Origin of the sequence: Blautia sp. MSK17_66 (assembly GCF_020538025.1) — a bacterium.
Taxonomy (GTDB): Bacteria; Bacillota; Clostridia; order Lachnospirales; family Lachnospiraceae; genus Blautia_A.
On the sequence record NZ_JAJBNQ010000009.1, the window covers coordinates 1 to 57,671 of the forward strand.

The following is a 57,671-nucleotide window of genomic DNA, read 5'->3' on the forward strand; positions in this document are numbered from 1 at the left end:
TTCTATAGGTATAGAATTTACTCTTGCAAGGTAGAATTTAAAAATTCATTTAACTGTGGTGAAAATAGTTCTTGAAAAATAAAAACATATGTTCTATAATTGCGAGGTGTGTATGAAAAAAATAAAACATTTAATGAATATTGAGTATTGTTTAGAAAAACAAAAATGTAGAACTATAAAAACGATTATGATTGATAAGAAGGGAAAACTATTAATAAAGAACTTATATATTGATGATATCTGTGATAATATAGAAAAGATAAGAAAACATAAATTAGTAGTTTTCAATGTAGAGGAAAATCAGAAAGAAGAAATATTAAATTTCTTTTGTGCTCAAAATAAAAAGGGATTACTAGCAGAAGTTGATGAAAAAGAGATATATTATTTTCCAGATTTAAATTATCAGGATGCATATTTGATAAAATATTTATTGGAAAATAAGTGCAGTATAAATAGTAGTCTTAAAATTATTTCGGGAAATAATGTTGTATAATATAAGTGGTTAAGGCGAATGATTCAAAGGAATCAAAGGACGATGGAGGTTATTGGAATGAGTTTTAAAGTTGTTTCTATGTTTTCTGGAGCTGGCGGTTTAGATATGGGATTTCATAATAAAGGATTTAAAATATTATGGGCCAATGATTCGGCAAAAGATGCATGTGACACGTATGATAAATGGGCTAATTATAATAAGGATGGAAGTAGAAAACCGGAAAAAGAGTGTACAATAATTAAATGTGGAGATATTTCAAAATTGGATTTAAAAACTGTATTACCAGATACAGAGGTAGATGTTGTATTAGGTGGATTTCCATGTCAGGGATTTTCTTTAGCGGGACCAAGACAAGTTGATGATTCTAGAAATGTTTTATATAGACACTTTGTAGAAATGGTTAGAATAAAAAAACCAAAGGTTATTGTGGCTGAAAATGTTATAGGAATAAAAACATTAGGTGGTGGAGCTGTTTTTGATAAAATTATTGAAGATTTTTCTGAGTTAGGATACACAATGTCGGCACCAACAGTTAATGCAAAAAACTATGGAGTTCCACAGGATAGAATGCGAGTTATATTTATAGGAATAAAAAATGAAATATGCAAAGGTGGGGCATATATTTTCCCTTCTGGAGATCCCAAAATTGTAACGCTAAAAGAAGCATTAAAAGATCTAAATGAAGTGGATTTAAATGAAGTATGTCAGGCACCATTTTCATCTAGATATATGTCGAGAAATAGACAAAGAGATTATGAAGATGTTTCATTTACGATACCTGCTATGGCAAAACAGGTTCCATTAAGTCCTGACTCAGATGGAATGCAATTTGCAGCAAAAGATAAATTTGAATTTATTGGAAAATATAGAAGATTAAGTTATAGAGAGGCTGCGGCGATACAAACTTTTCCAAGGGAAATGGAATTTTGTGGTGATTTAGAGAGCAAGTATAGACAGATTGGAAATGCGGTACCTGTAAAATTAGCAGAAGCGATAGCAACAGAGGTAAATAGAATTTTAATGACAGAGGATTTAAGTCCTTTTTTAAATATGGAAAATCCAGAAGCAGAGATAAAAGGAAGCTCGGCAGATAAAAGAATTACAAATACAGTAATAAGTGGAAAAGCTTTTGAATATGCTACATTGATTGGTATATATCAAGAGTTGATAGAGCATGGATGGAAGGCTTCAAATTTAAAGCTACACAGGGACAAATATTATAAAAATATAGAACGAGCATATCAGCTTATTAGTGACCTTAATGAAGAAGTTGAAGAAGATGACAATGAAATAGATTTTATACAAGTAGAAGAAACTCCTAATGATTATGACCGTGCAGCTCGAGTTGCTGCTCGATATTTGAGAAGTGTAGAGCCGATTTTAACATCAAAAGAAGAATTATATGGAATTTTAAGAGCTATGCCCGATCAAGCAGGAAGTAAAGGTGATGTAAGAGATATTGATTTAAAGATATTTGAAGATGAGAATCGAAAAATAGAAATTATTGATATAGGGATTAGCTGTAAAAATAATCATGAAGCAGTGAAACATCCAAGAATAACAGAGAATCCAGATTTTGCGAAGGCTTGGACGAATGGGCAATTTGAATGTAGTAGGCAGTTCATTTGTGAAATGAATAAAGTATTTGATTTAATAGATTTATATGCGAATAAGTATAAAAAATGGTCAGAAGTTGCAGATAAAAAAGAGAGTATTTATTATCCTATTATAAAATTATATGCAACAGAAATAAAACGCTTGGGAACGGTAGATGAAAATGCAAGCGAAGAAGAGCAGGAACGAGCAAGATTGTTTACAAAAACATTTTTTGAATATATGTTCGGAACACGTGATTTTTATAAATTTATTAAAGAGGATCATTCTTGTGCTACAAAGGTATATCCATATAATATGCATGGTTGCCTTATGAGAGACTATAATGGTCACAAGAATGAGCAAGCAGTACAAACAATTACTATGCCAGAAGAAATCGTTGAAGTACGGGTAAAACCTAAGAGCAAAACAACTATAGAAGTTTATTTTGATCAATGGATTATTTCTATGAGATTGCATAATGCAGACTCAAAAATATCAAGAACATCATTAAAATTTGATGTTCAAATAAAGGCACAGCCAAGAAAAGTAATGGGAACTATTTTGAGCTGGCAGAATCAAGATTAAGAGTGGTGGAAAGAGATATTAATAATGATATTTCTATTGAGCTTTTAAATTTTACCAGAATAATAAGAAAAAGCACTGAACCCATGATAGTGTCATGAGTTCAGTGCTTTTTTGTTACAGATTACCTAAGAAATGAAAGATCAATCTCTCCATCGAAAACAGTAGTAGCCGGTCCGGTCATGTAGACAAGGTTTTCCTGGCGGTTCCAGAGGATCTGGAGATCGCCTCCGAGGAGCTTGACGGTGACAGGCCTGCCCTCATCGACGAGTCCGTTCAGGGTGGAGGCTACAGCCACAGCGCAGGCACCGGTACCACAGGCGAGGGTTTCACCGGAACCACGTTCCCACACGCGCATCTGAAGAGTATGGCGGTCAATGACCCTGACAAATTCTGTATTGATACGATCCGGGAAAGCAATATGGTTTTCGAATTTCGGACCAATTTTTTCGATTTCGAGGTTTTCGAGATCATCCATATATACGATCGCATGGGGATTTCCCATGGAAACACCTGTGATACGATAAGCAGTGCCATCTACATCCAATGGCTCATTGATGACCTGTTCCTTGTCGGATACGATCGGGATCTGGTTTGCTGTGAGAATCGGTGAGCCCATGTTTACTTTGACCAGAGCGACCTTACCGTCATCACCGAGGGTCAGATCAAGATATTTGATACCACTTTTGGTGGCAACAGAGATGCTTGTCTTGTTGACAATACCGTAATCATAAGCGTATTTGGCAACGCAGCGGATTCCGTTTCCGCACATGGCTCCCTGGGATCCGTCAAGGTTGTACATATCCATCTCACAGTCGGCAGCATCAGATGGTTTGATCAGGATCAGTCCGTCAGATCCGATTCCGAAGTGGCGGTCACTGACAAATTTGGCTACTTCAGAGGGATTGGTGACAGTTTCCTTAAAGCAGTTTACGTATACATAATCATTGCCGATACCTTGCATTTTTGTAAATTTCATAAATTTCCTCCTGTTATTAAAGTATTCTCCCCATTAGTTATAATATCGTAACTGTTCACAGGTAATATCCCGCGAGGTGTTTTGCCATGAATATGGCAAAATCCCGAGACATATGGGGCAAAATGCCATCACCGAAGGTGATTTGGAATGCATTTTGACCAAGTTACTGCGAACGGAGTGAACAGTAACACAATATCTTTTGTAAAAAGCTGGATAAACTTTCCAGTATCATAGAACCACAGTATAGCGGAAAAATGTTATGATTTTGTGAAAATTTACCAAAAAGAACTCAAAATTCTTATGAACAACGCTTAAAATTTCTTGCCGATAAGTCTACGGAAGCAGTTTCTGCATTTCTGGAAAAGGACCAAGGCTTCTTTTTAGAATTCCTGTGACCTGTGCGATCAGGATACCATAGTTGGTGATGGGAACTCCCTGATCCTGGCAGCAGGCAATACGATATTTCATTTCCCTCTCATTCAGCATACATCCACCACAATGAACCACCATTTTATAGGAAGAAACATCTTCCGGGAATTCTGTTCCGGAGGTAAATTCAAAGACTGGTTTTTTGCCGGTATAATTTCGAATCCAGTCGGGAATCTTGCTGGTTCCGATATCTCCGCACTGACGGTGATGCGTACATCCCTCAGATATCAGAATACGGTCGCCGTCTTCAAGAGAAGAAAGTGAAGAAACTCCCTTTAACTGTGTCTCAAGTTCTCCCTTATATCTCGCAAAGAGAATAGAAAATGAAGTCAGGGTAATATCTTCAGGGGTATCTCTGGAAACGCGTGCAAATGCCTGGCTGTCGGTGACTACGAGCCGTGGCCTGATCCCCTGGGCACGGAAATGTTCCAGAGTATCTTTAAGTTCGGTATCACGTACAACAAGAGAAAGCGCACCCCTCTCCAGGATGTCGCGGATCGTCTGCTGTTGCGGCAGGATCAGACGGCCTTTTGGCGCGGCCTTGTCGATCGGGACAACAAGGATCACCAGATCCAGAGGCTCGATCAGATCCTGGATCAGAGGATATTTGTGCGTATCTTCTGGCTTGAGAGAGGCGATTTTTTCTTGCAGTTCATAGATATTCATATTTGAGGAAGCACTGACCAGAACTTCGCCGGGACGGACAGACATAGCCAGATCTTTGATCTCTTCGTTTGAAAGCAGATCGATCTTGTTATAAACGACCAGATATGGAATTTTTTTCTTATGGAAACGATGGATCAGGGCGAACTCTTCTTCTGTTTTGCTGATTGTACTGTCTATGACCAGAATGGCGATATCGGTTTTATTCAGAACCTGATAGCTTTTGCGGACACGAAGCGCACCAAGTTCTCCTTTATCATCAATACCGGGAGTATCAATGATCATTACAGGTCCGAGAGGAAGAAGTTCCATTGTCTTGTATACAGGATCCGTCGTGGTTCCCATGACGGAAGAAACGATGGAGAGATCCTGACCGGTCACAGCATTGATGACACTGGATTTACCTGCATTTCTTTTTCCGAAAAAACTGATATGTACCCGTTCTGAGGTGGGTGTCTGATTCATTCCCATAGCACAGCCTCCTTTTATGTGTAAAATGCATAAAAATTTAGAAAACAAAAGTATTTATTTATTATAAAAAAATATATGAGTATATTCAAGTGTAATACAGGGATATCCATCCGGATTTAGGTGTTTTTACAAAGGAACTGACAAATATGACGGAAATTTTGTGTGTTTATTAATGAAAGTAGTGCTTGTAATTTTGAAATAGTGTGTTACAATAAGTAAAACGAAGAGGAAATATGCAAATTCATGCATAAATATTCTCGAAGCAGAACGAGGAGGAGAAGAAAATGAACTTAAAGAAAATTACAGCACTGGCACTTGGCGCAGTTATGGCAGTTTCTATGGCAGTACCGACATTTGCAGCAGATGAGGTTGAGACCGTTACAGATGGCAAGCTTACAGTAGCAACAAGCCCGGATTTTGCACCGTATGAATTCTATTCTATCGACGAGGATGGTAATCCGTCACTGGCAGGATTCGACATGGATCTGGCAAAATATATTGCAGACAAGATGGGACTGGAACTGGAAGTAATTCCGATGGACTTTGACGGTGTATTAAGCGAACTGTCTCAGAAGAACGTAGACCTTGGTATGGCTGGTCTTTCACCGGATCCGGCTCGTGAGGATGCAATGGACTTTTCTGACATCTATTATGAGGGTGGACAGTCTTTTGTAACAGTTAAGGATAAAGCAGACAAATTCAAGACTCTGGAAGATGCAAACAACGCAGATTATTCTATCGGAGCACAGACAGGTTCTATCCAGCTGACTCTTGCAAACGAGAATGCTCCGGATGCTGATATCGTATCTCTTCCGAAGGTTACAGATCTTATCACAGAACTTCTGACTGGCAAGATGGACGGAGCATTTATCGAAACAGCTGTTGCAGAGAGCTACAAAGAGAACTACCCGGATCTCGAGATCGTATGTGACGTACCATATGAGGCAACCGGTTCTTCCATCGGTGTTGCCAAGGGAAATGAGGCTCTTCTGAAGGCAGTCAATGAGGCAATCAAATCCGCCAAGGAAGATGGTTCCCTGGACAAATTTGTTGCAGATGCTACAGAGCTTGCAGCAGGTCAGACATATGAAGGAACACTGGATGATAATGGTGCTGTTCCGGAAACAGATGCTGAATAATCAGATTTACTTTACAGGAAATACAAGATAATAGCTGACAGATTCCTCCCCAGAATACATGGGGAGGAATTTTGCTGAAAATACTACTATATAATGAAAGGAGTTTTTATGGACAGTTTTATTAAATTATCAAATTTCGGGAAAATTGCTCCCTATGCACAGCTGTTCAGACAGGGACTTCTGGTAACTGTACTGCTGTCTCTTTTTACAGTAGCGATCGGTTTCGTACTCGCCCTGCTTCTGGCACTGATGCGTATGTCGAACATTCGTCCGTTCCGTGGCCTTGCAGTGAAGCGAAACGGACATCTGAGAGAGGGAGGACCGCTGGTATGGCTGTCAAAATTTAATCCTCTTTCTTTTATCGCAACAGCATATGTTGAGATCCTTCGATCCACTCCTGTGCTTGTACAGATCTTCATCATTTATTATGGGGTTTTTGGAATGATCGATCTGCCATCCTTCCAGATGTTTGGATTCATTAAATTTAACAGATTTTTCCCTGGTGTAGTAGCACTTGGCATGAACTCCGGTGCGTATCTCTGTGAGATCATCCGTGCCGGTATCCAGTCCATTGATCAGGGACAGACAGAGGCAGCACGTTCTCTGGGACTTTCCCAGACTATGAACCTGCGTTACATTATCCTTCCGCAGGCTCTCAAAAATATCCTTCCGGCAATCGCAAATGAATTTGTTGTTATCATCAAGGAGTCTGCGATTACTTATACCATCGGTGTACAGGATATTATGTCTGCTGTAAACGCAGTGAAGGGTGCAACCTTTATCATCATTGAGCCTCTGCTGGTTGCAACAGCGATCTATTTCTGCCTGTGCTTCCCGACCTCCAAACTGATCGCATATTTCGAAAGGAGAATGAGCCATGGCGACAAACGATAGTATGATCCAGGTAAAAAACCTTAAGAAACATTATCACAGAGGTGCGATCAAAGCACTGGATGATGTGACTGTGAATATTAACAAAGGCGATGTTATGGTAGTCATCGGACCTTCCGGTTCCGGTAAATCCACTTTCCTTCGCAGTCTGAACCTTCTGGAAGAACCGACAGATGGAGAGATCATCTTCAATGGCGTGGATATTACCAAGAAGAGATACAAGGATGCTTCCGGCAAGAAGGTCAAACTGGATATCGATGCCCTCAGACAGAAGATGGGAATGGTGTTCCAGCATTTTAATCTGTTTCCGCACATGACGATTCTTGATAATATGACACTTGCACCGATGAAGGTCAAGGGAGTTTCCAAAGCAGATGCAGAGAAAAAGGCTCTGGAGCTTCTTGAACGTGTAGGACTTGCTGACCGTGCGAATGCGTATCCGATCCAGCTCTCCGGTGGACAGAAACAGCGTGTTGCGATCGTGAGAGCGCTTGCTATGGAACCTGATGTCATGCTTTTTGATGAGCCAACATCGGCACTTGACCCGGAGATGGTAGGAGAGGTTCTGGATGTTATGAAAGAACTCGCAAAAGAAGGAATGACCATGGTGGTGGTAACTCATGAGATGGGATTTGCGAGAGAAGTCGGAAACCGTGTACTTTTTATGGCAGATGGAAAACTGCTTGAAGATGGAACACCGGCAGATATTTTTGAGAATCCGACCAATCCACGTCTTCAGGAATTCCTGTCCAAGGTACTGTAATATTTATGGAAGATACTGAGCAGTTATGAATCAGTGAAAAGGGTAATCAGAAAATTCGTTGCTGTGAACAGCTACGAAAATTCTGGTTGCCTTTTTGCACTTTACAGAAAGAGGTAGATTATGACAGCAGAAAAACAGTCTGCACTGCAGACAATTGAAGAAAAAAGAGATCTGGTCATTGAGATTGCAGATAAAGTATGGGAATTTGCGGAACTTTCCCTTCAGGAATTCAAGTCAGCAAAAACCTATTGTGATGCACTGGAAGCGGAAGGCTTTGAAGTAGAGCGTGGAACAGCAGGTATTGAGACAGCATTTACCGCATCTTATGGTCATGGACGTCCATATATTGGAGTTCTGGCGGAATATGATGCACTTTCCGGACTTTCTCAGGAGGCCGGTCTGACCGAGCGAAAAGAACGCTGTGCAGGCGGAAATGGTCATGGATGTGGACACAACCTTCTTGGTGCAGGAGCCTTTGCCGCTGTCCTTGGAATCAAAGCCTATCTTGAGAAAAACGACATTTCCGGTACGGTACTCTTCTATGGCTGTCCGGGAGAAGAGGGTGGTGCCGCAAAAGCATTTATGGCAAGAGATGGTGTATGGAAAAAGCTGGATGTGGCACTTACCTGGCATCCGGAGGATGTCAATGAGGTGGCAACAGGATCTTCTAATTCCTGTATCCAGGTACAGTACAAGTTTACCGGAACTGCTTCTCATGCGGCAGGTGCACCGGAGATGGGACGCAGTGCACTGGACGCAGTGGAGCTTATGAACATTGGAGTACAGTTTTTGAGAGAGCATATGAGCGACAAGGCGAGAATCCACTATGCGATCACAGACGCAGGCGGCTGCAGTCCGAATGTTGTACAGCCTCGCGCGAGTGTTCTTTATATGGTACGATCCAATCATGTGGCTGAGGCGGTAGAACTTCAGAAACGTGTGGACAAGATCGCAGAGGGTGCAGCTCTGATGACAGAGACTACTTATGAGAGAAAGTTTATTGACGGACTTGCGGATACCGTGAGTAATTTTGCTCTGGAGAGGGTTCTCTACAGAAATTTCCAGGAACTTGGAGTTCCGGAGTATACAGAAGAAGAAAATGCCTTTGCAGATACACTGGCAGACACTTATGATCACAGTGCAGTTCCCGGGGTTGCAGCAGAAAATGATGAGGATGCAAGAGAAGAAGTTGAGAAGATGCAGAAAGCATATGGACATGCTATGAATGGATTTCTTGCACCTCTGTATCAGAAGGATGCATTCCAGGCTGGTTCTACAGATGTCGGTGATGTAAGCTGGCTGACTCCGACAGCACAGATCCATGTGGCAGCATGGCCAAACGGATGCCCGGGACACAGCTGGCAGAATGTCTCCTGTGATGGTTCAGAAATCGGACATAAAGCGGCAGTTCATGCGGGAAAAGTTCTTGCAGCGGCTGCGATTGATATTCTTGAGGATACGTCGATTCTGGATGAGGCCAGAGCAGAGTTTGAAAAACGTACAAAATCCGGTTATGTATGCCCGATTCCGGCAGATGCAGTACCGGTAATTCCGGACTGATATAAAAAAACGGCTCCTGGGGTAGCTGTCCATAAAACAGGTTTTGAAAAACAAATACTATGGCAGTTGCCGGACAAGGGTTGCTGACAAAAGGGGTATGTGTCATTAAGGCACATGCCCCTTTGCTTTTGCAGTTGCCTTTGTTGATGGTAGATGGATGGGACAGATTTTGTACGAGTTAAGGTCGATAATCCGGAATTAGCTTACCTGTGAGCAACATAAAAATCAGGGGCAATAATGTGTCCATGCCCTTGCACAAGTACAGCTCATACGTCAGTTAAATGCCGATTACCAACCTGTTTCATAAGGGTACTTCTGAGATGTCATCTTTCAGAAAAGTAGTCAAAAATCCCTCACTTAAACCAATCCTTGGGAGGATAGGGAAGAAGTTTGCTGAAACGATAATTTTGTCCATTATTCCGCGCTTCTGCAATCCGTGTACTGCGCTCACCGTTCCGTTCGCTATTGCATGGTTACAATTAGTTGTTCACCATCCAATGAACAGTGGAATCCCTTTCCATAAGCAGCACATCATTTACAGCGATAGAAACCTCTGAATTTGAAAACTGTTTTTGCCTGTCCTGCCGAGCAAGTAGGATAGACAAGCACAAAGAAACATGCTATAATTTTTATAAATACTCTAAAAGACCACGTTAACATGTCAGGTCGCTGTCTGGCGGCACTTATTAACGGAGGTTTGGGTTATGAATAACAAACAAATGAAAAAGGCTACAGTCGATGCAATCAATGTGATGATCAGTCACGCGGACAAGGGTCCTTCCGGATTTTGGGTGGAGGATCACGAAGGCTGTGGCAATCCAGCGGTCTTTCCGGAATTTGAGGAGGGCTTGAAGCGAGGAAGGCTCATCCAGAAGGAGCATTATTTTTGCCCATGGAATACCGCCATTATGTACGGCGATGGGCATGGCAACATAAACACGGGTTGTTACCATAGCTGTTCTATTAGCAAGGCAAGGTATCTGACCACTGAGGAACTTAAAGAAGTTCTTGTCCGCTTCAAAACACGCATGGAAAATGGCGATTACGATTGCGTTGAACATTTATCTCCATTGCTGACAAAAGACGCAAGCAGACACATAGAGGATCGCATCCTTGCGGAGCAGTATGAGTGCGAACGCTGCGAAAGGCAAAAGCGGCAGGAGCGGCTCAAAAAAGCCGCTGCTCTGATTGCCAAGTATCCAGGTGAAGAATCGCTTTTGGCAATCTACTATGGAGAAAAGGATTGCGTATTAGACGAAGGCGGAATCATTCTTTTTGACCCAGCGTCCCAGCGTAATGTTGTTGGAGCGGAGAAATTTTCCTACAATGATTATCTCGACGTTCAATTCGCATCGTTGGGTAAGAAACACCGTCCGTACTTTTCTGACTGCTTTTTCAGTGCGGTTATGTCTCATTTCAAAGGACAGATTGAGAAGATTAAGCCAAAACATATTTGCTTCAAGCGGATCTTCATTAGTGGAATGTACACCGATGGGACAATGTTTGACGGAAAAGAGGATCACGTCTGGATGGAGAAATCAGGCTTTGAAGAGTGCGCCGTTGGTGACAGTGTTTCGTTCTACGCCGAGGTCTACCGCTATGTAAAAACCGGAAATGGAAAACTGATTGACTACGGACTGCGTAACCCGACAGGCATCCAAAAGATCGAAGCCTACGAACTTCCCAGAGATGATGAACTGATTATGCAGGAAGTTGAACAGCTTATCTGCGAGACTTGCTTTCTAAGCGAGCAGTGCAATTGCAATTACTGCACAATGGATCCAAAGAAAAAGCGTTTGCTCAAACAAGAAATGTTCCGTGCAATAAAGGCACAGACAGATAAGGAGACGCAGAACTGAAACGATTCTTTCTTATGTGGGGACTTGTAGTTGCATTGTTGCTGAGTGGGTGCGGATCGTCGGCATCCCGTGTTGAAACACTGAAAAGCTGGTCTTTCCAGTATAACGAGGGGACAAGTGATTACAGCCTTTTCTTTGGCTTGGCTGATAAAAATGATAAGTCCCTGTCAGCCGATGTCGATGTGGGTATTCGAATCGTAAATGATGCGGATGAAGAGGTCTATACTGGTACAAAGTCCGTTTCTACTGATGATTTCAGCTACTATACCAGCCAAGCTGCCGGAGAGCAGTATCTTGCCAATGTGAGAATCCCTGCCGCTGAGATCAAAGCCGGAACGTCCGCAAGCGGGAAGGTTTATTTCACCGTGTACAAGGAAAACGCAGTTCAGTTTGACGAAGCAAACTGCGATGCTCTGTATTGCCTGCCTATTGAAGATGTTCAAGTGACGTTTGATTCATTTCCGCTGGATCTGAAGGTGAAGAACTTCATGGGGAGTACGGCATCCGTGATCCAAATTCAAGGAGCCGAATTTAAGTTTGACAAAGACTATTCCCCGCATCTGACCATTACGATTGCCGGAGAAAAGAAGAGCGGGAGCAGTGATTCCGGGTATGATATGATTAGTTATAAGCTGTATGACAGTGCGGGTTATCTGGTAGACTCCGGCAATATATACCTATCTTCTCTGAGCGCCGGAGATAAATTCAAGGATGACTCTGTTGTGATCTATGACATTACTCCTGGCGAATCCTACACATTCCAGTTATCAGAGTATAGCTGGTGAGCTTTCGTAATTTTTCACGAACATAAGGGCTTGTGACGATCCCAAAAATGGAAACAGGGCGTTTCGGCGGTCAGCCGGAACGCTCTGTTTTTCGCAAGTGTAGCTACACTTGCTGTGATATACTGAATAACCATAGGTCATATCACGCACTTTGCTCCGGGAGATTCATGCGACACTGCCCGGAAATCTGAATAAAAAGGAAGGTGCAAATGGATAACAAGAAACGTAACGTCCAAGTGGAATCGGACGACAGCCGCAGTGTCCCCGTTCCTCTTTGGCAGGAGTTACCGCAGATCACGGTACGCCTGAAAGAAGGAAACACCATCTACCGCTTTACTGCCAGCTTTGACGGAAAGCACACCCTTACCGAAAAGGCGGTGAAGCTGATCGACTCCGAGGGGAGTGTGTGATCGTGACCAACAGCAACCTTGTCTTGGCAGACTGTCCTCAGATGATGGAGGAATCTACTATGAAGCAGTCTGACAAAATTACCGCGCTGTATTGCCGCTTGTCCCGTGACGACGAATCTTAGGGCGACAGTAACAGCATTGTGAATCAAAAAGCCTATCTCAGCCGATATGCAAAGGAACACAGCTTCCGCAATACGGAGTTCTTTGTGGATGACGGTTACACGGGCGCGAACTTTCAAAGACCGGATTGGCAGCGAATGATGGCGCTGGTGGAAGACGAAAAGATCGGTACGGTCATCACGAAGGACATGAGCCGCATCGGTCGAAATTATCTGGAAGTTGGGAGGTATACCGAGATCACATTCCCACAGAATAACGTGCGGTTCATTGCCGTCAACAGCGGTGTGGACAGCGCTAACCAGCAAGACAATGAGTTCGTCCCGTTCGTCAACATTATCAACGAATACTACGTTCGGGACGGCAGCAAGAAAGTGCGTACCTCACTCCGGATCAAGGGAGAATCCGGCGAACACCTGACGACTATTCCGCCGTATGAAAAGTAGAACAGCGTGACTTCCGCCACGCTGTTCTCTCTAAACCTTATAAACCTGTCTTATGCGCTGCTACCCTGATGGAGCCGGTTTTTTTTATGTGCGGGGAGCACTCAGTTTTTTCATTTCCTTGTAACAGTATTTGATGATTTCTTTACGGGTGATAATGCCGATAAAAGACCCTTTGTCATCTATGACCGGAACATAGTTCTGGTTGATGGCACGATCCAGGAGATCCTCCATGTCGGCATCCGCATGAACCGGCTTATAGGTAGCCCGGCGGGGGATTGCCATGATGGAAACATCTTCCATTTCTTTCAGATCGGTGATATTGATGTTGAGACGCTTAATACCCCACAGAAGATCACCTTCAGATATGGTGCCGGTGTATTTCCCCTCCTTATTGAGGATCGGGATACAGGAGAACTTGCGGTGTTCCATCTTCTCAACTGTCTGGCGAAGTGTCTCATCTTCAAATATATAAGCAACATCACTTTTGGGTGTTAAAAAAAACAAAATATTCACAGTCAGTACCTCTGTCTTTCTTTAATCATATGTGTATCTGAACATTGATTCAGATGCTGTTATAATTATGTAGCTGTTCACAGGCAGCAGACTGCTGTGAACAGTATTATGATAGTATGTAGGGTACAGAATGTCAATTGTTTAAATATTAAAAATTGGTGAAAAATAACTATAAAACTAAAAAAATAAGAAAATTTTACAGCAGATTTACTCCGCCTTCTTCAGCAGCTTTCTGAATAGAATCCGGCCAGATAGAAACATGTACTTCACCGATATGAGCTTTTCGCAGGAAGAACATACAGATTCGGGACTGACCGATACCACCGCCGATGGTGTATGGAAGCTCCTGATTAAAGATCGCCTTCTGGAATGGAAGTTCTCTTCGGTCATCGCAGCCTGCTTCTGTAAGCTGGGAATCAAGAGAGTCCTCGTCAACACGGATACCCATGGAAGAGAGCTCCAGAGCAATGTCGAGTACAGGATAATATACAAGGATATCTCCGTTCAGTTCCCAGTCATCATAGTCCGGGGCACGTCCGTCATGTCGCTCTCCGTTAGATAAAACCTTACCTACCTGCATGAGGAAGACCGCACCCTTTTCTTTGACAATCTTGTATTCCCGTTCTTTTGGTGTAAGATCCGGATACATATCAACAAGTTCCTGAGTGGAAACAAAAGCAATTTCCTTTGGCAGGATCTCTTCGATATAGTCATACTGAACAGCCATATATTTCTCCGTTTTGCGAAGAACACTGTAGATGGAACGAACTGTGTTGATCAGCGTTTCCATGGTACGCTCTTCTTTGGAGATGATTTTTTCCCAGTCCCACTGGTCTACATAAACAGAGTGGATATTATCGAGATCTTCATCACGGCGGATAGCGATCATATCTGTATAGAGTCCCTCGCCGTGAGCAAAGCCGTATTTCTTAAGGGCGTAGCGTTTCCATTTGGCAAGAGAGTGTACGATCTCGGCATTTTCTTCCTGTCCTTTGATGTCGAAGCTTACAGGACGTTCTACACCATTCAGGTTATCGTTAAGACCGGAAGATGGTGATACAAAAACCGGAGCAGAAACACGGAGAAGATTTAATTTCTGAGCCAGTGTCTGCTGAAAAAAGTCTTTTACAGTTTTAATTGCAACCTGTGTATCATGTAGATTGAGATCTGAATGATAACCGACAGGTATTTTAATCTGATCCATTGGAATTCCTCCTAAAACTTTATAAGTGAATTGTATAATAAATATTGACTTGTAACAGTGAGCTACGGAACAGTCGAATATTTTTTATTATAACAAGAAAATTTATGTATTGCAATTTTAACCTTGCATTATTTTTGAAATGAGATTAAAATATATGTTACTGTCGTCAGAGGATCTGTTCTGCGAGAGGGAGTGTTTCACATACAAGGCAAAATACCATCACCGAAGGTGATTTGGAATGCATTTTGACTCGTGACTGTGAGGGTACTGAACAGTTACAAACATAACAAAAACAAGGGAAAATTTCAGACAATAAAAAATGAAATTTCCCCTTTAACTTCACATGATGTTGTGGTATACTCTCATAAGTAACACTATATATGGGGAAGGCTGACGGACTGGTAGGTTGCAGCTGTGAAGCGGCAGAACAGCTCTGAAAGGCCTTAAAATTGCAGCAAACAGGAGAGACAAAGAATATGATCTATGTAATCAAAAAAGATGGTACAAGAGAAGAATTTGATCCTCAGAAGATTGTTAAGGCGGTAAACAAATCTGCCGCACGTATTCTTTATACATTTTCAGATGAAGAGAAGGAATTTATCTGTCAGTTCGCTCAGGAGCATGCAGACTCTCTGGGGAAGAATGAGATTGAGATCCAGGAGATGCATAATATTGTCGAGGGTGCACTGGAGCGTGTGAATCCGGCGGTTGCCAAGAGTTATCGTGATTACCGCAACTATAAGCTGGATTTTATTCATATGATGGATGACGTTTATACCAAGAGTCAGGCGATCCGCTATATCGGCGATAAGAGCAATGCAAATACAGACAGTGCACTGGTAGCGACCAAGAGAAGTCTGATCTTTAATGAGCTGAACAAAGAATTATATCGTAAATTTTTTATGAACCGTAATGAACTTCAGGCATGTAAGGACGGGTACATTTATATCCATGATCAGTCTGCCAGACTGGATACGATGAACTGCTGTCTGTTTGATGTCGGTGCAGTTCTTAAAGGCGGTTTTGAGATGGGAAATGTCTGGTACAATGAGCCGAAGACATTGGATACAGCGTTTGATGTCATGGGTGATATTATTCTGAGTACTGCAGCACAGCAGTATGGTGGATTTACAGTACCGGAGGTAGACAAGATCCTCGGACCGTATGCACAGAAAAGTTATGATAAATATATCAGTGAATTTATGAAATATTCAGATGAGAACTGGACAGGCAGAGAAGAGAAGGCTGTTGAGTACGCACTGGATAAAGTAAGAAGAGATTTTGACCAGGGATGGCAGGGAATTGAATATAAGTTAAATACCGTGGGTTCATCCAGAGGTGATTATCCGTTTGTGACAGTGACACTTGGACTTGGCACAGGACAGTTTGAGAAGATGTGCAACATTTCTCTTCTGGAAGTGCACAAGGGAGGACAGGGCAAGGCCGGACACAAGAAACCGGTGCTCTTCCCTAAGATCGTATTTCTGTATGATGAAAACCTTCATGGTCCGGGCAAACCATGTGAGGATATTTTTGAAGAAGGTGTGGACTGTTCTTCAAAGACAATGTATCCGGACTGGCTTTCCCTGACCGGTAAGGGTTATATTGCCAGCATGTACAAGCAGTATGGCAAGGTCATAAGTCCTATGGGATGCCGTGCCTTCTTAAGTCCGTGGTACGAGAGGGGCGGCATGTATCCGGCTGATGAGAAGGATACACCGGTATTTGTGGGACGATTCAATATTGGTGCAGTCAGTCTTCATCTTCCGATGATCCTGGCAAAAGCAAGGGCAGAGAGCAGAGATTTCTATGAGGTTCTTGATTTTTATCTGCAGATGATCCGAAATCTCCACATTCGTACCTACGAATATCTGGGACAGATGAGAGCATCCACCAATCCGCTTGCTTACTGCGAAGGCGGATTCTATGGCGGACATCTTAAACCAAATGAAAAAATCGGCAAGATTTTGAAACCAATGACAGCTTCCTTTGGAATTACTGCATTGAATGAACTGCAGGAACTTTACAATGGCAAGTCAATCCGCGAGGACGGACAGTTCGCACTGGAAGTTCTGAAGTATATCAACGATAAGGTAAATCAGTTTAAGCAGGAGGACGGATACCTTTATGCGATTTATGGAACACCGGCAGAAAGTCTCTGTGGACTCCAGGTTGAGCAGTTCCGTAAGATGTATGGAATCGTCGAGGGCGTTTCTGACAGACCGTATGTAAGCAACAGTTTTCACTGTCATGTTACAGAGGATGTGACTCCGATCGAGAAGCAGGATCTGGAAGGGCGTTTCTGGGAACTCTGCAATGGAGGCAAGATCCAGTATGTGCGCTATCCTATCGGATATAATAAAGAAGCCATTCGTACTCTGATCCGCAGAGCAATGAATCTGGGCTACTATGAGGGAGTAAATCTTTCTCTGGCATATTGTGATGACTGCGGGCATCAGGAACTGGAAATGGATGTGTGCCCGGTATGCGGATCACGTAATCTGACCAAAATCGACCGTATGAACGGATATCTTTCTTACAGCCGTGTACATGGTGATACACGACTGAATGAAGCGAAGATGGCAGAGATCGCTGAACGAAAATCCATGTAAAATTTATAGGTAACTGTGAGGGTGCTGAGCAGTTAAGATCATACAAAAACAGTACAGACATGACCAATGGTTGTGTCTGTACTGTTTTTTGTGTAATAGATAATAATGAATCTTCTGATCAGTTTTTCTTTGGTGATACAGGCGGCAGTATGCAGTTGTAAGCGATGCCGAGAGGAGTTACAAGAAGAGGATGGACCGGACGGTAAACAGGAAGCCTGAGTTTTTTTTCAAATACTGTGGTGAATTCTTTGAAGCTTGCAGAACCGCCTACGACATAAACAGCAGGAACTTCATAACCCTTGAGAAACCGTTCGGTGATAGTTGCCATTTTTTCGATGGTTGCCTTGATAACAGGAAAAATTTCATCTTCTTTTTCAGGAGTGGTTTTGAGTACCTCAGCTTCTTCATAAGGAATCTTATAATGACCGGCAACAGTCATGGTCATGTGACTTCCACCGGTTGCCTCATCGTCCGTGTAGATGACTTTGCCGTCTTTGAGAATACTGATACCGGTAGTACCACCGCCGACATCGACAACAGCACCATCAGTAATCTTGAGGATGGCAGAAGCAGCAGTAGGCTCGTCCACGATATTCGTTACTTCAAAACCGGCTCCCTCAAGGACATAGCCGATACTCTTGATGCTGCCTTCAGAAACTCCCGGAGGGATTGCAGCGGCAGCATAGAGCAGTTCTGTTCCGAGTTTTTCTTCGAGCTGCTCTTTCAGTTTAGTTACAAGCTGGACAGACTCATAATAATTAACGATTACACCGTCACGGATAGCGTGGGAAGGAGCAGAAACTCCTGCGATGGGACGGTTGTTGGTATCCACAACTGCAAGGACAGTATTGGCAGTACCGAGGTCAACACCGACTTTGAGTCTGCCGCGATAGTTTTTGCATTCGCCGGTACGGACCAGTTCTGCAAAATTAGATAACGTTCTGTTTTTTAGTTCCATTTTGCTACTCCATTTCTACGAAAAAATATCGAATTTGAGAAAAAATTCGTTCAGTATTTCTATTATATATGAAATGACAGAAAAATACAATCGGTGTCAAAAAAGAACGCTGCATGTATGGGCAATACAGGGCAGCGTTCTGAACTGATTCGGTTTATAGGGAAATTACTTAATGATGGTTCCTGTTTTTTCTCTGTAACCGTCTTTGGCATGTGCGATATCAGTAATGATAGCACGGCGGTTTTCGCCTTTGCTTATGAAAGAGAGTCCTGCCTGGATCTTAGGAAGCATGGAACCTGCGGCGAACTGTCCTTCATTCATGTATGTCTGAGCTTCTTCGGCAGAGATAGTACCGAGATAAGTTTCTTTGTCAGTGTCCTTGTTGAGGCTGACTTTTTCGACGCTGGTGAGGATCAGAAGAGTATCCGCATTCAGCTCTTCGGCAAGAAGACCGCTTGCAAGATCCTTTTCAATGATGGCGCTTGCACCGTGAAGATCGATGCCCTGCTCCATAACAGGAATTCCGCCGCCGCCTGCTGCAATTACGATCTGTTCTGCATTTGCAAGTGCACGTACAGTTTCAATCTCAACGATACGCTGTGGTTTCGGAGCTGCAAGGATACGGCGATATTCGCCAGGTGCAGTTTCAGTAACGAAATTTCCCTTGTCTTCCTCTGCTTCTGCCTCGTCTGCGGTGAGAACACGTCCGATGATCTTCTCCGGTTCGCCAAAGGCATCATCGTATGGATCAATGACAACCTGAGTCAGAACAGTGGCAACTGGTTTATAAATACCTCTGGAAATCAGTTCGGCACGGATTGCGTTCTGAAGGTCATAACCAATATATCCTTGGCTCATGGCAGAGCAGACAGACATTGGAGCAAAGGTGAAATCCGGGTGTGCTTTACCGAATTCGTTCATTGCTGTGTGGATCATGCCGACCTGCGGACCGTTGCTGTGAGAGATGACAACACGGGTTCCCTCTTCGACAAGATCAGCGATCACTTTCGCGGTTTCTTTAGTAGCAAGTTTCTGTTCTGGAAGTGTTGTGCCAAGGGCTTTATGACCAAGAGCAACAACTACGGTTTTTTCGCTCATATGGATTCCTCGTTTCTTTTGGGTTTTGGTTTTATTATAAAAGAATGCCTGTTGAATTGCAATAAAAAGATGGAATGTCCAAAGGTATTTGGAATACATTTTGCCCAAAATACCGGAGGCAAATAGTAAGAACTAAAAAGAAGGTATGTTTTGGGAATAAGGAAAGCCGCCTGAATTAGGCGGCTTTCCTTAACTTTTTGAGGGGGGAGATAGAGAGTGGTTATTCATCTATCCAAGACATATTATAAGAAATAAATGTGTGCAAACTGTGTACGGATTCTAAAAGAAAACGAAATTTTATAAAGAAATCTTAAATAAATTTTATAATTGCAGGATAATCTTGTATATTTGCCGGAAACATGCTACATTCATTAAATCGGAATCTCATTTCTGGGGGATTCCTTTTGAGATTTTCTAATCGTCATTCGACGAACTTATCCCATTTTTGAATCGTGCAGAAAGGAGAGATGCCTATGTCTGTATGAACATATTCCTGAATATGAACGATAAAAGGTAACTATTCAGCAGACACTGTTCCGCGAGGTGTTTTGGCATGAATATAAAAAAGGAGTGTGTTTTTTATGAAAAATAGAATATGGAAAACGACAGGTGTGGTGTTGGCCACAGTATGCTCTCTTCTGATTGGAAGTGGAAACAGGATCCAGGGTGCAGAAGCAGGAAATTATGGATATGAAGCAACAGCCGTTCAGGATGAAGAGCAGGGCACAGGAAATAGTTCAGAAGATTTTGAAATAAAAGATGAGGAAATTTCAGGATCAGATGAAGTAGAACTGCCGGAAGCAAGCGTACTTTTGGAAACCGCAGAAGAAGAGGAATTACAGGAAACTGAAGAAACGGAAGAAACTCCGGCAGTGTCGGAGGAGAAGGATGATTCCGTAAATCCAGATGTGACAGAGACACCGGATTTTCTGGATCAGGAGGAAAGTATCGTTCTGCCAGGCTGTAAGATGTGGATAAATCCGGAACAGGAGCAGATTAAGGCAGGAAAAGAACTGCTTTATACAGTGAAAATAGAAAATACAGGAAACTGTACACTTTATAACATCCATCTTGGCGCATCTTTTTCTGAAAAATTGCTTAAAGGAATCTGGGAGAAGGCAGAAGGGGCAGTGGTACAGGAAGAAACACTGAAACTGGATTTTCTGGAGACAGGAATGCAGAAAGAAGTGTATCTGTCTGTACAGATCCCTGAAGCACAGTCAGGAAAACTCAGCTTGAATATAGAGGGAAAAGCAGAGTACGAGCAAAATGGGGAAAAACAGATTTTGTCCGTGGAAGAAAGCAGAGAAACAGAAATCCTGCCATTAAAGGCAGACTTCCGGGTTACAAAGACGGCCGACAGGACAAGGGCTGTACCGGGAGATGAGATTGTTTTTCAGATATGCATACAAAATACAGGAGAGAGAACTCTGCATTCAGTAGTCACAACAGAAAAGTTCCGGCTTAAAAATGTCCCTGTAAAATTTCTGGAAGGAGAGGGACTTACTTTGAACAAAGACAGGACAAAAGCAAGAATTGAAAAGATCGACCCGGGATATTCCGTGGGACTTCTGGCAATAGTGACTCTTCCGGAGGATATAGATGATCAGAAGCTTATAAATGAGGTAACTGTAACAACAGCAGAAACAGGAGAGAGAACGGAAAGATCCAAAGCTGAAATTCAGGTATTCAGGGAGGCAGAGGTACCGACAGAAGTGCCGGAGGAAAATGAGAACACACAGCATACGGAAACAAAGGGAAAGGCAGCTTCTACACATCCAAAAACCGGAGACCCCATGAAACCTGTGTTGTGGCTTCTGGTGATCTCCGGTTCTCTTCTGGCAGCTGGCTGGGTGTACAGCCGGATGCGAAATCAGATGAAGTAAATAAAATTACAGAATATCGATATGTTCTCCGGCAAGAGCTTTGTTCATGCTTCGAACAGCACAGAATTTACCGCACATACTGCAGGTATCACTGTGATCATCTTCCGGAAGACGGTCATCACGGATTGCTTTTGCAGTTACAGGATCAAGTGCACATTCAAACTGTGCATCCCAGTCCAGAACGCGGCGGGCATCTGCCATCTTGTCATCGATATCACGTGCATGCGGGATACCTTTGGCAATGTCCGCTGCATGAGCTGCGATCTTGGAAGCAATGATACCATTTTTGACGTCATCGACATTTGGAAGTGCCAGATGCTCTGCCGGTGTTACATAGCAGAGGAAAGCAGCGCCGTTCATGGCAGCGACTGCACCACCGATCGCGGCTGTGATGTGATCATATCCAGGTGCGATATCGGTAACGAGAGGTCCAAGTACATAGAAAGGAGCACCCATGCAGATGGTCTGCTGAACTTTCATATTTGCTGCAACTTGATCAAGCGGAACATGTCCCGGTCCTTCGACCATAACCTGCACATTGTGATCCCATGCATGTTTTGTAAGCTCGCCAAGACGGACAAGCTCTTCAATCTGGCATACATCAGTAGCGTCAGCCAGACAGCCCGGACGGCAGGCATCTCCGAGTGAGATGGTAACGTCATGCTCTTCGCAGATATCCAGGATCTCATCGAAGTATTCGTAGAATGGATTTTCTTCGCCAGTCATGCTCATCCATGCAAATACAAGGCTTCCTCCACGGCTTACAATGTTCATTTTACGTTTATGTTTCTTGATCTGCTCAATGGTTTTGCGAGTGATTCCACAGTGAAGAGTAACGAAGTCAACGCCATCTTCTGCATGAAGTCTGACAACATCGACAAAGTCTTTTGCGGTCAGTTCAGAAAGGTCTCTCTGATAATGAATGACACTGTCATAGACAGGAACTGTTCCGATCATTGCCGGACATTCATGAGTAAGTTTCTGACGGAATGGCTGTGTGTTTCCGTGACTGGAAAGATCCATGATTGCTTCTGCACCGAGATCTACGGCTTTCATGACCTTCTGCATTTCAATGTTGTAATCTTTGCAGTCTCTGGATACACCGAGATTTACATTGATCTTGGTGCGGAGCATGCTTCCGACACCTTCCGGATCAAGACAGGTATGATGTTTGTTGGCACAGATGGCAACCTTACCTTCTGCTACGAGCTGCATCATCTTGTCAACCGGCATGTGTTCTTTCTCGGCAACAGTTTTGATCTGTGGTGTTACGATGCCTTTTCTTGCGGCATCCATCTGAGTTGTGTACTGAGTCATAATTTCCTCCTGTTATACTATAATGTTATATTAATTTGTAATTATTTTGCACTATCAGTTATAAAAATAAGCAGTATGTTGACCACCAAGAGTATGGTCTACCGGACCGTGACCCTTTCCGAGATCCAGTTTTATCCGAAGTGCTTCTGTGAGATACTCCTTTGCTTTCTTTACTGCATCTTCCAGAGTGTATCCCTTGGCGAGATTTGCAGCGATCGTGCTGGAAAGCGTGCATCCTGTTCCGTGTGAATTAGGGTTATCGATACGTTCTCCATGGATCCATAGTGCCTTCTGTCCGGTATAAAGAAGATCGTTTGCGTGATCGTTCCTGTGACCACTCTTCAGTAGAATGGCACAATGAAATCTGGCGTAAAGTTCATAACAGGCACGTTCCATGGAAGCGTCATCCGTTATGAGAAGACCGGTCAGAACCTCTGCCTCCGGAATATTCGGTGTGATCAGTTCTGCCAGAGGAAAGAGCTCCTCCTTGAGAGTGATCTCTGCCTCCGGATCCATAAGACGATGTCCGCTGGTAGATACCATGACGGGATCCAGGACAATGTGGGCAGGCTTATACTGACGGAGCCTGGAGGCAACACATTTCATGGCGTCAGGTGATGGAAGCATTCCGATTTTGACTGCATCCGGGAAAATATCCGAAAAAACCGCATCCATCTGGGCGGCAATAAAATCTGCCGGTGTTTCCTGGATTCCATATACACCGGTGGTATTCTGAGCCGTCAGTGCAGTGATGACACTGGAAGCATATACGCCATTCATGGTGATTGCCTTGATATCAGCCTGAATTCCGGCACCACCGCTGGAGTCGCTTCCGGCAATTGTGAGTACAGTTTTTAGTTTCATAGAGAGTTGTCTCCTTATTTGAAAAGCTTATAAACGGTTTGCAAAATAGATTTTTTCCTCGGCCACATCCATGAGCAGCGCATGGAACTGTCCGATGCCGCCGCCGTTCTGATCGATACGTGTACCGGCTTCTTCCGAAATCTCCTTCCAGATCTGACCGGCTGTGGCAGCGGCTTCAAAAGCAGAAGCACCACTGCAGCAGAACAGGGCACAAAGTGCAGAAAGCATACATCCGCCGCCTGTGATCCTGCAGAGTCTGGAATCTCCGCCTCTTAGAAGAAGAGTCTGTGTGCCGTCTGAAACAATATCTGTTTCACCCGTGATAAAAAAGGTGCAGCGATAAAGTCGGGCGGCTTTCATTGCGAGTGACTCCAGATTTTGTGAGTCCATATGAAGACTGCTTTCCACACCGCCGCGTGAAAAATGAGTTTCTTTTGCGGAATGGAAAGAACAGAGTACAGCGGCTTCTTCCTGATTGCAGCGGACTATAGATGGATGAACCTGCTCCAGAAGCTTCTTCAGCTCCTGTTGACGAAAGGAGCTTCCACCTGCACCTACCGGATCGAGGATGACAGGATGACCAAGCTGATTGGCTCGCTTTCCGGCAAGAATGCACGCTCTTATTTTGCCTTCGTCCGGAACTCCGGTATTAAGAAGGGTTCCCTGACAGAAGGTAGTGATCTCAGCAGCCTCCTGTTCATCCTGGGCCATTACAGCACTTCCGCCGGCCGCAAGAAGAATATTTGCAACATCATTCATAGTGACCGGATTGGTCAGACAGTGGATCTTGGGATGTTTTTTTAAGAGGGCATTCAGGATTTCATTTCTATTCATATCTTACCTCATCACAGAATCAAGTACCTGGCTTTTTTCAAAAATACGAAGAAGCAGGTAAGCAAGGATACTGCCGGCCAGAGTTGAGATAAAGAACGGAATCATGTATACCGTAAAGCCGGCAGGAGCGATTCCCATGGCAAAACGGGCAACCGGATAAGCGGCAAGTCCGCCTAAGATCCCGGTTCCGAGTGCTTCGGCAGTACAGGTAAGGCTCAGGCGTCTGGTAAAATGATACATAAGTCCGCAGCAAAGAGCCCCGACCATACTTCCCGGAAATGCAAGAAAGCTTCCGATTCCGAGAAGATTACGGATCAGGCTTGCACAGAATGCGATGCCGATTCCCCACCATGGTCCAAGAAGAACAGCAGCAAATACATTGACCATATGCTGTACGGGTGCACATTTACTGCCAGCAACCGGAACACTCAGGAAACTGCCGACAACAGCAACCGCAGTCAGGACACCGGCAACCGCCAGCTTCTGCACAGCGTGCGTATTGTTTCTGGACATTTTGATGACCTCCTTTGTTTTGATGAAGATACCGTAAATATCAGGTATCCTGTTATATGAAACTTCTGGTCTGAAAAACAGCACAAAAAAGGAGAAATCCCGAGGGAATTCTCCTGAAAATATCGTCAGTATTTCCCTACGTTGGCATTATCCAAATCAGGTTAAGGGTCGAAACCATCCAGTTTCCTCTCAGCCAGCTTCAGCCAGCTCCCCTGTTTCATATAGAATTACATTAACTGTTGATTATTGCACAGCTAAAAAATACAAGATTATTATAGTTACTGTGCACTCTGTTCACAGTAACTTGGTCAAAATGCATTCCAAATCACCTTCGGTGATAGCATTTTGCCCCGTATGTCTCGGGATTTTGCCATATTCATGGCAAAACACCTCGCGGGATATTACCTGTGAACAATTATTTATTATACAACCTGTTGCTATATATGACAAGACATATTTGAAAAAGGGTCTAACCTGTGATATTCTATAATGGATTAAATCTCGAAGTGAGGAGGATCAAATATGAAAGTTTCATCATTATTAGAGAGATTGGAATATAGCTGCTGTCAGGGCAGCGTGGAACAGGAAGTCAGCACGGTAGAGTATGACTCCCGAAAGGTCATTGAGAATTCTCTGTTCATCTGCATCAAGGGTGCAGTTGTGGACGGACATAAATTTGTACCGGATGTAATCGCAAAGGGTGCGAAGACACTTGTGGTTCAGGAGGATATAGAGGCACCGCAGGATGTCACTGTTATTAAAGTAGAAGATACACGTTATGCTATGGCGTTTATCTCAGCAGCATATTTCGGACATCCGGCAGAGAAACTCAAGACGATTGGAATTACCGGAACCAAAGGAAAGACCACAACAACTTATATGGTCAAATCTATCCTCGAAAATGCCGGCTATAAGGTTGGTCTGATCGGAACGATCGAAGCGATCATCGGTGATGAGGTGATTCCGGCAGCTAATACAACTCCGGAATCCTTTGTTGTCCAGAAATATTTCCGCAAGATGGTAGATGCGGGCTGTGACTGTGTGGTTATGGAAGTTTCTTCACAGGGACTTATGCTTCACAGAACACAGGGCTTTGTTTTTGACTATGGTATCTTTACAAATATTGAACCAGATCATATCGGACCGAATGAGCACAGAGATTTTGCACATTATCTTGCCTGCAAATCCATGCTTCTCCGCCAGTGTAAGGTTGGTATCGTAAACCGCGACGATGAGCATTTTGAGAAAATTATTGAGGGACATACCTGTGATCTGGAAACCTATGGATTTTCACCGGAAGCAGATCTTCGCGCAGAAGATGCACATATGATCGGAGGCAAGGGATATCTCGGAATCTCCTATCATGTCAGGGGACTTATGGATTTTCCAGTGGAAATTGACATTCCAGGTAAATTCAGTATCTATAATTCACTGACTGCAATTGCAATTTGCCGTCATTTTAAAGTTTCTCAGGAGAATATCATCAGAGCACTCAAAGTTGCCAGAGTCAAAGGTCGTATAGAGATGATCAAAGTATCCGATGAATTTACGCTGATGATTGACTATGCACATAACGCAATGGCACTGGAAAGCCTTCTTACAACGCTGAGAGAGTATCATCCGCACAGACTTGTATGTCTGTTTGGCTGCGGAGGAAACCGTGCGAAATCCCGGCGTTATGAGATGGGAGAGGTTTCCGGAAAGATGGCAGATCTGACGATCATCACCTCAGACAATCCAAGATTTGAGGAACCGCAGGCGATCATTGATGATATCAAGACTGGAATAGCAAGAACAAACGGTAAATATGTGGAGATCTGTGACCGTAAGGAGGCAATTGCCTATGCGATCCATCATGGAGAGCCGGGAGATATCATTGTTCTTGCCGGCAAGGGACATGAAGATTACCAGGAGATCAAGGGAAAGAAGTATCCTATGGATGAGAGGGTTCTGATCGCAGAAATCCTCAAGGAGGACCAGGACAAAAATCAATGATGTATGCAGATATCATTGTAGATATTTCACATGAGAAGCTCGATCGTAGTTTTCAGTATCGCGTTCCTTTGGAAATGGAGGATGAGATCCAGGTGGGAATGGTAGTGACGATTCCTTTTGGAAACGGAAACCATGAACGCAAAGGATATGTGATCGGGCTTTCTAAAGAGCCGGAATTGGATCCGTCAAAGATAAAGCCGCTTAAGGGCATCAGCAGCAGCCAGGAGACGACAGAAGAAAAACTGATCGTGCTTGCTGCCTGGATGAAAGAACGATATGGATCAACAATGGCACAGGCACTCAAAACCGTACTTCCGGTCAGAGAGAAGGTCAGGTCAAAGGAAAAACGTCGCATTTTGTTGAACATAAACGAGGAAGAAGCAATCGCACTTGCAGAAAAGCTTGAAAAAAGCAGATGTAAAGCGAGAGCCAGGATTCTGAGAGCTCTCTGTGAGAAGCCGGAGTTAGATTACACGGAAGCAGTAAAAAACCTCGGAATGACCTCGTCTGTGCTTAATCCGCTTGTGGAGCAGGGCGTGATCCGCATTCAGCAGGATGAGGTTTATCGTATCCCTGTAAAAGGAGAAGCGATTCCAAGAGAGAAGTTGTCTGAACTTACAGAACCGCAAAAAAAGGTTCTTGATCAGATACAGGAAGAATGGAAGCGGGAATCACCACGGCCGGTGCTTATTCATGGTGTTACAGGAAGTGGTAAGACCCAGGTTTATATGAAACTGATCGAGCAGGTAGTAGAACAGGGCAGACAGGTTATTGTGCTGATCCCGGAGATTTCGCTGACCTATCAGACAGTCAGACGATTTTATGGATGGTTTGGCGAAAAAGTATCTGTGCTGAACTCGCGTCTGTCCCTGGGAGAACGTTATGATCAGTTTCGAAGGGCGAAGCAGGGCGAGATCCAGATCATGGTAGGGCCGCGGTCGGCACTTTTTACACCTTTTTCCAGGCTCGGACTTATCATAATTGATGAGGAACATGAGCAGACTTATAAGAGTGAGAGCAGTCCGCGATATCATGCACGAGAGGTGGCTGTGCAGAGGGCGACACAGGAAGGTGCCTATGTGGTCATGGGATCGGCAACTCCGTCTCTGGAAGCGTACTGTAGGGCAGAAGCAGGGGAGTATCTGCTTACAAAACTGACCGCACGTTTTGAGGAGCGTCCGCTGCCGGAAGTATCTGTTGTGGATCTTCGAGGAGAATTAAAGGCAGGAAACCGTTCGATCCTGAGCCGGAAACTTAAGGATTCTATCGAAAAGCGTCTGGAAAGAGGCGAACAGTCGATATTATTTCTGAACAGAAGAGGATTTGCGGGATTTGTATCGTGCCGTTCCTGTGGAGAAGTCCTTAAATGTCCGCATTGTGATGTGTCACTTACAGAACACAATAACGGGAAGCTGATCTGTCATTACTGTGGTTATGAGAGACCGGCAGTGGCGAAATGTCCGTCCTGTGGTTCGCCTTACATTGGCGGATTTAAGGCCGGAACACAGCAGATCGAACAGGTTCTTCATAAGACTTTTCCGAAGGCACGGGTACTTCGAATGGATTATGATACCACGAGAAACAAAGGAAGCTATGAGAAGATACTGTCCTCTTTTGCCGCACATGAGGCGGATATTCTGGTGGGAACCCAGATGATCGTTAAAGGACATGATTTTCCGGATGTGACACTGGTTGGTGCAGTGGCAGCAGATCTTTCCTTGTACGCGTCAGATTACCGCTGCGCAGAGAGAACTTTCCAGCTTCTGACACAGGCAGTCGGAAGATCTGGAAGAGGAAGAAAGCCGGGTGAGGCGGTCATTCAGACCTATCATCCGGAGCATTACAGCATTCAGGCTGCAGCAACACAGGATTATGAGGCTTTTTATCAGGCGGAGATGAGTTATCGGATTCTGATGGATTATCCGCCTGCAGCACATATGCTGTCGATCCTTGCAGCAGGAGAAGATGAGGAACTTCTGAGCCAGGGGATGGAGTATCTTGGTAAATTTGTCGGAACGATCGGTGAAAAATATAAAGTCCATGTGATCGGTCCTGCCAGTGCTTCTGTTGGAAAGATTAATGATATTTATCACAAGGTTATTTATCTGAAGCATCAGGATGAGAAGGTGCTCATGGATATTAAGGACAAAGCAGAAAAATATATCGAAATAAATTCCGGCTTCCGGAAATTATATATACAGTTTGATTACGCAGGATAAAAGAAAGGAAGAAAGAAATGGCAATCAGAACAATCAGAACAGATGGAGACCCGGTGCTGAGAAAGATCAGCAAACCGGTAAAGGAAATTACACCAAAGATCGTAACACTGGTAGACGATATGCTGGATACCATGTATGAAGCGATGGGAGTAGGGCTTGCAGCACCGCAGGTCGGAATCCTCAAGAGGATTGTAGTTATTGACATCGGAGACGGCCCGATCGTCCTGATCAATCCGGAAATTCTGGAAACATCCGGAGAACAGACGGGAGATGAAGGATGCTTAAGCGTTCCGGGTATGGCAGGACAGGTGACCCGTCCGAATTATGTCAAAGTAAAAGCCATGAATGAGGATATGGAAGAAGTGATCTATGAAGGAACAGAACTTCTTGCAAGAGCATTCTGCCATGAGATAGACCATCTGGATGGAAAGATGTATACAGATCTTGTAGAGGGAGATCTGCACAGAACCAGCTATGATGAGGATGAAGATTTCGAATAATGACAGATGAAAAAAGGAGCATATTATGAAAATAGTTTATATGGGAACGCCTGATTTTGCCGTGCCGCCACTAGAGGCTCTTGTAAGATCAGGATATGAGGTTGCAGCAGTTGTAACGCAGCCGGACAAACCGAAGGGAAGAGGCAAGACACTTATGCCGACTCCGGTGAAAGAAGAAGCAATGAAGCATGATATACCGGTGTATCAGCCGCTTAAGGTCCGGGAGCCGGAATTCGTGGAGATTCTGGAAAACATTGCTCCGGACATCATTGTTGTGGCAGCATTTGGACAGATCATTCCAAAGAAGATCCTGGATATGCCGAAATACGGATGTATCAATATCCATGCATCCCTGCTTCCGAAATACCGTGGAGCCGCTCCGATCCAGCAGGCAGTGATTGATGGTGAGAAGGAATCCGGCGTGACGATCATGAGAATGGGAACCGGCCTGGATACCGGTGATATGATTTCCAAAGTGGTTGTTCCGCTTGATAAAGAGGAGACAGGCGGAAGTCTTTTTGATAAACTTGCACAGGCAGGGGCTTCTCTTCTGACTGAAACACTTCCTTCCATAGAAGATGGAACAGCTTCCTACGAGGTACAGCCGGAAGAGAGTCCGACACCGTATGCGGCGATGATCAATAAGAAAATGGGACTTATGGATTTCTCAAAAAGTGCAGCAGAACTTGAAAGACTGGTACGAGGACTGAATCCGTGGCCGAGTGCATATACTTTTCTCAATGGTAAGACACTTAAAGTATGGAAATCCACAGTAGAAAAAACAGTAAATGGTGGAAAAACTGTTCCGGGAACAATCATTGCGGTGGATAAAACCGGAATTCATGTAGCCTGCGGCGAAGATGTACTGGTTCTTTGTGAAGTACAGCTTGAAGGAAAGAAGAGAATGGAAACAGATGCGTTCCTTCGAGGATATCAGGTTGAGGTCGGAACAGTACTGACAGATCATAAGGAGTGATAAGATGTACACATATGGTTATGGATATTATGGATTTGACTGGACGTACCTTCTTCTTGTAATTGGTATGCTTTTGTCGCTTCTGGCATCTGCAAAACTAAAAAGTACCTTTGCACGTTACAAAAGAGTGAGAAGTGCATCAGGACTTACTGGTGAAGAAGCTGCCCGAAGGATTCTGTACAGTGCCGGAATTACAGATGTACAGGTAAGGCCGATAGCGGGCAGTCTGACGGACCATTACGATCCCCGGACGAAGACAGTGAATCTTTCACAGGATATTTACGGGCAGACTTCGCTGGCAGCAGTTGGAGTTGCTGCACATGAGTGCGGACATGCAATCCAGCATGCGACCAACTATGCCCCGCTTGAAATGCGAAGTGCGATCGTTCCGGCAGCGAATCTGGGAAGCAGCCTGTCGTGGCCATTATTTCTGATCGGACTTTTTGCAGGGATCCAGCCACTGGTGACGGCAGGAATCGTATTGTTTTCACTGGCAGTCTTGTTTCAGCTTGTAACACTTCCTGTTGAGGTCAATGCATCTTCAAGAGCTCTGAAAATGCTTCAGAGTACGGGAATTCTCGGATCAGACGAGGCAAAGGGAGCCCGCAGCGTGCTGACAGCAGCTGCAATGACATATGTTGCAGCTTTAGCCGGATCGATCCTGCAGCTTCTGAGACTTATCATACTGGCAGGAGGAAGACGTGATGACTAGCGGCATTAATACAAGAGAAATGATACTGGAGATTCTTCTTCAGATCAATGAAGAAGGAGAACACAGTCATATTGCAATCCGAAACGCACTTTCCAAATATCAGTTCCTTCCAAAGCAGGAACGTGCCTTTATTACAAGAGTCTGTGAGGGGACTCTGGAATACAGGATCCTGATCGACTATATTATAGATTCTTTTTCAAAGATCACAGTAGACAAAATGAAACCGCCGATCAGAGAAATCCTGAGAAGTGCAGTATATCAGCTGAGATTTATGGACAGGGTACCGGACAGTGCCGTATGCAATGAGGCAGTGAAACTCGCACAGAAAAAAGGCTTTTACAATCTGAAGCCTTTTGTGAATGGGGTGCTTCGAACCATCGCGAGACAGCAGGATGAGCTTGAGTATCCGTCAAGAAAAGTAAATCTGGTACGACATCTTTCAGTCCGGTATTCCATGCCGGAGCCGCTGGTTCTCCGTTGGCTGAATGATTACGGCGAGGAGATCACGGAGAAGATGCTTGTAGATTTTCTGAAAGAAAAACCGGTGACAGTACGTTGCCGTACATATCTCAACTCGGTGGAAGAGACCTGTGAAAGTCTGAGAAATCAAGGGGTTAAGGTAGAGCCGGCACCGTATCTTCCTTATGCATTCAAAATCTCAGAATACAATCATATTCTGGCACTGGATGCGTTTATTCAGGGAAAGATCGTGGCACAGGATGTCAGTTCCATGCTGGTTTCAGAGATTGCAAACCCGCAGAAGGGCGATTACATCATCGATATGTGTGCGGCTCCGGGCGGCAAAAGCATTCATCTTGGAGATAAGATGGAAGGCTTTGGTACTGTGGATGCACGTGATGTCAGCCAGTATAAGGTGGAGCTTATCAACGAAAACATTCACCGTACAGGAGCTATCAATGTTCAGGCTCATGTGCAGGATGCGACGGTATTTGATGTGGAATCTGAATGTAAGGCGGATATTGTTCTTGCAGATGTACCATGCTCCGGATATGGAGTGATCGGAAAGAAACCGGAGATCAAGTATCGCTCTACTGTACAGAAGGAAGAAGAACTGGTGATTCTTCAGAGGAATATTCTGGATAAAGCTGCAGAATATGTAAAACCAAGAGGAGTACTGATCTTCAGTACCTGTACGGTTGCCAAAGAAGAAAACGAAGAAAATATGATGTGGTTTATGAATAACCATCCATTTAAACTTGAAAGTATTGATGAGTTTGTTCCGGATGAGCTTAAATCCGAAACGACCAGCCTTGGATATCTGCAGCTGCTGCCAGGTGTTCATGGAACGGATGGATTCTTTATGGCGAAATTCAGAAGGAAATAAACATGACAGATATAAAATCAATGACGATTGAAGAACTGAAAGGGCTTATGACAGAGCTGGGCGAAAAGCCGTTTCGTGCAAAGCAGATATACAGCTGGCTGCATGAGCACCTGGTTACTTCTTATGATCAAATGGAAAATATTCCCAAAAGTCTCCGACAGAAGCTGGAGCAGTATCCGATCACAGTACTGGAGACGCTGGACGTTCAGATATCAAAGATAGACGGTACCAGAAAGTATCTGTTCCGTCTGTCCGACGGAAATATGATTGAAAGTGTTCTTATGAAGTACAAACACGGCAATTCCGTCTGTATTTCTTCACAGGCAGGCTGCCGTATGGGCTGCAGGTTCTGTGCCTCCACGATTGGAGGTCTGACAAGAAACCTGCTTCCGTCAGAAATGCTGGACCAGATATACAGGATACAGGATTCTCTTGGTGAGAGAGTTTCCAATGTGGTAGTGATGGGAACGGGTGAACCGATGGATAATTATGACAATCTCCTTCGCTTTATACATATTCTCACGGAAGAAGGAGGCATTCATATCAGCCAGAGGAATCTCACGGTATCGACCTGTGGACTGGTGCCGCAGATCTATAAACTTGCAGAAGAAAAACTGCAGATGACGCTGGCAGTATCTCTTCATGCACCAAACGATGAAAAACGGCGGGAACTTATGCCGATCGCAAACAAATATACAATCGATGAACTCCTGGAGTCCTGCCGGAACTATTTCAACAAAACCGGCAGAAGAATCACTTTTGAGTACAGTCTGGTCGCAGGTGTAAACGACAGCAGAGAAGATGCAAAAGAGCTTGCAGACCGTCTTAAGGGACTGAACTGCCATGTAAACCTGATTCCGGTAAACCCTGTAAGAGAGCGTTCTTTCGTGCGTTCAACCAGGCAGGCGGTGGAGAATTTCAAAATAAATCTTGAAAAATACGGAATAAATGGTACTATTAGAAGGGAAATGGGCAGCGATATTGACGGTGCCTGTGGCCAGTTAAGAAAACGTTACATGGAAAAAACAGAAAGTGAGAAGTGACATGAGGGTATATTCAGCTACGGATGTAGGACAGAAGCGGAAAATGAACCAGGATTATGTGTTTGTTTCCGAGACCCCGGTAGGAAATCTCCAGAATCTGTTCGTTGTTGCCGATGGCATGGGCGGTCATAATGCAGGAGATTACGCGTCCTCTCATGCTGTTCAGACATTGGTGGATGAGATTCAAAAAGACGCAGATTTCAATCCTATCAAGGTAATTCGTCATGCCATTGAGACCGCCAATACAGAGATCCTTGAGTCCGCCAGGAGAGATGAAGCACTGCGCGGAATGGGAACAACTATGGTAGTGGCCACGATTGTAGGGCATTATCTGTATGTTGCAAATGTTGGTGACAGCCGCCTGTATATCATCCAGGGAAAGATTCGCCAGGTTACAAAAGACCATTCACTGGTAGAAGAGATGATCAGAATCGGAGAGATCAAGCGGGAAGAGGCAAGAAATCATCCGGATAAAAACATTATCACGAGAGCACTTGGTGCGGAGAGAACTGTCGATATTGACTTTTTTGACCTTAAGATGGAACCGGGCAGTACCATCCTTATGTGTTCCGACGGTCTGAGCAATATGGTAGAGGACAGCAAGATTGAAGAAATTATATTGAACCAGAACGAGGAACTGCCACAGAAGGGTGAAAGACTTCTGAGAGAAGCCAACCAGAATGGTGGTAAGGATAATATTGCAGTGATACTGGTAGAACCATTCACGAATGAGGTAGAAAAATGTTAAAGACAGGAACAATCATAGCAGAACGTTATGAAATTTTAGGGAAAATAGGCACCGGCGGAATGGCGGATGTCTATAAAGCAAAAGATCATAAGCTCAACCGCTTTGTTGCGGTAAAGGTATTAAAGCCGGAATTCAGAGAGGATACAACGTTTATCCGTAAATTCCGCAGCGAAGCACAGGCAGCAGCAGGTCTTACACATCCGAATATTGTCAATGTATTTGACGTAGGAGATGATGGCGGTGTTTATTACATCGTTATGGAACTGATCGAGGGAATCACTCTTAAGGAGTATATTGCCAAGAAAGGGAAGCTTTCCATCAAGGAAGCCACAAGTATTGCCATTCAGGTGTCCATGGGACTGGAAGCTGCACATAATCATGGAATTGTTCATCGTGATGTGAAACCTCAGAATATCATTATTTCTACAGATGGTAAGGTAAAGGTCACAGACTTTGGAATCGCAAGAGCGGCTTCTTCCAATACGATCAGCTCCAATGTGATGGGATCTGTACATTACAGTTCACCTGAGCAGGTCCGGGGCGGATACAGTGATGAGAAGAGTGACATCTATTCTCTTGGTATCACTCTTTATGAGATGGTCACAGGAAGAGTTCCTTTTGACGGAGATACGACAGTTGCAATTGCGATCAAGCATCTTCAGGAAGAAATGGTACCGCCAAGTGTATATACCGAAAATCTCCCATACAGTCTGGAGCAGATCATTCTGAAATGTACACAGAAGAGTGTTGGGCGCCGTTACGAAAAAATGGAAGATGTGATCGCCGATCTGAAGCATTCCCTGATCGATCCGCAGGGTAATTTTGTTACTTTATCCTCAGTAGATAATGAGGCTAAGACAGTTGTTATTTCAGATGAAGAGCTGGGAGAAATCAAGAGTACTCCACGTACCTCTTCACAGAAGCTGGAAGTAGATGATCTGGAAGAGGAAATCTATGATACAGATTATGACCAGGACGATGATGATTACGAGGAAGCTCCAAAACGCAAAAAATCCGCCAAGAAGAAAAAAGGTCCTAACACAGCAGTTACGATCGTTGCCCTTCTGGCAGGAGCTGCAGTTTTAGTCGGTGCAATTTTTGTAATCGGTAAGGTATCGGGTATCATAGGAAGTAATGGAACGGAAAATACACAGAAGACAGAGCAGGAAACAGCTTCTGCAGACCAGGATGGAATGGTAGCAGTTCCGAATCTGGTAGGTAAGACAGAGGATGAGGCTGCTGCACTTCTGGAAGAAGAAAAACTTGGTAAACAGATGATCGGAGAGGAGAACTCCACACAGGAAAAGGGAAGAATTTCTTCTCAGGATATCCCGGCGGGAACCAAGGTAGAGCAGTATACAACAATCAAATATCATATCAGCAAGGGACAGCAGGAAATTACAATTCCGGAACTTTCAGGTCAGACAGGTGTGGATGCACAGCAGACTCTCGAGGATATGGGACTTACTGTAACTGTACAGAAAGAATATAGTGAGGCTGATGACAGCGGATGGCCGCTTGTCGAACCAGGATATGTGATGAGCGTATCTCCGGAAACAGGCACAAGCATGACAGCAGGAGACTCTGTTACACTGACTGTCAGCCGTGGTCTGGATCATGGTGATACTGCACAGATTCCGAATGTAGTAGGAATGACAAAGAATGAGGCACTTACAGCACTTGGCAAATGGGTGGATATCCAGGTTACAGAGCAGCAGAGTGCAGAGGTACCGGCTGGTCAGGTTATTTCTCAGGATCCGTCAGCAGTTTCAGAGGATGATGACACTGCATATGGCGATCCGGATGAACCAATGGCTATTGTAGTGAGCTGTGGAGACCAGGCACCGTCAGATACAACAGCAGCAGACACAACAACGGATACGGCTGCAGCAGACAATACGGCTCAGCAGAATACCGCAGCTGCAAATGGGGAAGTATGGAAATGTACACAGACTTTGAATACTCCGAATGGATATCAGGGCGGAGCAATTCGTCTGGAACTGATCCAGGAGGCAAATGGTGAGACTACTTCAACGAAAGTGGTTGACGGAGAGGCAATTACTTTCCCATATACTCTGGATATCACAGGTGTTCCGGGTGTAAGTGAAGGAACCTTATATGTATCAGAGCTGATCAATGGAAACTTCCAGCAGCTGGGATCTTATCCGCTGACTTTCAAGAAGGCAGAGTAATCCATGCAGGGAAAGATCATTAAGGGAATTGCAGGATTCTATTATGTTTACGGAGAAGATGATGCACTTTATGAATGCAAAGCCAAAGGTATTTTCCGTAAGGACAACCAGAAACCTCTGGTTGGTGATAATGTAGAGATCACAATATTGGATGAAGCAGAACGGAGGGGGAATCTGATCAGGATTCTTCCCCGTAAGAATTCCCTGATCCGTCCGGCAGTTGCCAATGTGGATCAGGCATTTGTGATTTTTGCGATGGAAGATCCAAAGCCGAATTTTATGCTTCTGGATCGTTTCCTTATCATGATGGAGCAGGCAGGTATCCCGGCAATCATATGCTTTAACAAAAAGGACCTTGCCTCAGAAAAGGAAACACAGGAACTTTATCAGACATATCAGAACTGCGGATATCAGGTACTTCTTACCAGTGCACTAAAGGAAGAAGGAATCGAAGAGATCCACCAGATACTTAAAGGAAAAACTACGGTTGTGGCAGGACCTTCCGGTGTCGGCAAGTCTTCCCTGACGAACCTTCTCCAGCCTGGTGTTCAGATGGAGACAGGAGAGATCAGCAGGAAACTTAAAAGAGGCAGACATACAACCCGTCATTCACAGGTGATTCCTGTGGGGGAGAATACATTTCTTATGGATACTCCGGGATTTTCTTCGCTGTATCTCACCGATATGGAAGAGCAGGAGCTTAAGGATTATTTTCCGGAATTCTTAAGGTATGATGAACAGTGCCGTTTCCAGGGATGCAGGCATATTCATGAGCCAGGATGCAGAGTAAAGGAAGCTCTTGAAGAGGGCGAGATCAGCAGAATCCGATATGAAGATTATCTTAGTTTATATGAAGAATTAAAAGAGAAAAGGAGATATTAAATGGAATATCAGTTGTGCCCGTCTATTTTATCAGCGGATTTTAACCGTCTGGGCGAACAGATTCAGATACTGGAGAAACAGGGAGTGAAATGGCTCCATATTGATGTTATGGATGGAGATTTTGTGCCGAGTATTTCTTTCGGAATGCCGGTGATCCGTTCTATCCGAAAAGAATCCAGAATGTTTTTTGATGTGCATCTTATGGTAAGTGCACCGGAGCGATATATTCAGGATTTTGTAGCCTGCGGTGCAGATTCTATCACGGTACATTCAGAGGCCTGTGAGGATCTGGAGCGTGCGATCGAACTGATCCGTGATGCAGGTGTCAAAGTGGGCGTGTCCATCAAACCGGCAACTCCGGTCAATGACATCAGTCATCTGCTGGATGAGATAGATATGGTTCTGATCATGACTGTACAGCCAGGGTTTGGCGGACAGAAATATATTCCGGAATGCACAGAAAAGATCCAGGAGCTCAAGGAGATCATCGACAAAGAAGAACTGGATGTAGACATTCAGGTGGATGGTGGAATCAACGATTCTACTCTGGAGACAGTGATGGATGCTGGAGCAAATCTTCTTGTGGCAGGTTCCTATGTATTTCATGGAGATCTTGCATCAAATGTTCAGAGAATACAGGAAAAAATCGAAAATATCAGCGAAAGACTGAATTGAGGCACGAGATGAAAGATACGATCATCGTAAGCGGGGGCAATATCCAAAAAGATTTTGCCCTCGATTTTTTGAAAAAAAACAGAACAGAACACACCTGTATCATTGCAGCGGACAGAGGTGTGGAATTTTTTATGGGGACAGACCTGAAACCGGACATTGCAGTGGGAGATTTTGACAGCCTTTCAAAAGAAGGCGAAGCATATATGGAAACTCTCACAAATACGGAAATCCTCCGATTAAAGCCGGAAAAAGATGACTCCGATACGCAGTCAGCGGTGAACTATGCGATAGAGCATGGTGCCGGAAAAATTATGATCCTGGGCGCAACCGGAAACCGAATTGACCATCTGATGGCGAATTTCGGTCTTCTGATGTTGGGAAAATCAAAGAATGTACAGATTATTCTGGCAGATAAATATAATTATATGTGCCTGATTGAGAATGGAACGATTCTCAAAAAAGAAGAGCAGTTTGGAAAATATGTTTCTTTCTTTCCGATAGGAGGAGAGGTCTGCAATCTGACTCTTAAGGGCTTCAAATATCCGCTGGATGGTTACTGCCTCAGGACAGAAGACAGCGGTCTGACTGTCAGTAATGAATTCAGAGAGGCAAATGCAGAAGTTACCTTTGATTCCGGCACACTGCTTATGATCATGTCCATAGACTGAAAGACAGTGTAGTTACAGATAGACTTTTTATAATGTGTGTGCTAGAATGAAGCAGAAAATATAATCAATAATAACGAAATGGAGAAATAGAGATATGAAACTTGGAATCGTGGGACTGCCAAACGTAGGTAAAAGTACATTGTTTAACTCCCTGACAAAAGCAGGGGCAGAATCTGCAAACTATCCGTTCTGTACCATTGATCCGAACGTGGGTGTTGTAACGGTACCGGATGAAAGACTGAAACTTCTGGGAGATTTTTACCACTCAAAGAAGGTCACTCCGGCAGTGATCGAATTTGTTGACATTGCAGGACTTGTAAAGGGAGCATCCAAAGGAGAGGGACTTGGAAACCAGTTCCTTGCAAACATCCGTGAAGTAGATGCCATCGTTCATGTAGTGCGCTGCTTTGAGGACTCGAATGTCATCCATGTGGATGGAAGCATTGATCCGCTCAGAGATATTGAAACCATCAATCTGGAACTTATCTTCTCAGATATTGAGATTCTGGAGAGAAGAATTGCAAAAGTGACCAAGACCGCTCGTATGGACAAAGAAGCTGCCAAAGAACTTGATTTCCTTCAGAAAGTCAAGACACATCTCGAAGACGGACAGATGGCTATCACAATGGAACTGGAATCAGAGGATGAAGAAGGCTGGATGGGAACCTATAATCTTCTGACCTGGAAACCGGTGATCTATGCCGCAAATGTAAGTGAGGATGATCTGGCAGATGACGGAGAGTCCAACGAATATGTTCAGGCTGTGCGTAAATATGCAGCAGAGCAGAAGAGCGAAGTATTTGTGATCTGTGCGGAGATCGAAGAAGAAATTTCCGAACTGGATGATGATGAGAAAAAAATGTTCCTGGAAGATCTGGGACTTAAGGAATCCGGCCTTGAGAAACTGGTAAGAGCAAGCTACAGTCTTCTTGGATTAATGAGTTTCCTGACTTCAGGTGAGGATGAGACACGTGCATGGACGATCAAGATTGGCACAAAAGCTCCTCAGGCAGCCGGAAAGATCCATACAGATTTTGAGCGTGGATTTATCAAGGCAGAAGTTGTTAATTATAAAGATCTTCTTGACTGTGGTTCCTATGCAGGAGCAAGAGAAAAGGGTCTTGTCCGCATGGAAGGAAAAGAATACATTGTTCAGGATGGAGATGTGATCTTATTCAGATTTAATGTATAATGAAGGTGTTTTATGAATATGTCGATTCGTTTTCCACATTTAGGTATTAACCTTGGATATGTGGGTGAAACTGTTTCGGTTTTTGGGTTTGAAATTACCATATATGGGATTTTTATAGCAGTCGGAATGCTTGCCGGGCTTTCTTTTATCATCCTGCAGGCAAAGAGACAGAACCAGGATCAGAATCTTTATCTGGAGGCACTGATCCCGGGAGTCGTGTTTGGCGCGGTGAGTGCCAGAGTATGTTATATAGCTCTGCACTGGAACATTTTTGCCAAAGAACCCCAGCAGGCATTATGGGATATCCGTACAGGCGGAATGGTCATGTATGGTGCACTTCTTGGCGGGATAGCAGCCCTGGCGGTTTTTTGCAAGATCAGGAAGCTGTCATTTGGAAGAATGGCAGATACCATCATCCCTGGTGTGGTCGTCAGCCAGATGATCGGAGTGTGGGGGAATTTTTTCAGCAGAGAGTATACAGGAAGATATACAGACAGCATTCTGGCTATGCAGCTTCCGGCAGAGACTTTAAGCGGTGCAAGGCTGACGGCAGAAATGCAGGAAAACATAGTGAAGATAGGAGATATTTCCTATGTTCAGGTGCATCCGCTGTTCATTTATGAGAGTCTGTGGTGCTTTTTTCTGCTATGTGTGCTTCTTATTTATACGAAACGGAAGAAATTTCAGGGAGAGATCTTTATGAGATATCTTGCCGGATACGCGTTGGGAAAAGCAGGAATTGAATTTCTGTGTACGGACAGAATCTATATTCCGGGAACGGAGATTTCTGTTTTTGTGCCGGTTTTAGCAGGGATTTTTGTGATATTCAGCATCGTTGCGACTGTAAGGCGTATTCTTTCCAAGAAGCGTGAAAAGATTCACAGACGTCGGCTGGAAGAGCGTTATGCAAAGGAGGAAAAATCCTCGCGAGGCTATGAAGATATGCAGAGCTTTGAAGATGTCAGGGATGAGTTTCGGGAAGTTTTTGCAGAGGCAAAAGAGAAACCATCAGAGGAAGCCAATCCTGAAAAATCCGAGGAATTACAGAAACCGATTTCAGATTCTAAATAAACAAAAGATGCGATAAATAATAAAATCCAAAGGGAAGTTTTCTTGAAAAAACATAAGAAAACTTCCCTTTTTCAGAGAAAAAAAGAGGCTTGTATGCATTAAAAAAACTCAGATTCCCACTTGTAATTTAACAGTAAATGGGGTAGAATTGTTTCATAAGTGGTAGAAAGTGGTGAATAGTGGTGGGGAATGGAGAGAATGTGGCAGACTTGACAGCTCCACCAGAGATGTACGAAGGGGAGAATCGTACTCTTGAGAGCAGGTGAGTTTTATGTTCATGGGAGAATACAATCATGTAATAGATGCGAAGGGGCGTCTGATCATTCCTGCCAGGTTCAGAGAACTTTTGGGAGAAGAGTTTATCATGACCAGAGGATTGGATGGTTGTCTTTCAGTTTATCCCATGGATGAATGGGAAACATTCGAGAAGAAACTCAGAGCCTTACCACTTACAAATAAAAATGCGCGAACCTTCACACGTTTCTTTGTAGCAGGTGCCACAAACTGTGAACTGGACAGGCAGGGGAGAGTCCTTGTGCCACAGCCACTAAGGGAATTTGCCGGTCTGGAGAAAGAAGTGGTACTCACAGGAAACCTGAACCGGATTGAGATCTGGAGCAAGGAAAAGTGGAGCGAGAACTGCAATTATGATGATATGGACAGTATCGCAGAGAGTATGCGGGATATGGATATCATCATCTGAGCAATACGCCGGAAAGAAATCCAACAGGAGACGGATATGGAATTTAAGCATAAGTCTGTATTACTGGAAGAAACCATTGACGGCTTGAATATTAAGCCGGACGGGATCTACGTGGATGGAACGCTGGGAGGAGCAGGGCACGCAAGTGAAGTGTGCCGCAGACTTTCTGCCAAGGGGAGATTTATTGGCATAGATCAGGATCAAGATGCAATAGTTGCTGCGAGTGACAGGCTGGCCGCCTACGAGGACAGAGTGACGATCATTCGCAGCAATTATTGTTACATGGCTAATGAACTTCACAGCCTGGGAATCCAGAAAGTCAACGGAATTGTTTTAGACCTGGGAGTTTCATCGTATCAGCTGGACAATGAAGAGCGGGGATTTACCTATCGGACAGATGCACCTCTGGATATGAGGATGGATCAGAGGCAGAGCAGGACAGCCGCTGATATTGTCAATGGTTATGAAGAGAAAGAACTGTACCGTATCATTCGTGATTACGGTGAAGATAAATTTGCAAAGAATATAGCGAAGCACATTGTGGCGGCCAGACAGCAGAGTCCGATCCGCACCACCGGAGAACTGACAGAGATCATCCGTCAGTCTATTCCGATGAAGATGCAGGTAACCGGAGGACATCCGGCGAAGCGGACGTTTCAGGCAATTCGCATTGAGTTAAACAGAGAACTGGATGTTCTCAGAGAATCATTGGATGGAATGATCGATCTCCTTGATGATGGAGGAAGAATATGTATTATCACGTTCCATTCTTTAGAGGATCGTATTGTTAAGACGATCTTCCGCAAAAACGAAAATCCATGTACATGTCCATCGGACTTTCCGGTGTGTGTATGCGGCAAAAAATCCAAAGGAAAAGTTATCACCAGAAAGCCTATTCTTCCAACGACAGCAGAACAGGAAGAAAACCCAAGATCTAAAAGTGCAAAACTGAGGATTTTTGAGCGGAGATTTTCAGACTGAAATATAGGAGTTGAAGGGCGTAGATGGAAAGGACAAACAGGGCAGTCACAAACAGAAAAGGCAAAGTAAATGCAAGAAATGCCCGTGGGATGTATATAGATGGAAATACAGTAAAGAGACTGCAGGAGGTGCCGGGACGCAAACCGGCAGCTTCCCGGGAGCAGTCCGTGAAGCATAGAAGTACAACACGCACGGTAACAGCCGGCACTCAGAGAATAAGCCGTGAGACCAGGCGTAACCGTGAAAAGGCAATGAGTATGGGACGTGGATTTGTAACGTTCCTGGCAGTTGTAAGTGTGGCAGTGTTGTTTTGCTGTGTCAACTATCTTCAGCTGAAGGCAGAGCTGACAGGAAGGATTAAATCCGTAGCAGGCCTGGAATCCGAATGGGCTCAGCTTAAAGAAGAAAACGATGCATATGAAAGTCAGGTGACATCGGAAGTTGATCTGGATCAGATCAGAGAAATCGCGATCGGCCGTCTGGGAATGAACTATCCCACTGATAGTCAGAAGAAGACTTACAGTGTGCCAAGCAGCAGTTATGTGAGACAGTATCAGGATGTACCCTGAAAGTAAGAGGTGAGAATTTGAGCGATACCAGACAGAGGAAACGTAAGAAACCTCAACCAAAAATCAATCATACCATGCGGGGAAAGCTAGTAGGACTATTTGCAGTAGTAATACTAGCTTTAGTTTGTTTGTTGGGACGTATTACGTATATTAATGCGACCAGTGGAACCAAGTATAAGAAACGAGTACTTCTGCAGGCACAGCAGTCCTATCAGAGCAGTGTACTTCCGGCCAAGCGAGGCAATATTTATGATTGTAACGGAAATCTCCTCGCTACAAGTCAGAAGGTTTATACAGTGATCCTGGACTGTAAGGAAGTCAATGATGAAAAGCATGACTATGTAGATGCGACGGTCAAGGCACTTGTAGATGTTCTGGGTATTGATGAGGATGATATCCGAAAGAAACTTACAGATCCTGCGACAAGCTCCAGCCAGTACCAGATCCTCAAAAAACAAATAACAATGGATCAGAAGAAAGCATTTGAAGAATATGCTTCTCCCGGTGAGGACAGCGGTCTTTCCGAGAAAGAACTGGAAGAACGTGCAAATGTACAGGGAGTCTGGTTTGAGGAAGATTATCTGAGAATCTATCCTTTTGATGAACTTGCCTGTGATACCATCGGTTTTACTCTTTCGCGAGAAACAGCAGATGCTGGGCTGGAAGGTTATTATAACAGTACCCTGATGGGAACGGATGGCCGTCAGTATGGATATATCAATGATGAGTCAGATGCTGAACAGACGATCATGGAGCCAGTAACCGGGGAAAGTATCGAGACGTCGCTGGATGTGGGAGCACAGCAGATTGTAGAAAAATATGTCAATGGCTTCAAAGCCAGCATGGGTGCCAAGAACATTGGTGTGATCGTAATGAGGTCGTCGACCGGCGAAATCATCGCCATGGATGGAGGAGACAGATATGATCTGAATAATCCAAGAGATATGTCACAGGTGTATTCTCAGGAAGAAATCGACAAAATGTCAGATGAGGAAACCGTGACGGCATTGAATGCCATGTGGGGAAATTTCTGTGTAACAGATGCTTTTGAAGTAGGATCCGTTGTAAAGCCAATCGTCATGGCAGGTGCCCTGGAGAAAGGCAAGATCTCAGCAACGGATACGTTTAACTGCGATGGCGGCGAAACCTTTGGTGCAAACGGAGATACCTATATCAAATGTGCGGTATGGCCGGATGCACATGGAACGGAGACCTTAAGGGAGGTCATTGCAAACTCCTGTAATGATGGAATGATGCAGATCGCAGCCAAAATGGGGACAGAGGCTTTCCTGAAAGCACAGAGTCTATTTAATTTTGGTTCCCGTACAGGAATCGATCTTCCGAATGAGGGGGCGGGCGTTATCCATACGACAGAGACCATGGGAGAAACGGAGCTTGCCTGCTCGGCATTCGGTCAGGGATTTACTTGTACGATGCTTCAAGAGATCAATGCAATGTGTTCGGTTATCAATGGCGGATATTATTATCAGCCGCACCTGGTGACTGCAATCAAGGACAGCAGCGGAGGTACGGTCAGAACAATTAATCCGGTGCTTCTCAAACAGACAATCTCTTCTGACATTTCGGCAGACATTCGTTCTTACATGCAGGCCAGTGTTCTGGAAGGTACAAGCCGTACCTCCAAGGTAGAAGGCTACAGTTCTGGTGGTAAGACAGGTACTGCCGAGAAACTTCCGCGAGGAAATAAGAAATATATCGTTTCTTTTATTACCTTTGCACCGGTGGAGAATCCGCAGGTACTTATGTATGTGGCTGTAGATGAGCCGAATGCGGAGGAACAGGCAGACAGTAAATATCCTCAGTATATCGCACAGGGAATCCTGTCAGAGCTGCTTCCGTATCTGAATGTAACACCGGACGAATCAGAGGATGGAACCATCCCGAAAACAGAGTTGTGGGAAGGATTTAAGGGAAATCTTGTGGATGCCTCTGGAAACACTGTGGATGTAAATGTGGGCACGGATGATGAAGGTGATCTGAAAGAAGCAATTTCAGATACAAACGTGCCGGAACCACCAGAAGACAGTGAAGAAGATGCTGAACAGGACAATGATATGGAAAGTGAAGGCCTTACTAATGAGGAGGCTGGACTGGACTAAGATACGGTGATTCCCTCCGGGGACTGGACATATAATAGTATGACAGTCTTCGGGGGGATTTTTTATGAAAAAAAATCTGACTTTTCATAAAAAAAAGGTATGGACAATTTTTCTTTTATGTGCAGTCATGATGCTGGGACTGACAGGAAGACTTGTTTATCTGATGGGGGTCAGAGCGGACTATTATAGTGAGAAAGCACAGGAACTCCATGAGAGGGAACGACCGATCAAAGCAGCGCGGGGAAAAATAGTGGATGCGAAGGGAAAAGTTCTTGCATCAAATAAGATTGTCTGTACGGTATCTGTCATTCACAGCCAGATTAAGGAGCCGGAAAAGATCATTTCCCTGTTGTCGCAGAAACTGGAACTATCAGAAGATACAGTGCGAAAAAAAGTAGAAAAAATATCCTCCATAGAGAGAATGCGGACAAATGTAGAAAAAAAGGTGGGAGATGAAATACGAAAGGCCGGTCTTGCGGGGGTAAAGGTGGATGAAGACTACAAGCGATATTATCCATGGAATTCGCTTGCTTCCAGAGTCCTGGGATTTACAGGAGCAGACAACCAGGGAATCATAGGCCTTGAGGTGGAATATGAAGATGTGCTGAGCGGTGATTCGGGCAAAATCCTCACGACTACTGATGCGAGGGGAATCGAACTGGATGAAATCGGAGAAAACCGGAAAGAACCCAAGACAGGCAGCACGCTTCGAACCAGTCTGGATATCAGCATACAGGAATATGTCCAGCAGGCTGCTCTGAAGGTTATGGAAGAAAAAGATGCTGAAAGAGTTTCGATTCTTTTGATGAACCCTCAGAACGGAGAAATCTATGCCTGTGTAAATGTGCCGGAATTTGATCTGAATCACCCGTTTGAACTGAATACAGATGCGGATACTTCCGGCCTGAGTGCAGAGAAGAAGCAGGAACTGCTGAATCAGATGTGGAGGAATCCCTGTCTGAATGATACCTATGAACCGGGTTCTACATTCAAAATCATCACAATGGCAGCAGGTCTTGAGGAAGGGGCTGTAACTATGGAGGATCGTTTCTACTGTCCCGGATACAAGCTGGTCGATGACAGAAGGATCCACTGTGCAAACAGGAGAGGACATGGTTCGCAGAATTTTGTAGAAGGAGCACAGAATTCCTGCAATCCCGTATTTATCGAAGTAGGATTGAGACTTGGGGTGAAAAAATACTATCAATACTTCAGAAAATTCGGACTTCTGGAAAAAACCGGCGTTGATCTTCCGGGAGAGGCGGGTACGATCATGCACAAGCCTCAGAATATGGGAAATGTAGAATTGGCAACAGTTTCCTTTGGCCAGTCCTTTCAGATCACACCGATCCAGCTTGCGGCAACTGTGAGTGCACTGATCAACGGAGGACGACGGGTCACTCCTCATTTTGGAGTGGCGGTTGAAGATGAGAGCGGAGAAATTATAAAAGAGTTGGAATATCCTGTAAAAACAGGGATCCTCTCAGCCGAAACATCTGAGAAAGTCCGGTATATACTGGAAAAAGTTGTTTCTGAGGGTTCGGGAAAAAATGCAGCGATCGAGGGATACAGAATCGGCGGCAAGACGGCTACTTCACAGACACTTCCAAGAAGTGCCAACCGTTATATCTCTTCATTTCTTGGATTTGCTCCCGCAAAAGAGCCGCAGATACTGGCCTTATGTATCATTCATGATCCCAAGGGTGTCTATTATGGAGGAACCATTGCAGCCCCTGTTGTCCGGACAATTTTTGAGAACATTCTTCCGTATATGAAAATAGAAGGATAGAAGGAAAGGGATGTGACTGTTCACAGTAACGATAGGGTTGCGAAATACGTCAAAAAGCCTTATAATCAAACATGATAAAAAAACAAAAGAATGATAAGAGGTGTGAGGATGAATTATCAAGTTGTAATCCCTGTGCTGATCTCTTTTGCGATCAGTGTGATTTTGGGGCCGATCATCATCCCGTTTCTGAGAAAACTCAAGATGGGACAGACAGAACGTGTGGAGGGTGTGCAGTCGCACCTGAAAAAAGCAGGAACTCCTACAATGGGAGGCGTCATTTTTCTGATAGCTACGGTTATAACATCCCTGTTTTATGTCAGAGATTATCCGAAGGTGATTCCGGTACTGTTTCTGACACTGGGATTTGGTATTATCGGATTTCTGGATGATTACCTTAAGGTAGTTCTGAGACGTTCTGATGGTCTTCTTCCATGGCAGAAATTTTCTCTGCAGGTAGTTGTAACCGCAGTATTTACGTATTATCTTGTGAATTATACAGATGTAAATCTGGCAATGCGTATCCCATTCTGGTCAGATCATTATCTGAACCTTGGATGGCTGGCTGTTCCGGTTCTTTTCTTTGCAGTGATTGGAACTGTGAATGGTGTAAACTTTACAGATGGTCTGGATGGACTGGCATCCAGTGTAACACTGATCGTTGCGGTATTTTTCTCTGTGGTTTCCATTGGAACAAAGAGTGGGATCGAGCCGATCACCTGTGCAGTTGTGGGTGGTCTGATGGGATTTCTGCTGTTTAATGTATATCCTGCCAAAATTTTTATGGGTGATACGGGATCTCTGGCACTGGGAGGATTTGTCGCAGGAGCTGCCTATATGATGCAGATGCCGCTGTTTATCCTTCTGGTAGGTCTGATCTATCTGGTAGAGGTACTGTCCGTTATCATACAGGTAACTTATTTTAAGAAAACACATGGGAAACGTATCTTTAAGATGGCTCCGATCCATCATCATTTTGAATTATGCGGATGGTCGGAAACAAGAGTTGTAGCTGTGTTTTCTATTATAACAGCAGTGATGTGTCTGATCGCACTTCTTGCACTGTGATTTTGAACAGGTTGCTGTGAACGAAGTGAAGGGTAACCAGCTTACAGGAGGAAAAAAGAATGGATTTACAGGGAAAAAGAGTACTTGTCTTTGGAACAGGCAAAAGTGGTATCGGAGCCGCGGATCTTCTGGAACAGACAGGGGCTCATGTGATTCTCTTTGACGGAAATGAAAACACAGATAAGGATGCAGTTCTGGGTAAACTTGCACATGGAGAGAAGGCTGAGATCTATGCGGGAGAACTCCCGAAAGAAGTAGAAGCAGGTCTTGATCTGGTAGTACTCAGTCCCGGAGTACCGACAGATATTCCGGTCGTACAGAAGTTTTATGATATGGGACTTCCGGTATGGGGAGAAGTGGAGCTTGCTTATCGTACAGGAAAGGGTCGTGTGCTGGCGATCACCGGAACAAACGGAAAGACTACTACGACAGCATTGCTTGGCAAGATCATGAGTGATGCAGAGAAATCAGTTTTTGTGGTAGGAAATATCGGAACACCGTATACATCCAAAGCATTGGAAATGAAAGAAAATTCTACAACAGTGGCAGAGATCAGCAGCTTTCAGCTTGAGACGATTGAGGAGTTTGCACCACAGGTCAGTGCTATCCTTAACATCACAGAGGATCATCTGAATCGTCATCATACAATGGAGGAATATATCCGCGTCAAGGAACTGATCGTCAAAAATCAGAAACCGGAGAATTTCTGCATTTTGAATTACGAGGATCCGGTATTGCGTGAATTCGGTAATAATATTGTTCCGAAAACGGTTTATTTTTCCAGTGTAAGGAAGCTTGACGAGGGAATTTATCTGGATGGAGATCTGATCGTACTTAAGCTGGAAGGTAAAGAAATTCCGTTTGTACATACAGGTGAACTTAAGCTTCTTGGACAGCACAATTTTGAGAATGTGATGGCGGCAGTGGCAATGGCATATTGTGCAGGCGTTTCTGTGGAGAGTATCTGCAAAAGTATCTGCGAATTTACAGCAGTTGAGCACCGGATCGAATATGTCACAGAGAAGAATGGCGTTGTTTATTACAATGATTCCAAGGGAACCAATCCGGATGCTGCGATTAAGGGCATACAGGCTATGAACCGTCCTACGCTTCTGATCGGAGGCGGCTACGATAAGGGTTCCAGCTATGATGAATGGCTGAATGCTTTTGATGGCAAGGTACGCTGCCTTGTTCTGATCGGACAGACAAAAGACAAGATCAAAGAAGCAGCGGAGCGTCTTGGCGTGTGTCCGTGTATCATTCTGTGTGAGGATCTCAGGGAAGCAGTGGATATCTGTGCACAGAAGGCAGAACCGGGAGATGCAGTCCTTCTTTCTCCTGCCTGCGCAAGCTGGGGACAGTTCGATAACTATGAACAGCGAGGCGATATGTTCAAAGAATACGTAAAAGCACTTTGATAAAAATGCTGTACTTATATTAATATAGAAGAAAAAAGAAAGTCAGATTTGAATGAAAACAGATCAGACTTTCTTTTAGTTTACAGCAGATTTGAGAAGCTGATACAAAGAAAGAGAAGAGAATCACAGAAAATTTCACGAAACATATAATAAAGGTAAGAGGCCCTTTGGGAGTGAAACGATTGGATAAACTTCGCATAGCAGGAGGAACTCCTCTTCATGGTACGATACGGATACAGGGTTCCAAAAATGCTGCACTTCCCATGATGGCGGCTGCACTTCTTTATCCCGGAATCAGCGTACTCAGAAACTGTCCCCGGATCGCAGATGTATTTTGCATGGAAGAAATCCTTGGTACACTCGGCGTAGATACCCGGTGGCAGGAACATGATCTGTATCTGGACTGTACGAAGGTACAAAAAACAGAAATATCTGCTTTTTATACAGAAAAAATGCGATCTTCTGTTATACTGCTCGGAGTACTGCTGGGAAGAGTGGGCAGGGTATCCATGGGATATCCGGGAGGCTGTGTGATTGGAAAAAGGCCGGTGGATCTTCATCTGTATGCACTTCGGAAGTTTGGAGCAAAAGTAGAAGAGTGTACAGAGAAGCTGGAAGCGGTATGCGAAAAGCTTCATGGAACGGAGATTTTTTTCGCCGGAAAAAGTGTAGGGGCAACGGAGCAGGCTGTTCTGACAGCAGTTTCTGCCAGTGGAAAAACAAGAATTTATAATTGTGCAAAAGAACCGGAGATTATCTGGCTGTGCAGATTCTTAAAGAAGATGGGAGCAAGTATTCAGGGAGAAGGAACGGAGGAGATTCTGATCGAAGGAGGAAAAATCATTCAGGGCGCAGATATGCAGGTGCCGCCAGATCGAATCGTTGCCGGGACATATCTCTGTGCAGCAGCAGCCACCAGAGGAAGGATTGAGATCCAGAATCCTCCACAGGGTGAACTCACGGCCTTCCTTGAAGTATATCGCAAAATGGGTGGACAATATGAATGGAACAGTGGTAAACTAGTAGCGGACGGAAGCCGGGTGCGATTTCCTGTTTCTATGACAGAAACTGCTGCATACCCGGGATTTCCTACAGATCTGCAGTCACTTCTGATGGCAGTGCTGGCAACGATTCCGGGAAAGAGCTGTATTCTGGAATCTGTTTTTGAGGATCGCTTCAAGATAACCGGAGAGCTTAACCGGATGGGAGCAGAGATCAGAACAGAGGGAAGAAAGGCGTGGATCAGAGGCACCTCTGATTTACAGGGAGGATATTTACAGGCACAGGAACTGAGAGGTGGAGCAGCACTGGTAGTTGCAGCACTTGCTGCAAGGGGTGAATCTATTGTAGAGGGATATTCATTTATCTGCCGGGGATACGAAGATATCGTTCAGGATATTTCAGATCTTGGCGGGAAAATCAAGAAGGATACAGGAATGACGACATATGAATACATCCAGTAATATTAATACACGGAAACTGATCATGGGCAGTGTGGCCATCATAATCCTGGCCGCTGTTATTTTTTTCTTCGCTTTTTTTCAGGTGAAGACCGTTGAAGTCATGGGAAGTGAGCATTATTCAGAGGATGAACTGAAAGAGGCAATCCTTAAGGGACCATTGACCTCCAACACGATTTTTGCTCCGAGATTTTATTCCAAAAATGCGGCAGAAAAATTTCCATATATCGAGAATTTCAGCGTGAAACGTTCCGACAGACATAAACTGATCATCAGTGTCAAAGAAAAGAGCGTGGTAGGCTGTATTCCTTATCTGGACAGCTATATTTATTTTGACAATAACGGATATTTTGTAGAGGGAAGTAAGATAAGAGACACAAAGGTGGCTTTTTTTGACGGGATACAGCCTTCAAAGATTGTGATGAAAGAAAAGCTTCCAATCAAAGGAGCAGTCCTGAACACGGCGGTTGCTCTTTCTACAATTTTTGCCAAGAATGATAAGGTGCCGGATCATATCAGTTTTGATGACAATTATGAAATCAGCCTTATGTATGGTGATGTCACGGTCCAGCTTGGCAAGGATGAATATCTGGAGGACAAAATGACAAGGGCGATCGCCATTTTGCCACAGCTTGAGGGACAGAAAGGAATCCTCCACATGGAAAATATCTCACGCAATTCGAAGATGGTGACATTTGAAGCCGAAGAAGAGGAGATCACCGCAGAGAACTGGAATGGTGGTTATGATGAGAATGGTGATTACACCGGTGATGGAGAATATGATGAATCCGGAAAATATGTGGGACCTAAACCGGTGACAGCACTGGATACGGCCATTGAGAACTGGGTAGGCGGCTACGACGAAGAAGGGGATTATACCGGAAGTGGAGAGTACGACGCTGATCTTAATTATGTTGGTCCTGCACCGACGCAGGAACTGCTGGACAGCTTCGGTGACTGGACCGGCGGATACAATGAGTCGGGCGGATTTGACGGAGTTGGTGAATACGACGCAGAGGGAAATTATGTAGGAGCAAAACCAGAAGATACAGAAGATAACTCTGATACGGATAATGAAGATGGAAGCTCGCAGGAAGAAGATTCCGAAGAAGAAAGCACCGAAAACACCGGGGAAGATAGCTATGAAGACGGCTACAGTGAGGAGGAAAGCGACTATTATGAAGGGGAAGAATAGGCTGCGGTCCACTCCGTTTACAGCCTCTGGGCAAAATCCATTCCAGATCACCGATGACGAATAATCGTGAAAAAAGTATAAAAAAACAAAATTAGTGGTTGATTAATTCAAGAAAAAAATATATGATATATCTATATGTAGTTTGATATATGATAATATCAGGGAGATAAAGGAGGAAGTACATTGTTAGAGATTATGTCAAATGAGGCCGAGTCTTCCGCCAAGATTATTGTAATTGGCGTAGGCGGAGCAGGAAATAATGCAGTAAACAGAATGGTGGAAGAGGCCATCGGAGGAGTAGAGTTTGTTGGTGTAAATACTGATAAACAGGCCCTGACACTTTGCAAAGCTCCAACAGTACTTCAGATTGGTGAAAAGATTACGAAGGGCCTTGGCGCAGGTGCACAGCCTGAAGTTGGCCAGAAGGCTGCTGAGGAGAGCATAGAAGAAGTGAAACAGTTAATGGAAGGTGCAGACATGGTATTTGTTACCTGTGGTATGGGCGGCGGCACCGGTACAGGTGCAGCACCGGTTATCGCAGCAGCAGCCAAGGAGATGGGTATCCTGACAGTTGGTGTCGTTACGAAGCCTTTCCGTTTCGAGGCAAAAACACGTATGAACAATGCTCTGTCCGGAATCGAGAATCTGAAGAAAGCTGTTGACACACTGATCGTCATTCCGAATGACAAGCTGTTAGAGATCGTAGATCGTCGTACGACCATGCCGGAGGCGCTTCGTAAGGCAGATGAAGTACTTCAGCAGGCAGTACAGGGCATCACAGACCTGATCAATCTTCCGGCACTGATCAATCTTGACTTTGCAGATGTTCAGACTGTAATGAGAGATAAGGGAATTGCTCATATTGGTATCGGTGAGGCAAGAGGAGATGACAAGGCGATGGAGGCAGTACAGCAGGCGGTATCCTCCCCGCTTCTGGAAACAACTATCAAGGGTGCAACTCATGTCATCATCAACATTTCCGGAGATATTTCTCTTATGGATGCAAATGATGCAGCAAGCTATGTACAGGAGCTTACCGGAGAGGATTCTAACATCATCTTTGGTGCAATGTATGATGATTCCGTTGCAGATTATGCAAGAATCACAGTAATTGCTACAGGACTTTCTGATCTGGAAGCCAAATCCACACCATTTGGCAACAGAAGCAATACAACACCATTCGGTGTTCGCAGACCGGCAGCAGGCACTGCAGGGACAACCCAGACACAGCAGCCGACTATGAGCATGCCGAGTTTCAATCTGCCGAATATGCAGAGTACACCGACATTTACAAGCAAAGTACCATCAAGCACTGTACAGAAGAAAGACATCCAGATTCCGGATTTCCTTAAGAACAGATAAATGACAGACTAAAAGACGCTGTGAGTTCACAGCGTCTTTTTTTGACCGTATCCAAAGTGATCAGAACTTTTCAGAGAAGGTCAGCACTTACAGGAGAAGGTATCACATTTTGTATCGCAGCATTCTGTGGCATGACAGCCGGAAACATTAATGGCAGAGGCTGTACATTTGCAGTGGTCGTTGTAGGTACATTCCTGAGCCTTACAGTCAATATTGATCTTTTCACAGCCACAGTGCTGAGCAGTACAGTTCATGGCAGAGCCGGAAGAATTGCGGTCGCGGAAGCTTCCGCAGGTAGTATCCTCTGCATGTCGGGCATTTGCACCGGTGATCTCGATATCACCTCTGGAACAGAGTTCGTTGTCGTTGTACATGCATTTTACAGCAGAACATTTCAGAATTGTCATAGTCAGTTATTCCTCCTTGGATTTTGTCGGACTTATGTGTCCATATTTAAGTATTCGCAAAAAAAATAAAAATATACAAAAAACTGCTTGACTTTCATAAAAAGGGATGGTATCTTAATACAGTACGTAAAGAAAACGAAGCAGAGATTCACTCTCACCTCAGCGCAGACTGATTGCGGCTCAGGTTTATATGCAGGGATATACAGGATGTTCCTTTTTGAATTTGTATATCGCATGGCATTTTAGTCATGTATCACTGGGTATAATAGAGTGTGGATTCTGTCCATGCTCTTTCTTTTTGAGGGGAAGAGGAGAATAACAGGAAGTTCTCGGTAATTTCATTACCGATTAGTTCATAAGGTGACTGAGAGTCAGAGTATATCATTTATTTACAGGTATGGAGGTGTACTACAATTAGCAATTTAATGATTAACGAACAGATCAGAGACAGAGAGGTACGTCTGATTGGACCGGACGGAGCACAGCTCGGAATTGTGTCAGCCAGAGAAGCAATGGCGAAGGCACAGGAAGCAGGACTTGACCTTGTAAAGATCGCGCCGCAGGCAAAACCACCGGTGTGTAAGATCATTGATTACGGTAAATACCGTTATGAGCTCTCCCGTAAGGAAAAAGAAGCTAAGAAGAAACAGAAGACGATCGACATCAAGGAAGTACGTCTTTCACCAAACATTGATACAAATGACTTAAAGACCAAGGTCAATGCGGCAAGAAAATTCCTTTCAAAGGGCGACCGTGTGAAAGTTACACTTCGCTTCAGAGGAAGAGAGATGGCACACATGGCAAGCAGCAGACATGTCCTTGATGATTTTGCGGAGCTTCTTGCAGATGTTGCAACAGTGGAGAAAGCACCTAAGATCGAAGGAAGAAGCATGACCATGTTTCTCAGCGAAAAGCGTTAAGCAGTTACCAGAACATTATGCCGCCAGTGCATGAGACTGGTAATGTGAAATAAAAAACAGAACCACGAATCAAGGAGGAAATAATAATGCCTAAGATTAAAACTTGTAGAGCAGCAGCAAAACGTTTCAAAAAAACCGGAACCGGAAAAATCATGAGAAATAAAGCTTATAAGAGCCATATCTTAACAAAGAAATCTCAGAAGAGAAAGAGAAATCTGAGAAAAGCTACTGTTGTTGATTCTACAAACCTTAAGAATATTAAGAAAGCTCTGCCGTATTTATAATAAACAGGCAGCGGACGATATCAGAAGACTACAGGAGGAAATATAAGAAATGGCAAGAATTAAAGGCGGATTAAACGCAAAAAAAAGACATAACCGTACATTAAAACTGGCAAAGGGTTACAGAGGAGCCCGTTCTAAACAGTATAGAGTAGCAAAACAGTCTGTTATGAGAGCACTTGCAAGCTCTTATGCAGGACGTAAACAGAAAAAACGTCAGTTCAGACAGCTCTGGATCGCTCGTATCAATGCAGCTGCAAGAATGAACGGACTGTCCTACAGCAAAATGATGCACGGACTTAAAGTTGCAAACATCGACATCAACAGAAAGATGCTTGCTGAACTTGCAGTAAACGATGCAGAGGGATTTGCAGCACTTGCTGAGATCGCTAAGAAAGCAGTAGCATAAGTTAATATGCCTGAAAAGACCGCAGTTATAAAATCTGCGGTCTTTTTTATATGGCAGTTTCCGGGAGAGAGAAGATGAAGATTAAAGATAACAGGGCAAGATATTTTATTTATTCTGTTTTTTTTATACTGTTTGTATATTTGGGATATAAAGCTCCCTACTGTCTTGATGAGTGGAAGTGGGGGCTGCCTCAGCGGATGGAACTGATGAAGCGAGGTTTTTCAGGGTATAACGGAAGATATCTGGGAAATATCCTGGCATTGCTGATCACAAGATCAGAGGTGGCAAAAACACTTGTAATATCCGTATGTATGGTGCTGGTCGTATGGCTGATGGAAGTGAGCGTGCGAAGAAAATCTTTTTCAGAAAAAGACAAGTCAGATCCGATCCTTCTTCTGAGTATCATTTTACTGTTGCTTGCTGTCCCGGCTTCCCTGTATGGACAGAGCTATGGATGGCCGGCCGCTTTTGTCAATTACGAAGTTCCGGTACCGTTGTTTCTGGTCTATTTTATATGGACAGAAGAGCTTTACAGAAAGAAAGCTGAAAAATATTCATGCTTTCAAACCTTTGCAGTTATCCCTTTGGGAATATGCGTCCAGCTATTCAGCGAAAATATAACGATCATTGTTGCTGCCTATGCTCTGTGGATGCTGGTCTACACTGCTGTCAGATACAGAAAAATTTATTTAATAGAAGTGAATTATCTGTGCTCTGCAATTCTGGGAGCAGTGCTCATGTTTTCTAATTCAGCATATTCCAGTGCAGCGGTACATAATGGAAAAACCTATAAAAGTATTGATATGAGTGCAGGAATTCTGCTTCAGAGGTTTGCTGCCAGGATATGGACAAATCTTGTCCTGAATAACTGGGTGCTGACAGTAATATTTACAGTTTTTCTTACAGTTCTTATCCTGAAAAAAAGAAAACAGAGTTTTGCGGCGGCAGAGATGCTGGTTGTTTTCTGGGGGTACAGTGCGTACAGCATTTTGCACAAGATCTGTCCGGAGTGGATCTTTGCTGGAACGCAGGCGGTGGACAGAGGGATCATGGCACTTCTTTCCATAGTATTTTTTATAAATGTGATTCTCTGTGTCTGGATGTTTACAGAAAAAGAAGAACGGCTTTCTATCTGTATCACATATCTTGGTTCGCTGGCTTTTGCAGCACCGCTTATTGCAGCGGATCCAATCGGTCCGAGATGCTTTTATATTTCTTATGTGTTTGAAGTACTGGCGGCGGTAAAGATTCTTCAATATCTTCTAAAAAAGAGAGAAGAAATACAGGTTTTTTATCCGGCATTGATCCTTGCAGTGACAGTTTGTATTTCAGCATTATTTTATGTGAGGATTTTTATGATAATAGGGAAGTACAGTGATTACAGAGCAGAATTGATCGAAGAGGCGGTCGAGCAGAATGCAAAAGAACTGACACTTCCGGTCATGCCATTCAGTGATTATACAGGATATACGGAACCGATAGATGAGATCTGGGCAGAAAAATTCAAGGAATTTTATCATATCCCGGAGAATATGACTGTCAGATTTGAATGAAAAGTCCGTGTCACAAAAACACATATCCTTGCGAAATAAACAAAATCTTAAAGAAATCTAAAATTTACCTTGCATTCACATATATCAGATGCTATAATCAAAAACATTAAAGTATTAGCGAGTTAAAGCAAAAGGAGGAGCTTTATTATGAAAAACTGGAAGAAAGTACTTAGTTTAACAGCAGCAGTGGCCATGACAGCAACAATGATGCCAGTATCTGTATTCGCGGCAGAGGATGA

Annotated in this window: 51 protein-coding genes, 1 pseudogene and 1 riboswitch (1 of these 53 running past the window's edge); of the genes and pseudogenes, 41 read left to right on the top strand and 11 right to left on the bottom strand. The window is 44.0% G+C overall.

Features of this window, described 5'->3' with window-relative positions; genetic code table 11:
• The first annotated feature begins 112 nt into the window (after positions 1-112).
• Both LIR34_RS06065 and LIR34_RS06070 read left to right on the top strand, forming a co-directional pair.
• Positions 113-493, top strand: a complete 381-nt coding sequence (locus LIR34_RS06065) for a hypothetical protein (RefSeq protein WP_161286556.1) — start codon at positions 113-115, stop codon at positions 491-493.
• A 57-nt stretch (positions 494-550) separates the two neighbouring features.
• Positions 551-2,674: a HaeIII family restriction endonuclease gene (locus LIR34_RS06070; protein WP_244092229.1), complete on the top strand. Its 2,124-nt coding sequence runs from the start codon at positions 551-553 to the stop codon at positions 2,672-2,674.
• Positions 2,675-2,795: 121 nt separating this feature from the next.
• Here LIR34_RS06070 and dapF read toward each other — a convergent pair whose 3' ends face one another.
• Positions 2,796-3,650 (bottom strand): diaminopimelate epimerase, encoded by an 855-nt coding sequence (dapF, locus tag LIR34_RS06075; RefSeq protein WP_161286559.1) that lies wholly within the window; start codon positions 3,648-3,650, stop codon positions 2,796-2,798.
• A 333-nt stretch (positions 3,651-3,983) separates the two neighbouring features.
• Positions 3,984-5,213, bottom strand: coding sequence for a [FeFe] hydrogenase H-cluster maturation GTPase HydF (gene hydF / locus LIR34_RS06080; RefSeq protein ID WP_173902270.1), 1,230 nt, complete (start codon positions 5,211-5,213; stop codon positions 3,984-3,986).
• A gap of 284 nt (positions 5,214-5,497) precedes the next feature.
• On the opposite strand from hydF, the gene LIR34_RS06085 reads away from it, so the two are divergent.
• The 8 genes and pseudogenes from LIR34_RS06085 to LIR34_RS06120 form a co-directional block, all read left to right on the top strand.
• Positions 5,498-6,352, top strand: a complete 855-nt coding sequence (locus LIR34_RS06085; RefSeq protein ID WP_161286563.1) for a transporter substrate-binding domain-containing protein — start codon at positions 5,498-5,500, stop codon at positions 6,350-6,352.
• A gap of 108 nt (positions 6,353-6,460) precedes the next feature.
• Positions 6,461-7,246, top strand: coding sequence for an amino acid ABC transporter permease (locus LIR34_RS06090; protein ID WP_161286564.1), 786 nt, complete (start codon positions 6,461-6,463; stop codon positions 7,244-7,246).
• Entirely contained in the window at positions 7,230-8,006 is a 777-nt protein-coding gene (locus tag LIR34_RS06095; RefSeq protein ID WP_276530629.1) for an amino acid ABC transporter ATP-binding protein, read from the top strand. The genes LIR34_RS06090 and LIR34_RS06095 overlap by 17 nt, the downstream gene beginning before the upstream one ends.
• Before the next feature lie 120 nt (positions 8,007-8,126).
• Positions 8,127-9,566 carry a M20 family metallopeptidase gene (locus tag LIR34_RS06100; RefSeq protein WP_173902271.1) on the top strand — a complete coding sequence of 480 codons (1,440 nt, stop codon included), beginning with the start codon at positions 8,127-8,129 and terminating at the stop codon, positions 9,564-9,566.
• Positions 9,567-10,270: 704 nt separating this feature from the next.
• The gene (locus tag LIR34_RS06105; RefSeq protein ID WP_173902272.1) at positions 10,271-11,425 is read left to right on the top strand and encodes a hypothetical protein; all 1,155 of its coding nucleotides are present in this window, start codon (positions 10,271-10,273) and stop codon (positions 11,423-11,425) included.
• Positions 11,426-11,439: 14 nt separating this feature from the next.
• Positions 11,440-12,210 (top strand): hypothetical protein, encoded by a 771-nt coding sequence (locus LIR34_RS06110; RefSeq protein ID WP_173902273.1) that lies wholly within the window; start codon positions 11,440-11,442, stop codon positions 12,208-12,210.
• A gap of 209 nt (positions 12,211-12,419) precedes the next feature.
• Positions 12,420-12,620: a hypothetical protein gene (locus tag LIR34_RS06115; RefSeq protein ID WP_173902274.1), complete on the top strand. Its 201-nt coding sequence runs from the start codon at positions 12,420-12,422 to the stop codon at positions 12,618-12,620.
• 59 nt (positions 12,621-12,679) lie between these two features.
• Positions 12,680-13,174 (top strand): annotated as a pseudogene (locus tag LIR34_RS06120) (recombinase family protein); the annotation flags it as partial.
• Between the two features lie 93 nt (positions 13,175-13,267).
• On the opposite strand, the gene LIR34_RS06125 reads toward LIR34_RS06120, so the two are convergent.
• The gene (locus LIR34_RS06125; RefSeq protein ID WP_173902275.1) at positions 13,268-13,696 is read right to left on the bottom strand and encodes a CBS domain-containing protein; all 429 of its coding nucleotides are present in this window, start codon (positions 13,694-13,696) and stop codon (positions 13,268-13,270) included.
• A 196-nt stretch (positions 13,697-13,892) separates the two neighbouring features.
• Positions 13,893-14,900, bottom strand: coding sequence for an aspartate--ammonia ligase (asnA, locus tag LIR34_RS06130; RefSeq protein WP_161286597.1), 1,008 nt, complete (start codon positions 14,898-14,900; stop codon positions 13,893-13,895).
• Positions 14,901-15,376: 476 nt separating this feature from the next.
• On the opposite strand from asnA, the gene nrdD reads away from it, so the two are divergent.
• A complete protein-coding gene (gene nrdD / locus LIR34_RS06135; protein ID WP_161286599.1) occupies positions 15,377-17,512 on the top strand; it encodes an anaerobic ribonucleoside-triphosphate reductase in 2,136 nt (711 codons plus the stop codon).
• Positions 17,513-17,630: 118 nt separating this feature from the next.
• Here nrdD and eutJ read toward each other — a convergent pair whose 3' ends face one another.
• Positions 17,631-18,470 carry an ethanolamine utilization protein EutJ gene (eutJ, locus tag LIR34_RS06140; RefSeq protein WP_161286600.1) on the bottom strand — a complete coding sequence of 280 codons (840 nt, stop codon included), beginning with the start codon at positions 18,468-18,470 and terminating at the stop codon, positions 17,631-17,633.
• Between the two features lie 165 nt (positions 18,471-18,635).
• Entirely contained in the window at positions 18,636-19,568 is a 933-nt protein-coding gene (arcC, locus tag LIR34_RS06145) for a carbamate kinase (RefSeq protein ID WP_161286601.1), read from the bottom strand.
• A 581-nt stretch (positions 19,569-20,149) separates the two neighbouring features.
• Here arcC and LIR34_RS06150 point away from each other — a divergent pair.
• Entirely contained in the window at positions 20,150-21,454 is a 1,305-nt protein-coding gene (locus LIR34_RS06150) for a DUF11 domain-containing protein (RefSeq protein ID WP_173902276.1), read from the top strand.
• A 6-nt stretch (positions 21,455-21,460) separates the two neighbouring features.
• Here the strand turns inward: LIR34_RS06150 and thiC are convergent, their stop codons facing one another.
• From thiC to thiW, 4 genes are read right to left on the bottom strand one after another with little or no spacing between them, the layout of a single operon-like run.
• Positions 21,461-22,771, bottom strand: coding sequence for a phosphomethylpyrimidine synthase ThiC (thiC, locus tag LIR34_RS06155; RefSeq protein WP_173902277.1), 1,311 nt, complete (start codon positions 22,769-22,771; stop codon positions 21,461-21,463).
• Positions 22,772-22,825: 54 nt separating this feature from the next.
• Entirely contained in the window at positions 22,826-23,635 is an 810-nt protein-coding gene (gene thiD, locus LIR34_RS06160; protein ID WP_161286368.1) for a bifunctional hydroxymethylpyrimidine kinase/phosphomethylpyrimidine kinase, read from the bottom strand.
• Positions 23,636-23,662: 27 nt separating this feature from the next.
• Positions 23,663-24,469 carry a hydroxyethylthiazole kinase gene (locus LIR34_RS06165; protein ID WP_161286367.1) on the bottom strand — a complete coding sequence of 269 codons (807 nt, stop codon included), beginning with the start codon at positions 24,467-24,469 and terminating at the stop codon, positions 23,663-23,665.
• A gap of 3 nt (positions 24,470-24,472) precedes the next feature.
• Positions 24,473-24,982: an energy coupling factor transporter S component ThiW gene (thiW, locus tag LIR34_RS06170; RefSeq protein WP_173902278.1), complete on the bottom strand. Its 510-nt coding sequence runs from the start codon at positions 24,980-24,982 to the stop codon at positions 24,473-24,475.
• Positions 24,983-25,098: 116 nt separating this feature from the next.
• Positions 25,099-25,206, bottom strand: a riboswitch (TPP riboswitch).
• A gap of 298 nt (positions 25,207-25,504) precedes the next feature.
• Between thiW and LIR34_RS06175 the strand changes: the two genes are divergently transcribed.
• The 24 genes from LIR34_RS06175 to ftsZ all read left to right on the top strand — a co-directional run bounded on the left by LIR34_RS06175 (position 25,505) and on the right by ftsZ (position 53,862).
• On the top strand, positions 25,505-26,977 hold the full coding sequence (locus tag LIR34_RS06175; RefSeq protein ID WP_161286365.1) for a UDP-N-acetylmuramoyl-L-alanyl-D-glutamate--2,6-diaminopimelate ligase: 1,473 nt from the start codon (positions 25,505-25,507) through the stop codon (positions 26,975-26,977).
• Complete coding sequence (gene priA, locus LIR34_RS06180) at positions 26,974-29,196, top strand: replication restart helicase PriA (protein WP_173902279.1); 2,223 nt, start codon at positions 26,974-26,976, stop codon at positions 29,194-29,196. The genes LIR34_RS06175 and priA overlap by 4 nt, the downstream gene beginning before the upstream one ends.
• A 17-nt stretch (positions 29,197-29,213) precedes the next feature.
• On the top strand, positions 29,214-29,696 hold the full coding sequence (gene def / locus LIR34_RS06185; RefSeq protein ID WP_161286363.1) for a peptide deformylase: 483 nt from the start codon (positions 29,214-29,216) through the stop codon (positions 29,694-29,696).
• A gap of 25 nt (positions 29,697-29,721) precedes the next feature.
• A complete protein-coding gene (fmt, locus tag LIR34_RS06190; protein ID WP_173902280.1) occupies positions 29,722-30,672 on the top strand; it encodes a methionyl-tRNA formyltransferase in 951 nt (316 codons plus the stop codon).
• Positions 30,673-30,676: 4 nt separating this feature from the next.
• A complete protein-coding gene (locus tag LIR34_RS06195; protein ID WP_161286361.1) occupies positions 30,677-31,384 on the top strand; it encodes a zinc metallopeptidase in 708 nt (235 codons plus the stop codon).
• The gene (rsmB, locus tag LIR34_RS06200; protein ID WP_173902281.1) at positions 31,377-32,729 is read left to right on the top strand and encodes a 16S rRNA (cytosine(967)-C(5))-methyltransferase RsmB; all 1,353 of its coding nucleotides are present in this window, start codon (positions 31,377-31,379) and stop codon (positions 32,727-32,729) included. The genes LIR34_RS06195 and rsmB overlap by 8 nt, the downstream gene beginning before the upstream one ends.
• 2 nt (positions 32,730-32,731) lie before the next feature.
• Positions 32,732-33,772, top strand: coding sequence for a 23S rRNA (adenine(2503)-C(2))-methyltransferase RlmN (rlmN, locus tag LIR34_RS06205; RefSeq protein WP_161286359.1), 1,041 nt, complete (start codon positions 32,732-32,734; stop codon positions 33,770-33,772).
• Position 33,773: 1 nt separating this feature from the next.
• Positions 33,774-34,520, top strand: coding sequence for a Stp1/IreP family PP2C-type Ser/Thr phosphatase (locus tag LIR34_RS06210; protein WP_161286358.1), 747 nt, complete (start codon positions 33,774-33,776; stop codon positions 34,518-34,520).
• Complete coding sequence (gene pknB, locus LIR34_RS06215; protein WP_173902282.1) at positions 34,514-36,712, top strand: Stk1 family PASTA domain-containing Ser/Thr kinase; 2,199 nt, start codon at positions 34,514-34,516, stop codon at positions 36,710-36,712. Before LIR34_RS06210 ends, pknB begins: the two co-directional genes overlap by 7 nt.
• Positions 36,713-36,715: 3 nt before the next feature.
• Positions 36,716-37,594: a ribosome small subunit-dependent GTPase A gene (gene rsgA, locus LIR34_RS06220; RefSeq protein ID WP_161286356.1), complete on the top strand. Its 879-nt coding sequence runs from the start codon at positions 36,716-36,718 to the stop codon at positions 37,592-37,594.
• Positions 37,595-38,269 (top strand): ribulose-phosphate 3-epimerase, encoded by a 675-nt coding sequence (gene rpe, locus LIR34_RS06225; protein ID WP_173902283.1) that lies wholly within the window; start codon positions 37,595-37,597, stop codon positions 38,267-38,269.
• The gene (locus tag LIR34_RS06230) at positions 38,266-38,937 is read left to right on the top strand and encodes a thiamine diphosphokinase (protein ID WP_320442961.1); all 672 of its coding nucleotides are present in this window, start codon (positions 38,266-38,268) and stop codon (positions 38,935-38,937) included. The genes rpe and LIR34_RS06230 overlap by 4 nt, the downstream gene beginning before the upstream one ends.
• A gap of 94 nt (positions 38,938-39,031) precedes the next feature.
• The gene (ychF, locus tag LIR34_RS06235) at positions 39,032-40,129 is read left to right on the top strand and encodes a redox-regulated ATPase YchF (RefSeq protein ID WP_173902285.1); all 1,098 of its coding nucleotides are present in this window, start codon (positions 39,032-39,034) and stop codon (positions 40,127-40,129) included.
• Between the two features lie 12 nt (positions 40,130-40,141).
• Positions 40,142-41,200 (top strand): prolipoprotein diacylglyceryl transferase, encoded by a 1,059-nt coding sequence (locus LIR34_RS06240; RefSeq protein ID WP_173902286.1) that lies wholly within the window; start codon positions 40,142-40,144, stop codon positions 41,198-41,200.
• Positions 41,201-41,471: 271 nt separating this feature from the next.
• On the top strand, positions 41,472-41,903 hold the full coding sequence (gene mraZ, locus LIR34_RS06245; protein ID WP_161286205.1) for a division/cell wall cluster transcriptional repressor MraZ: 432 nt from the start codon (positions 41,472-41,474) through the stop codon (positions 41,901-41,903).
• Between the two features lie 36 nt (positions 41,904-41,939).
• On the top strand, positions 41,940-42,884 hold the full coding sequence (gene rsmH / locus LIR34_RS06250; RefSeq protein ID WP_161286204.1) for a 16S rRNA (cytosine(1402)-N(4))-methyltransferase RsmH: 945 nt from the start codon (positions 41,940-41,942) through the stop codon (positions 42,882-42,884).
• A gap of 23 nt (positions 42,885-42,907) precedes the next feature.
• Positions 42,908-43,453: a hypothetical protein gene (locus LIR34_RS06255; RefSeq protein ID WP_173902287.1), complete on the top strand. Its 546-nt coding sequence runs from the start codon at positions 42,908-42,910 to the stop codon at positions 43,451-43,453.
• A gap of 131 nt (positions 43,454-43,584) precedes the next feature.
• Positions 43,585-45,573: a peptidoglycan D,D-transpeptidase FtsI family protein gene (locus tag LIR34_RS06260; RefSeq protein WP_244092232.1), complete on the top strand. Its 1,989-nt coding sequence runs from the start codon at positions 43,585-43,587 to the stop codon at positions 45,571-45,573.
• 64 nt (positions 45,574-45,637) lie between these two features.
• Positions 45,638-47,362 carry a peptidoglycan D,D-transpeptidase FtsI family protein gene (locus LIR34_RS06265; RefSeq protein ID WP_161286202.1) on the top strand — a complete coding sequence of 575 codons (1,725 nt, stop codon included), beginning with the start codon at positions 45,638-45,640 and terminating at the stop codon, positions 47,360-47,362.
• Between the two features lie 108 nt (positions 47,363-47,470).
• Positions 47,471-48,427: a phospho-N-acetylmuramoyl-pentapeptide-transferase gene (gene mraY, locus LIR34_RS06270; protein WP_173902288.1), complete on the top strand. Its 957-nt coding sequence runs from the start codon at positions 47,471-47,473 to the stop codon at positions 48,425-48,427.
• Positions 48,428-48,486: 59 nt separating this feature from the next.
• Entirely contained in the window at positions 48,487-49,845 is a 1,359-nt protein-coding gene (gene murD, locus LIR34_RS06275; protein ID WP_173902289.1) for a UDP-N-acetylmuramoyl-L-alanine--D-glutamate ligase, read from the top strand.
• Between the two features lie 173 nt (positions 49,846-50,018).
• Positions 50,019-51,308 (top strand): UDP-N-acetylglucosamine 1-carboxyvinyltransferase, encoded by a 1,290-nt coding sequence (murA, locus tag LIR34_RS06280; RefSeq protein WP_265107710.1) that lies wholly within the window; start codon positions 50,019-50,021, stop codon positions 51,306-51,308.
• Entirely contained in the window at positions 51,292-52,500 is a 1,209-nt protein-coding gene (locus tag LIR34_RS06285) for a cell division protein FtsQ/DivIB (RefSeq protein WP_161286199.1), read from the top strand. The genes murA and LIR34_RS06285 overlap by 17 nt, the downstream gene beginning before the upstream one ends.
• 195 nt (positions 52,501-52,695) lie before the next feature.
• Positions 52,696-53,862, top strand: coding sequence for a cell division protein FtsZ (gene ftsZ / locus LIR34_RS06290; RefSeq protein ID WP_161286211.1), 1,167 nt, complete (start codon positions 52,696-52,698; stop codon positions 53,860-53,862).
• An 80-nt stretch (positions 53,863-53,942) separates the two neighbouring features.
• Here the strand turns inward: ftsZ and LIR34_RS06295 are convergent, their stop codons facing one another.
• Positions 53,943-54,269, bottom strand: coding sequence for a DUF1540 domain-containing protein (locus LIR34_RS06295; protein WP_173902290.1), 327 nt, complete (start codon positions 54,267-54,269; stop codon positions 53,943-53,945).
• Positions 54,270-54,694: 425 nt separating this feature from the next.
• Here LIR34_RS06295 and infC point away from each other — a divergent pair, with 425 nt between their 5' ends.
• The 5 genes from infC to LIR34_RS06320 form a co-directional block, all read left to right on the top strand.
• Positions 54,695-55,189 carry a translation initiation factor IF-3 gene (gene infC, locus LIR34_RS06300; RefSeq protein WP_022215329.1) on the top strand — a complete coding sequence of 165 codons (495 nt, stop codon included), beginning with the start codon at positions 54,695-54,697 and terminating at the stop codon, positions 55,187-55,189.
• A gap of 86 nt (positions 55,190-55,275) precedes the next feature.
• Positions 55,276-55,473 (top strand): 50S ribosomal protein L35, encoded by a 198-nt coding sequence (gene rpmI / locus LIR34_RS06305; RefSeq protein ID WP_015541985.1) that lies wholly within the window; start codon positions 55,276-55,278, stop codon positions 55,471-55,473.
• A 49-nt stretch (positions 55,474-55,522) separates the two neighbouring features.
• A complete protein-coding gene (gene rplT / locus LIR34_RS06310; RefSeq protein WP_005427881.1) occupies positions 55,523-55,879 on the top strand; it encodes a 50S ribosomal protein L20 in 357 nt (118 codons plus the stop codon).
• 74 nt (positions 55,880-55,953) lie between these two features.
• Positions 55,954-57,432, top strand: coding sequence for a DUF6056 family protein (locus LIR34_RS06315; protein ID WP_173902291.1), 1,479 nt, complete (start codon positions 55,954-55,956; stop codon positions 57,430-57,432).
• Positions 57,433-57,579: 147 nt separating this feature from the next.
• Positions 57,580-57,671, top strand: the 5' end (the start) of a protein-coding gene (locus LIR34_RS06320) for an ABC transporter substrate-binding protein (RefSeq protein ID WP_161286196.1). The gene runs 1,069 nt beyond the window's last position; only the first 92 of its 1,161 coding nucleotides appear in the window; its start codon is at positions 57,580-57,582; its stop codon lies off the right edge, out of view.

What these genes read in the sequence shown, in the direction of transcription:
- LIR34_RS06150 (WP_173902276.1), top strand. Translation starts at nt 20,150, where the DNA reads ATGAAAAATAGAATATGGAAAACGACAGGTGTGGTGTTGGCCACAGTA.
- rsgA (WP_161286356.1), top strand. Translation starts at nt 36,716, where the DNA reads ATGCAGGGAAAGATCATTAAGGGAATTGCAGGATTCTATTATGTTTAC.
- LIR34_RS06165 (WP_161286367.1), bottom strand. Translation starts at nt 24,469, where the DNA reads ATGAATAGAAATGAAATCCTGAATGCCCTCTTAAAAAAACATCCCAAG.
- rsmH (WP_161286204.1), top strand. Translation starts at nt 41,940, where the DNA reads ATGGAATTTAAGCATAAGTCTGTATTACTGGAAGAAACCATTGACGGC.
- def (WP_161286363.1), top strand. Translation starts at nt 29,214, where the DNA reads ATGGCAATCAGAACAATCAGAACAGATGGAGACCCGGTGCTGAGAAAG.
- mraY (WP_173902288.1), top strand. Translation starts at nt 47,471, where the DNA reads ATGAATTATCAAGTTGTAATCCCTGTGCTGATCTCTTTTGCGATCAGT.
- murD (WP_173902289.1), top strand. Translation starts at nt 48,487, where the DNA reads ATGGATTTACAGGGAAAAAGAGTACTTGTCTTTGGAACAGGCAAAAGT.
- ftsZ (WP_161286211.1), top strand. Translation starts at nt 52,696, where the DNA reads ATGTCAAATGAGGCCGAGTCTTCCGCCAAGATTATTGTAATTGGCGTA.
- dapF (WP_161286559.1), bottom strand. Translation starts at nt 3,650, where the DNA reads ATGAAATTTACAAAAATGCAAGGTATCGGCAATGATTATGTATACGTA.
- nrdD (WP_161286599.1), top strand. Translation starts at nt 15,377, where the DNA reads ATGATCTATGTAATCAAAAAAGATGGTACAAGAGAAGAATTTGATCCT.
- hydF (WP_173902270.1), bottom strand. Translation starts at nt 5,213, where the DNA reads ATGGGAATGAATCAGACACCCACCTCAGAACGGGTACATATCAGTTTT.
- thiW (WP_173902278.1), bottom strand. Translation starts at nt 24,982, where the DNA reads ATGTCCAGAAACAATACGCACGCTGTGCAGAAGCTGGCGGTTGCCGGT.
- rlmN (WP_161286359.1), top strand. Translation starts at nt 32,732, where the DNA reads ATGACAGATATAAAATCAATGACGATTGAAGAACTGAAAGGGCTTATG.
- rpmI (WP_015541985.1), top strand. Translation starts at nt 55,276, where the DNA reads ATGCCTAAGATTAAAACTTGTAGAGCAGCAGCAAAACGTTTCAAAAAA.
- LIR34_RS06195 (WP_161286361.1), top strand. Translation starts at nt 30,677, where the DNA reads ATGTACACATATGGTTATGGATATTATGGATTTGACTGGACGTACCTT.
- eutJ (WP_161286600.1), bottom strand. Translation starts at nt 18,470, where the DNA reads ATGGAACTAAAAAACAGAACGTTATCTAATTTTGCAGAACTGGTCCGT.
- LIR34_RS06070 (WP_244092229.1), top strand. Translation starts at nt 551, where the DNA reads ATGAGTTTTAAAGTTGTTTCTATGTTTTCTGGAGCTGGCGGTTTAGAT.
- LIR34_RS06110 (WP_173902273.1), top strand. Translation starts at nt 11,440, where the DNA reads ATGTGGGGACTTGTAGTTGCATTGTTGCTGAGTGGGTGCGGATCGTCG.
- LIR34_RS06295 (WP_173902290.1), bottom strand. Translation starts at nt 54,269, where the DNA reads ATGACAATTCTGAAATGTTCTGCTGTAAAATGCATGTACAACGACAAC.
- thiC (WP_173902277.1), bottom strand. Translation starts at nt 22,771, where the DNA reads ATGACTCAGTACACAACTCAGATGGATGCCGCAAGAAAAGGCATCGTA.
- LIR34_RS06100 (WP_173902271.1), top strand. Translation starts at nt 8,127, where the DNA reads ATGACAGCAGAAAAACAGTCTGCACTGCAGACAATTGAAGAAAAAAGA.
- LIR34_RS06210 (WP_161286358.1), top strand. Translation starts at nt 33,774, where the DNA reads ATGAGGGTATATTCAGCTACGGATGTAGGACAGAAGCGGAAAATGAAC.
- LIR34_RS06285 (WP_161286199.1), top strand. Translation starts at nt 51,292, where the DNA reads ATGAATACATCCAGTAATATTAATACACGGAAACTGATCATGGGCAGT.
- LIR34_RS06315 (WP_173902291.1), top strand. Translation starts at nt 55,954, where the DNA reads ATGAAGATTAAAGATAACAGGGCAAGATATTTTATTTATTCTGTTTTT.
- rsmB (WP_173902281.1), top strand. Translation starts at nt 31,377, where the DNA reads ATGACTAGCGGCATTAATACAAGAGAAATGATACTGGAGATTCTTCTT.
- LIR34_RS06240 (WP_173902286.1), top strand. Translation starts at nt 40,142, where the DNA reads ATGAATATGTCGATTCGTTTTCCACATTTAGGTATTAACCTTGGATAT.
- LIR34_RS06095 (WP_276530629.1), top strand. Translation starts at nt 7,230, where the DNA reads ATGGCGACAAACGATAGTATGATCCAGGTAAAAAACCTTAAGAAACAT.
- LIR34_RS06255 (WP_173902287.1), top strand. Translation starts at nt 42,908, where the DNA reads ATGGAAAGGACAAACAGGGCAGTCACAAACAGAAAAGGCAAAGTAAAT.
- rplT (WP_005427881.1), top strand. Translation starts at nt 55,523, where the DNA reads ATGGCAAGAATTAAAGGCGGATTAAACGCAAAAAAAAGACATAACCGT.
- infC (WP_022215329.1), top strand. Translation starts at nt 54,695, where the DNA reads ATGATTAACGAACAGATCAGAGACAGAGAGGTACGTCTGATTGGACCG.
- LIR34_RS06265 (WP_161286202.1), top strand. Translation starts at nt 45,638, where the DNA reads ATGAAAAAAAATCTGACTTTTCATAAAAAAAAGGTATGGACAATTTTT.
- ychF (WP_173902285.1), top strand. Translation starts at nt 39,032, where the DNA reads ATGAAACTTGGAATCGTGGGACTGCCAAACGTAGGTAAAAGTACATTG.
- fmt (WP_173902280.1), top strand. Translation starts at nt 29,722, where the DNA reads ATGAAAATAGTTTATATGGGAACGCCTGATTTTGCCGTGCCGCCACTA.
- LIR34_RS06090 (WP_161286564.1), top strand. Translation starts at nt 6,461, where the DNA reads ATGGACAGTTTTATTAAATTATCAAATTTCGGGAAAATTGCTCCCTAT.
- mraZ (WP_161286205.1), top strand. Translation starts at nt 41,472, where the DNA reads ATGTTCATGGGAGAATACAATCATGTAATAGATGCGAAGGGGCGTCTG.
- rpe (WP_173902283.1), top strand. Translation starts at nt 37,595, where the DNA reads ATGGAATATCAGTTGTGCCCGTCTATTTTATCAGCGGATTTTAACCGT.
- LIR34_RS06115 (WP_173902274.1), top strand. Translation starts at nt 12,420, where the DNA reads ATGGATAACAAGAAACGTAACGTCCAAGTGGAATCGGACGACAGCCGC.
- LIR34_RS06175 (WP_161286365.1), top strand. Translation starts at nt 25,505, where the DNA reads ATGAAAGTTTCATCATTATTAGAGAGATTGGAATATAGCTGCTGTCAG.
- thiD (WP_161286368.1), bottom strand. Translation starts at nt 23,635, where the DNA reads ATGAAACTAAAAACTGTACTCACAATTGCCGGAAGCGACTCCAGCGGT.
- priA (WP_173902279.1), top strand. Translation starts at nt 26,974, where the DNA reads ATGATGTATGCAGATATCATTGTAGATATTTCACATGAGAAGCTCGAT.
- asnA (WP_161286597.1), bottom strand. Translation starts at nt 14,900, where the DNA reads ATGGATCAGATTAAAATACCTGTCGGTTATCATTCAGATCTCAATCTA.
- LIR34_RS06105 (WP_173902272.1), top strand. Translation starts at nt 10,271, where the DNA reads ATGAATAACAAACAAATGAAAAAGGCTACAGTCGATGCAATCAATGTG.
- pknB (WP_173902282.1), top strand. Translation starts at nt 34,514, where the DNA reads ATGTTAAAGACAGGAACAATCATAGCAGAACGTTATGAAATTTTAGGG.
- LIR34_RS06085 (WP_161286563.1), top strand. Translation starts at nt 5,498, where the DNA reads ATGAACTTAAAGAAAATTACAGCACTGGCACTTGGCGCAGTTATGGCA.
- arcC (WP_161286601.1), bottom strand. Translation starts at nt 19,568, where the DNA reads ATGAGCGAAAAAACCGTAGTTGTTGCTCTTGGTCATAAAGCCCTTGGC.
- LIR34_RS06065 (WP_161286556.1), top strand. Translation starts at nt 113, where the DNA reads ATGAAAAAAATAAAACATTTAATGAATATTGAGTATTGTTTAGAAAAA.